A 57671-nucleotide genomic window follows, 5' to 3' on the forward strand; every position below is an offset into this window, starting at 1 on the left:
ATGGAACAGCATGCCCTGCTGCAGCATCGACAGCGGATAGCCGTCGACCACCGCATGGCCCTTGTGCCGCGCCGGCAAGGCGGCCCGTTCCTCGGCGCTCAGCAGCGCGAACGGGGCGACGAATGGGGTTTCGGGCGGCGCGCCGCCCTCCACCACCACCCTGGCCAGTTCGGCCACCGTCGGGTGCGCGAACAGGTCCTTGATGGAAAACTGCAGCTGTTCGGCCCGCGCCGCCGACACCAGCGCGATCGAGCGGATCGAATCGCCGCCGATGGCGAAGTAGTTGTCGCCGGTGCCCACCGGGGTGGTGCTGCCGAGATTGGCCTGCCACAGCGCCGCCAGGCGCGTTTCGAGCGCGCTGGCCGGCGCCGTGTACTGCGCGCGGGCATACGCCGCCGCATCCGGTTGCGGCAGCCGGGCACGGTCGATCTTGCCGTTATTATTGAGCGGGAAGCTGTCGAGCATGACAAAGGCGCCTGGCACCGCGTACTCCGGAATGCGGCCCCTGAGGTGGCGCACCAGTTCGGCGGCCGCGGGCGCGCCGCCCTGCGGCGTGACGTAGGCGACCAGGCTGCGCTCGCCGGGACGCTCCTCGCGCGCCAGCACCAAGACCTCGCCCACGTCCGCGTGCAGGCGCAATGCTTCCTCGACTTCGCCGAGCTCGATGCGAAAACCGCGGATCTTGACCTGGTGGTCGGCGCGGCCGATGAAATCGATGGCGCCGTCGGCGCGCAGGCGCACCAGGTCGCCGGTACGGTACATGCGCGCGCCCGGCGTGGGCGAGAACGGATCGGGCACGAATTTCTGCGCGCTCAGGCGGGGGTCGCCCAGGTAGCCGCGCGCCAGGCCGGCCCCGCCCAGGTGCAGTTCGCCGACCGCGCCCAGCGGCGCCAGCTGGCCGTCCTGCAGCACGTACGCGCGCGTGTTCGCCAGCGGCATGCCGATCGGCGCCTGGCGCCCGGCCAGGAAGCGCGCGCGCTCGAGTGCGAAGCCGGTGGCGAAGGTGGTGCATTCGGTCGGACCATACACGTGCAGCAGCTGGCGCGGCGCGCCGTGTTCGAGCACGCGCGCGATCGCGTCGGGCGAACAGGCTTCGCCGCCGAAGAGCAGCTGGTCGAGCGCGGCAAACGCCTGCGGTATCTCGTGGCTGATGCGGTTGAACAGCGCCGTGGTGATGAACAGCGACGTCACCTGCTGGGCGCGCAGGCAGTGCGCCAGCGCCTCGGGCGCCAGCAGCGTCTCCTTGTCGACCAGCAGCACGCGCGCACCCGCCAGCAGCGGCGACCACAATTCGTAGGTGATGGCATCGAAAGCGCAGCTGGCCGCCTGCGCCACCACGGCGTCGGCGCCAACCGTGACGGCGTCGCCGCTCGCGACCAGGCTGACGATGTTGGCATGGCTGACCGGCACGCCCTTGGGCACGCCGGTACTGCCGGAGGTGAAGATGACATAGGCGAGCCGGTCCGGCGTGACCGCCAGCGCGGGCGCCGTGGCGGAATCGTGCGCGCCGGCCGCAGCGTCGTCGGCGCCGTCGTCGGCACCGTCCAGCGCCAGGGTGCGGCAGCCGTCGAGGAACGCCAGTTCGCCGATCAGGTGGCGCTGGCTCAGGATCACGCCGCAGGCGGCGGCGCCGACCATCTGGCGCAGGCGCGGCTCCGGATAGGCCGGATCGAGCGGCACGTAGGCGGCGCCGGCCTTCAGGATGGCGAGCATGCCGACCACCATGTCGAACGAGCGCTCCACGCACAGTCCGACGCAGCTGTCCGGCGCGACGCCCAGCGCCAGCAGGCGCTGCGCGACCCGGTTGGCGCGCCGTTCCAGCGCGCCGTAGCTCAGGTGCGCGCCGCCCGCGACCAGGGCCACCGCGTCGGGCCGGGCGGCGGCGCGGGCGGCGAACAGCGCGTGCACGCTGGCGTCGGGAAAGGCGCGCGCGGTAGCGTTCCACCCGTCCAGCTGCAGGCGGCGCTCGTCGCGGCCCAGGAAGTCGAGTTCGGCCAGCGCCAGGTCGGGCTGGCGCGCCACCGCCGCGAGCAGGCCCTGGAAATGACCCAGCATGCGCTCGATCGTGGCCGCGTCGAACAGGTCGCTGCTGTACTCCATGCTGCCCAGCAGGCCGCCGTCGCCCAGCGACGACAGGATCAGGCTCAGGTCGTAGCGCGCCACGCCCGCCTCCCCCTCGCACTGGGCGAACTGCAGGGGTTCGAGCGCGATGCCGGGAAAGGCGGCGGCCTGCACCGGCGTGTCGACCAACGAGATCGAGGCCTGGAACAGCGGCGCGTAGGCCAGGCTGCGCACCGGGTTGAGGCGCTCGACCAGGTGTTCGAAGGGCACATCCTGGTTCGCATACGCCTGCAGCGCCATCGCGCGGGTGGCGCCCAGCAGGGTGCGGAAGGTGGATGCGCCGCCCTCGGCGGACAAGTCGAAGCGCAGCACCAGGTTGTTCAGGAAGAAGCCGATCATGGCCTCGGTTTCGCTGCGCTGGCGGTTGGCCACCGGGGTGCCGATGGCGACGTCGTGCTGGCGCGCATAGCGGCCCAGCAGCAGTGCGAAGGCCGCTCCCAGGCACATGAACAGGGTGCTGCCGCAGCTGCGGTTCAGTTCCTGCAGGCGTGCGACGAGTTCCGCGCCGACCACGAAATTGATGGTGGCGCCGCGGAAGCTCTGCTCGGCCGGACGCGGGCGGTCGGTGGGCAGTTCCAGCAGCGGCGGCAGGCCGGCCAGCTGCCGCTCCCAATAGGCCAGCTGGCCGGCCATCAGTTCCCCGTCCAGGTGGCGCCGCTGCCAGCGCGCGTAGTCGGCGAACTGGATCGGCAGCGGCGCCGGCGGCGCGCACTCGGCGGCGCCGGTCGCGGCGCCATAGAATTGCGCCAGCTCCCTGAAAAAGACGCCCATCGACCAGCCGTCGAAGACGATGTGGTGAAAGCTCGCCAGCAGCACCAGTTGGCCGTCGAAGGCGGTGCGCAGCAGGCGCAGGCGCGTCAGCGGTTCGCCCGCGAGGTCATAGCAATACCCGCGTTCGGCCAGGTGGCGCGCGCGCAGCTGCGCTTCGCTGGCGATGTCTTCGACGACCACCCAGCCGCCGCCGGGAGGATCGGCCAGTTGTACCGCCTGGCCGTCGATCTCGGCGAAGCGGGTGCGCAGGATGGCGTGGCGGTCGACGATCGCGTCCAGGCTGCGCACCAGCGCGTCCTCGTCGACCGAGCCGCGCAGGCGCAGGGCGAGCGGAATCGTGTACACCGCGTTGGGCGCCATCATGCGGCTCAGGAACCACAGGCGCTGCTGCGAAAACGCCAGCGGCGCGCCGACGGCCGACGCCGCCGCATCCGCTGCGAGCGGCGCCGGCGCGGCGGCGCTGCCGTCGATGCGGCCATCGATGCGATTATCAATAAAACGTGCCTGGGCCTGCAAGGTCTGCTGCTCGAACACGTCGCGCAGCGACAGTTCCACCCCGAAGGCGTCGCGGATGCGCGCCACCAGCTGGGCCCCGATCAGCGAATAGCCGCCGACCAGGAAAAAATTATCGTCGCGCCCTACCCGGCGGCCGGGAATCAGCGCTTCCCAGAGCGCGGCCAGCAGTGCTTCGGTGCGTCCCTGGGGCGGCGCACTGTCGGGTACGACGGTGTCGCCGCGCAGCGCGAGCGCGCGCCGGTCCACTTCGCCGTCGGCCAGCGCGGGCAGCTGGTCCAGCACGCGCAGGCGCGCCGGCAGCAATTGCGGCGCCGGGTCCTGCTTGAGCCGCGCCAGCAGTTCGCCCAGCGTGGCGCCGGCCGCGTCGGCGCCGCCGCGGACGAACACGGTCCACTGGCCGCCGGCCGCCACCATGGTCGGCTGCTGCGAGGGCGCGGCCGCGCGCAGCAAGGCTTCGCTGGCGGCGGCCAGGAAGGCGGCGACGCGGGCGCGGCGCCGCTGCCTTGCCGTCGGCGGCGCGATGCGGCAGCTGCCATCCTTTTCCATCACCGCGCGCACGCCGGTGCGCACCAGGCGCTCTCCCTGGGCGAGCGGATGCTCGGCGTGGAAGGCGGCGGCGACGCCGGCCAGGCGCACGTTCGCCAGGCACAGTTCGCCGGCGGTGCCGAGCGGCGCCAGCGCGGCGCCGTCGAGCACCGCCATCGGCAGCCCCGGGCACAGCTTGCCGTCGTATTGCGGGCCCTGGAGACTGGCCTGCCAATCCCACACCTGCCCCTTGCCGAAGGCGCCGGCCATCGACGCCAGCACCGGGCTGAACCACCAGGCCAGCGCCGCCGCGGCCGAGTGCACGGCCGACTGGCATTCGGCCATGCGCAGCAGGCAGTCGAGGAAAGCCGGTTCGTCCAGTTCGGCTTCGAGCAGCTTGCCCGAGCCGTGCACCATGTGAAAGCGCAGCGCCGGCGGCGGCGACAGCGGCGCCGCGTAACGGATGCGCGGGCCGCCCGGCAGCCAGGCGAACGCGCTCGGGTCGGACGCGTCGATCACCAGCGAGACCCCGGCCGAGGCCAGCAGGTGGCGCCGGCGCAGCGCGCTCCGGGTCGGCGCGATGAAGTACACGGTGGCGCCGATCTTGTGGATCGCCAGCACGGCGACGAGCAGGTCGGCCCCGGGGTGCTCGATCACGCCGATGCATTGCGGGCCGGTGCCGTCGTCGCAGGCGAGCAGGCTGGCCAGCGCATCGGCGCGCCGCAGGATGCTCGCGAAGTCGTGTTCGCCGTGGCGGTCGCGCACCACGATCGTGCGCTGCGGCTGCGCCGCGACGAAATCGAGGAAGCTCGCGTGCGTTCCGGCCTTGCTGCCGGAACGCTGCGCGGCGCGGTACGGCAGGCGGTCCCACGGGGTGACCAGCGCATATTCCTGGATTGGCAGTTCGGGCTGCTCGACGATCTGCTCGAGCAGCAGCAGATACTGGGCCAGCAGGTTGTCGATGGTGTCGCGCTCGAACAGGTCGCTGCTGTACTCCATCACGCCGAGGATGCCGCCCGCGGTTTCGGTCAGGTTGAAGGTCAGGTCGTAGCGCGCCACGGCCTGCTGCGATGCCGGCACCAGGGCCGACAGTTGCAGCGCGCCCGACTGCGTCGACTCGACCGGGGCGTTCTGCAGGGCGAACATGACCTGGAACAGGGGCGACTTGTTGAGGTCGCGTTCGGGCTCGATCGTCTCGACCAGGTATTCGAACGGGATATCCTGGCGCGCGTAGGCCTCGAGCACGGTGTCGCGGGTACGGCGCAGCACCTCGTCGAAGGTCGGATCCTGGCCCAGGTCGCAGCGCAGCACCAGGATGTTGACGAAAAAGCCGATCAGGCCCTCGGTCTCGCGCCGGGTGCGGTTGGCCACCGGGGTGCCGATCGGGATGTCTTCTTCGCCGCAGCGGCGCGCCAGCAGGACGCTGAACGCCGCGAACAGGCACATGAACAGGGTGGAATCGGACCGCAGGCCGAGCAGGCGGATCCGTTCGGTGAGCGCCCGCGGCACCTCGAGATAGGCCAGGCCGCCGCGAAAGCTTTGCTGCGGCGGACGCGGCGCGTCGAACGGCAGCGCGATCTCCGGCGGCAGGCCGCGCAGCTGGTTGCGCCAGTAATCGGCCTGGCGCGCCAGCACGTCGCGCCCCAGGCTCTCCTGCTGCCAGTGGGCGTAGTCGGCATACTGGATCGGCAGTGGCGCCAGTTCCGGCGCGCGCCCCTCGCTGGCGGCGCAATAGGCCGCGATCAGTTCGTTGAAGAATACGCCCAGCGACCAGGCGTCGGAAACAATATGGTGCATCGTCACGACCAGCACGTGCTGCTCCGGCCCTTCGCGCAGCAGGCGCACCCGGATCAGGCGCTCTTCGGCCAGGCGAAACACGTGGCGCCGCTCGGCTTCCCAGATCGCCTGCACTTCCTGTTCGCCGGCCACGTTTTCCGGCGCCGGCGCCAGCGGCGTGGGTGGATCGAGCACCGGCACCGGGCTGCCGTCCCGGTTGGCGAAGCGGGTACGCAGCACCGCGTGCCGCGCCAGGATCGCGTCCAGGCTCTGCCCCAGGCAGGCGACGTCGAGCGCGCCATGCAAGCGCACCGCCAGCGACATGTTGTAGGCGTGGTGGGCGCCCATGATCTGGTCGAGCAGCCATAGCCGCTGCTGCGAGAACGACAGGCGGGTGGCCGGCCCGGCAAGCGGGACGATGGCCTCGGCGGCGGACCTGGCGCTGGCCTGGTGTTTGCGTAATCGCGCTTTCAGCAAGTCCTTCGCCGAGCCAGGAGCGGGAACCAGGGGACCACCGTCGAAATGTATCATTCTCTATCCAAACCAGTTGAGCACAATCAGTCGAGGCCCCGGCGACACCGGGGCGCGCGCGGCCTTTCTTCCGCGCGCACGTAGCAAGATTGGTCAGGATAGGGGAGAGATATTACGTTCAGATGTCGGTGGCGCCGAAAACCGGCGCCCTGTCAAGACGGGCGGGAAGGCCGCCGCCGCAGCCTTCCCGCGCAGGCAGTGCTCAGCCCGTCAGCGCCGCGCCATGCGCCTCCTCCACTGCAAGCACATCGGCCAGCGCGGCCGCATCGGTCGTGGCCCGGGTGCCGGCCGCGATCGCCGCCGACATGGCCTGTGCCAGCGCCTCGACCTGCGGCTCCTGCGTGATGTTGAGGTGGCTGCCGCCGACATGCACTTCGCGCAGCGATTCGCCCAGCAGCGGCGTCCAGTCGCGGTCTCCGTACGGGACGCCGTCGGCGGTGAACTGGTATGCCGGCACGCGCAAGGGCTTGGGCGCGTAATTGGCGCCCATGACCAGGATCGAGCCCATGTTTTCGGCCCAGCGCATCACCTCCGCCAGCCCCAGCTCGTGCGGGAACAGGCCCATCGCCTTGCAGTGATCGAGCGCCTCGCCGGCGTCGGCCGCGCCGTGCAGGATGGCCCAGTTTTCCGGCGCCAGCGTCGGGTGCAGGATCTCGACGTAGATCAGGAGCACCTTGATGTCGGTGACCTCGTCGGCCCAGCTCTCCTGGTAGTACGGACGGTAGGTGTCGATCATGCCCAGGAACTCGACCCGCTCGCCGGCCTCGGCCAGCTGGCTGGCGATCTCGAAGGCGAGCACGCCGCCGAACGAGTGGCCGGCGACCCGGTACGGTCCCTGCGGCTGCACCTTGCGCATGGCGCGCAGGTGCGACGCGGCCAGCTGCGGCACCGATTCGCGGCTCGACTCTTTGGTGAGCGGCAGGCCGTACACCGGGATGCCGTCGGCCAGGTGGCGCGACAGCGGGAACAGCGGGAAGATGTCGCCCGTGATTTCATGCACCAGGAATAGCGGGCGCTGGTCGCCCTGCTCGCGCATCACCACCGCCCCGCCCTTCCAGAGCGCGGTCTCGTCGCCGAACTGCATGAAGTCGGCCATGGCCTTGACCGTCGGATGCTTGAAAAAGGCGTCGAGCGCGATGTTCAGGCCAACCTGGCGCATGCGGCTCACGGCCACCACCGCGATCAGCGAATGCCCGCCGAGCGCAAAGAAGTTGTCCTGGCGCCCGATGAGCTTACGCTGCAGCAGTTCCTCCCAGACCGCGACGATGCGTTCCTCGATGTCGCCGACCGGCGCTTCGTAGGCCTGCGCGGTATCGCTGCCGTCCGGCGCCGGCAGCGCCTTGCGGTCCAGCTTGCCGTTCGGCGTGAGCGGCAACTGCGCCAGCACCAGCACCGCCGACGGCATCATGAAGCCCGGCAGCGACCCCTTCAGGCGTGCGCGCAATCCTTCCACCAGCAGCGCGGCCTGGCGCGCGGGATGCCCGTCCGCGTCCGCCGCCGCAGCCACCGGCGCAGGCAGCGGATCGGGGACGACGTAGGCGACGATCTGGCGCAGGTCCGGACTGTCCTCGCGCACGATCACCACCGCTTCCTTGATGCCGGGATGGCGCAGGCAGGCGCTTTCGATTTCGCCCAGCTCGATGCGGAAGCCGCGCACCTTGACCTGGTGGTCGGCGCGGCCCAGGTATTCGAGGTCGCCGCCGGCGCGGTAGCGCACCAGGTCGCCGGTGCGGTACATGCGTGCGCCGGGCTCCTCCCCGAACGGGTTGGGCAGGAACTTCTCCGCGCTCAGCGCCGGGCGCTGCAGGTAGCCGCGCGCCAGCCCGGTGGCGCCGATATACAGTTCGCCGACGGCGCCGAACGGGGCCAGCCGCCCGCCCTTGTCGAGCACATAGAACTGGTTGTTGGCCACCGGGCGGCCGATCGTTTCCGGCGCATGCGCATGGCGCCGCGCGAAGCTCGAATACGTGGTCGCTTCCGACGGTCCGTACAGGTCGTAGATGCTGCCGATCGTGGTCTCCGCATGCAGCCGGTCGACCAGGGCGGCGCGCAGCGGCTCGCCGGCCAGGTTCAGCACCCGCACCGACGGCGGGAAGGCATTCCGCTCGAGCAGCGCCTTGGCCGCCGACGGCACCGTATTGACCAGCGTGACCTGCTCGCGCGTGGCCGCATCGAGGTTTTCCAGTCCCAGGATGTTGTCGACCAGGATGCAGGTGGCGCCGGTGCTGAGCGAGAGGAACAGCTCGTAGATCGACAGGTCGAAACACAGCGAGGTGCCGGCCAGGATGCCGCTGCGGTCCTCGAACGGCAGCAGCCGGCACGCCCATTCCAGCAGCGAGACCCCGCCCTGGTGCGTCAGCGGCACGCCTTTCGGGCGGCCGGTCGAGCCGGAGGTATAGATCACGTAGGCCAGCTGGCTCGACGCGATCGGCAGCGCCGGGTCGGTGCACGCCGCCGACCAGCCGCCCTCGGCGTCGACGAACAGGCAGCGCGCGGCGTCGATCGCCAGCGCGTCGCGCAGGCCGCTGGTGGTGACCAGGGCCGCCATGTCGGCGTCGCCCAGCAGGTACTGGACGCGGTCGGCCGGATAGGCCGGATCGATCGGCACGTAGCAGGCGCCGGCCTTGAGCACGCCCAGCAGCGCGCCGACGCAGGCGGGCGTGCGCGGCAGGCAGATGCCGACGCAGGCTTCGGCACCGATGCCGCGTGCGAGCAGCGTGTGGGCGACCCGGTTGGCCTGGCGGTTCAGTTCGGCGTAGCTGATGCGCTGGCCGTCATGGACCAGCGCCACCGCATCCGGCGTGCGCGCCACCTGTTCCTCGAACAGCCCGTGCAGCAGGGCGTCGCGGCGGAAGGCCATGGCGCTGTCGTTCAGGCCATCGACCAGGCAGGCGCGTTCCGCCGCGCCGAGCATGTCGATGTCGTGCACCCGCTGCTGCGGATCGCGCACCATGGCCGCCAGCACGCTCTTGAAGTAGCCGACCCAGCGCACGATGGTGTCGCGTTCGAACAGGTCGGCCGCGTAACTGAAGCGGCCCACCAGGTCGCCGCCCACTTCCTGCAAGGTCAGGCTAAGGTCGAACTTCTCGATGTCGTAGGGGATGTCGCGCGGGGCCACCTGCAGGCCCGGCAGCGCCAGATCGCCCTGGGCGCTGTTCTGCAGCACCAGCATCGCCTGGAACAGCGGGCTGTGGCCGAGGCTGCGCGGCGGCTGCAGGGCGTCCACCACCTGTTCGAACGGCAGGTCGGGATGGCTGTAGGCGTCCAGGGTCATGCCCTTGACCTGCGCCAGCAGCGCGGCCACGCTCGGGTTGCCCGACAGGTCGGCGCGCAGGGCCAGGGTATTAACGAAGAAGCCGATCAGGCCCTCCACTTCGGTACGCTGGCGGTTCGCGCTCGGGGTGCCGATCACCAGGTCGTCCTGGCCGCTGAGCGCCGACAGCACGATCGCAAAGCCGGTGTACAGGCTGGCGAACAGGGTCGTGTCGTGGCCCTGCGCCAGCGCCTTGAGCCCGGCCGCCAGTTCCGGCCCGGCGGTGAACACCACATGGCCGCCGCGGTGGCTCTGGGTGGAAGGACGGGCGCGGTCGAGCGGCAGTTCGAGCAGCGGCGGCGCGCCGGCCAGGTGGGTTTTCCAGTAGTCGAGCTGGGCCTGCAGCAATTCGCCCTGCAGCCACTGGCGCTGCCATACCGCGAAGTCGGGATACTGGATCGGCAGCGGCGCCAGCGCCGGCGCGCGCCCCTGCACCAGCGCCGCGTACAGCGCCGCCAGTTCGGCCACCATGATGCCGGACGAGACACCGTCGGACACGATGTGGTGCGTGGTGACCAGGAATACGTGCTCCTGTGCGGACAGGCACAGCAGGCGCGCCCGGATCAGGGGCCCGGTTTCGAGGTCGAACGGCGCCAGCGCTTCCTCTTCGGTATGGCGCAGGATCCCGGCCTCGCGCGCCTCGCCATCGAGGTGTTCCAGGCTGATGACGCGCAAGTCGAACGGCGCCGCCGGGACCACGATCTGCGCCGGCGCGCCGTCGCCCTCGGCGAACACGGTGCGCAAGGCTTCGTGGCGTTCAACCAGCGCATCGAGCGCGCCCTGCAGCGCGGCGCGCTCGAGGCTGCCGCGCAGGTGCAGCGCCTCGGGCATGTTGTATACCGCCCCGCCGCCGCCTTCTAGCCGGTCGATGAACCACAGGCGCTGCTGGGCCCACGACAGCGGCAAGGGCTGGGTGCGGTCGGCACGGCCGATGGCGCTCAAGCTGATGGCACGGGCGCCGGCCAGGTGCAGCGCCAGGCTGTGGATGGTCGGGTATTCGAACAGCTGGCGCAACGTGATCTCGCGCCCCAGCACCTGGCGGATGCGGGTCATCAGGCGCACCGCCAGCAGCGAATGCCCGCCCAGTTCGAAGAAGTTATCGTTGCGTCCCACCCGCTCGCGCCCCAGCAGTTCGCACCAGACGGCGGCGAGCATGCTTTCGATGCCTTCGCGCGGCGCCTCGAACGCTTGCAGCGCGCCGGCGTCGATGCCGGGCGCCGGCAGCGCCTTGCGGTCGAGTTTACCGTTCGGCAGCAGCGGGAAGGCGTCCAGCACGACGAACGCGGCCGGCAGCATGAACGGCGGCAGCGCCCTGGCCAGGTCGGCGCGCAACTGCGCCTCGAGTGGCGCCGACTGTGCCGGCTGTGCCGACTGCGCGTCATCGTGCGCGAGCACGTAGGCCACCAGGCGCGGATCGCCCGGACCGTCGCTGCGCGCCAGCACCAGCGCTTCGCGCACGGCCGGATGGCGGTTGAGGACCGCCTCGATCTCGCCGAGCTCGATGCGGAAGCCGCGGATCTTGACCTGGTGGTCGTTGCGGCCCAGGTATTCGATGCTGCCGTCGGCCATGAAGCGTCCCAGGTCGCCGCTGCGGTACAGGCGCGCGCCGGGAACGGCGCTGAACGGATCGGGACGGAAGCGCTCGGCCGTCAGGGCGGGCCGGTTCAGGTAACCGCGCGCGACGCCGGCGCCGCCGATGCACACTTCGGCCGCGACCCCGAGCGGGGCCACCTCGCCATGCCGGTCCAGCAGGTAGATGCGGGTGTTCGGCAGCGCCCGGCCGATCAGGCGCGCCGACCGTCCGGCGTCGTCGATCACGCAGGTGGCCGCATTCACGGTGGTCTCGGTCGGACCGTAGGCATTCACCAGGCGCGGCAAGTCGCCGTCGCGCCGGAACCAGCGCGCCACCAGCTCGGCGCTGACCTTTTCGCCGCCGATCATCACCTGGCGCAGGGTCGGCGCGACCGGGCCGTCGTCGTCGCTCACCAGCCCGTGCCAGAACGCGGTCGGCAGGTTGGCGACGGTCACGCCCGCATCGACGCAGCGGCGCCAGAACACGGGCGCGCCGCCGTCGAGCCAGTCGGCGCCGCGCAGCACCAGCGCGGCGCCGGCGCACAGCGCCCCGAAGATCTCTTCGACCGACATGTCGAAGCTGAGCGCGGCGAACTGCAGCACGCGGTCGTGCGCCGTGAAACCGTAGGCGTCCTGCAGCGCCGCCACCAGGCTGACCAGCTGGCGGTGCTCGACCATGACCCCTTTCGGCCGGCCGGTCGATCCCGAGGTGTACATGACGTAGGCCAGCCGGCCGCCATCGAAGCCGGGGTTGTCGGCGCTGAACCCGGCCAGGCGTACATCGCAGCCGTCGAGCGCGAAGACGGGCGCGCCCGGCGGCAGGACGCCGGCGTGCGCGCCGTGCGCCAGTACCAGGGCCGGCGTCGCGTCCTCGACCATGAAGGCCAGGCGCTCGCGCGGATAGGACGGGTCGAGCGGCAGGTAGGCGGCGCCCGCCTTGAGCACGCCCAGCAGCGCCACCAGCGCCTCGGGGCAGCTGGGGCTGCAGATGCCGACCACGTGTTCCGCGCCGATCCCCTGCGCATGCAGGTAATGGGCGAGGCGGTTGGCGCGCGCGTTCAGTTCGCCGTAGGTCAGTTTGCCGAAGGTCAGCTCACCATCGGCGCCGATCACGGCCGGCGCCTGCGGCCGGCGCGCGGCCTGGGCTTCGATCCAGCGGTGCGCCAGCGCATATGGCGGCGCCGCCGCGGCCGGGTCGTAGCCGGCATTGAAGCCGTCGGTCAGGGCGGACCGCTCCCCATCGTCGAGCAGGCTGATCGCGCGCAGCGGCTGCTGCGCGTCGTCGGCCATGGCGCCGAGGATGGTGCGCAAGTGGCCGGCCCAGCGCGCCACCGTGGTCTCGTCGAACAGGTCGCTGGCATAGCTGAAGGCGCCGGCGATGCCCTCGCCCGCCTCGTGCAGCGACAGCGACAGGTCGAACTGCTCGGTGCAGCCCGCGAGCGGATGCGGCGCCACGCGCAGCCCGGGCAGGCCCTGGGCGCTGTGCGGCGTATTGTCGAGCACCAGCATCACCTGGAACACCGGGCTGCTGGCCAGGCTGCGCACCGGCTGCAGCACTTCCACCAGCTGCTCGAAGGGCAGGTCCTGGTGGCCGTAGGCGGCCAGCGTGGTTTCCTTGACCTGCGCCAGCAGCGCGCCCACGCTCATACGCTCGTCCAGGCGCGCCGGCAGGGCCAGCGTATTGACGAACAGGCCGATCAGTCCTTCCAGTTCGGTGCGGTCGCGGTTGGCCACCGGGGTGCCGATCACCACCTGGTCCTGCCCGGCGAGGCGCGACAACAGCAGCGACAGGCCGGCGAACAGCGTCATAAACAGGGTGGCGTCATGGCGCCGCGCCAGCGTGCGCAGCTTGTTGCCGAGTTCCGCGCCGAGGGCGAAGCCGACGCTGCCGCCGCGGTAGCTCTGCACCGGCGGGCGCGGACGGTCGAGCGGCAGTTCGAGCAGCGCCGGCGCGCCGGCCAGCTGGCCGGTCCAGAAATCGGCCTGCGCCTGGCGCGCTTCTCCCTGCAGCCGGCCGCGCTGCCACAGCGCATAGTCGGCATACTGCAGCGGCAGCGGCGCCAGCGCCACGGCATCGGCCGCGCCCGCGGCGTACGCGCCGTACAGGGCCGCCAGTTCGCGCAGCAGCACGCCGATCGACCAGCCGTCGGAGACGATGTGGTGGACGACGGCGACCAGCACGTGCTCGTCGTCGGCGATGCGCAGCAGGCGCACGCGCAGCAGCGGCGGCGCGCCCAGGTCGAACGGCGCCAGGCTCGCTTCCTCGGCGCGGCGCGCTGCTTCGGCCGCGCGCTCGGCCGCCGGCCAGGCGCGCAGGTCGATCTGCTCGACCGGGCATGCCACCTGCGCCAGCACCAGCTGCACCGGCTCGTCCCCAAGGGCGCGGAAGGCCGTGCGCAGGCTGTCGTGGCGCGCGACGATGGTGTCGAACGCCGCCTGCAGGGCGCCGGGGTCGAGCGCGCCGTGCAGGTGCAGCGGCAGCGTCATGTGGTACGCGGCGCCGGCGCCTTCGAGCTGGTCCAGGAACCACAGGCGCTGCTGGGCGAACGAGAGCGGGACCGCGGCGCCGGCGTCGGCGCGCACGGCGATCGCACCCTGGTCGCTGGCGCCGGCCGTGTTGAGCGCCACCGCCAGCGCCTGGATCGTCGGATGGTCGAACAGCTGGCGCAGCGCGAACTCGCGCCCGAGCCCCTGGCGCACCCGCGCCATCAGCTGCAGGGCAAGCAGCGAATGGCCGCCCAGCTCGAAGAAGTTGTCGTGGCGCCCGATGCGCTCGACCCGCAGCAGTTCCTGCCACATGGCCGCCAGCAGCAGTTCGGTCTCGCCCTGCGGCGCCGCATACGCCTGCATGCCGTAGGCGTCCTGTGCCGGCGCCGGCAAGGCCTTGCGATCGAGCTTGCCGTTGACCGACAGCGGCAGCGCGTCGAGCTGCACGAAGGCGGCCGGCACCATGTAGTCGGGCAGCGCCGCCTTCAGGTGGCCGCGCAGCGCCTCGACGTCGAGCGCGCCGGCGCCAACCAGGTAGGCCACCAGGCGCAGGTCGCCGTCCGCGCCGGGGCGCGCCACCACCACCGCTTCGCGCACCGCCGCGTGGCTGGCCAGGCAGGCTTCGATTTCGCCCAGCTCGATGCGCAGGCCGCGCAGCTTGACCTGGTGATCGTTGCGGCCCAGGTAGTCGAGCGCGCCGTCCGCGCGCCAGCGGCCCAGGTCCCCGGTGCGGTACAGGCGCGCGCCGGGCGCGCTGCTGAACGGATCGGGGACGAAGCGCGCCGCCGTCAGCGCCGGCCGCGCCAGGTAGCCGCGGCCGACGCCGGTGCCGCCGATGTACACCTCGCCCGCCACGCCGCCGGGCACCGGCTGCAGCGCGGCGTCGAGCACGTGCATGCGGATGCCCGCGATCGGGCGTCCGATCGGCACGCGCGCGGCGCCCTCTTCGCTGCGGCATTCCCAGAAGGTGACGTCGATGGCCGCTTCGGTCGGCCCGTACAGGTTATGCAGGCGCGCCTGCGGCAAGGCCGCCAGGCAGCGCTGGCGCAGCGCGGCCGGCAGCTCTTCGCCGCTGCACACGATGGTCGCCAGGCTGGGGCAGCGGCCGGCGCGGTCGCTCTGGTTGCCCTGGCCGAACTGATCCAGGAAGACCTGCAGCATCGACGGCACGAAGTGCAGCGTGTCGATGGCGGCGGCGTCGACCAGGCCGGCCAGGTAGGCCGGATCCTGGTGACCGCCGGGCCGCGCGAATACCAGCGTGGCGCCGCTGATGAGCGGCCAGAACAGCTCCCACACCGAGACGTCGAAGGTGTACGGGGTTTTTTGCAGCACCATGCGGCCGGGTTCGAGCTGGTATTCGGACTGCATCCAGCGCAGGCGGTTGAGCACCGCGCGCTGTTCGTTCATCGCGCCCTTGGGCTGTCCGGTCGAGCCGGACGTGTAGATGACGTACATCAGGCCGGCGCCGGGTACGTCGGCGCACGGCGCCGGCTGCCCGGCGGCGATTTCGTCCCACCCGGCGTCGAGCACGACCAGCCTGGCCGCCACCCCGTCCAGCGTCGTGGTGAAGCGCTGCTGGGTCAGCACCAGCGGCGCCGCCGAATCGGCCAGCATGTGCTCGATGCGCGCGCGCGGGCTGCAGGGGTCGAGCGGCACATAGGCCGCGCCGGCCTTGAGCACGCCGAGCAGGCCGACCAGCATGTCGAGGCTGCGCTCGAGGCAGAGGGCCACCAGGTCTTCCGGCCCCACGCCCTGGCGGCGCAGGTAGCCCGCCAGCAGTCCCGCCCTGCGCTCGAGTTCCGCGTAGGTGATCGCCGCGCCCTCGCAGACGGCGGCGATGGCGTCGGGCGCCGCGCGCGCATGCGCTTCGAACAGCGCCTGCACGGATTCGCCCGGTTCGTCGGCGGCGGCGACCAGCGGCGCCGGTCCGGCGCCGAAGCCGAGCGTGCGCGGGTAGTCCTCGCCCAGCAGGGCGGCGCGCCGCGGCACCAGGGCGGCGTCGCCCGCCAGCGCCGCCAGGATGTTGTGCATGTAGTGCACGATGCGTTGCTGGAACGCGGCGTCGAACACCGACGGATCGAGCGCGATGCGCAGCACGTGGCGCCGCGCGGCATCGTTCTTCTGGACGTCGACGCTGAAGCGGTAGTTGGTCTGGTCGAGGCCCGCGCCGCCGCTGCCGGTCACGCCGGACGCCGCTTCGGCATTGCCGACCACGTGGAAGTTGGTGAAATTGAACAGCGAGGCCGAGAAATCGAGCCCGAGGTCGGCCTGGATCCGGGCCAGCGGATAATGGCGGTGCGCCTGCTGGCGCACCAGCTGCGCGTCGACCTGCGCGACCAGTTCGGCGCAGCTGCGCCCGGCCGTATCGACCTGCAGCGGCAGGCAATTCAGGAACAGGCCGAGCATCTCGTCGGCGCCCGCGAGCGCCGGACGGCCGTGCGTGACCACAGAGCCGAGCACGGCCTGCTCGCCGTCGAGCAGCGCGGTGAGCATCACGTAGGCCGTGCACCACACGCTTTTCTCCTGCACCCCGAGGCGCTCGGCCAGCGCGATCATGGCCGCGCTGGTGGCGCCGTCGACCTCGCAGAAGACGTGCGCGCTGGGCTGCGGCGGATGGGCGGCCCACCATGGCTGGCGCGCGCCGGCCAGCGTGGAACGCCAGTACTCGCCGTGCACGGGCGAAGCCAGCGCCTCCTGCTCCAGCGCGATATAGGCGCTGTACGGCGGCGGAGGCGGCGCCTGCTCCGGCGCGGCGCCCTGCAACAGCGCCTTGTAATGGCCGAACAGTTCGGCCACCAGCGCCGCGTCGCTCCAGCCGTCCCACAGCGCGTGGTGGAAACTCAGGCCGAACTGCAGGCGCTCCTCGTCCAGCAGCAGGATGGCGATGCGCCACGGGTCGTCCAGCTGCAGGCCGCGCGCCTGCTCCTCGCGCACCCAGCCGGCGATCGCCGCCTCGGCGTCGCGGCCGGGTTCGGTGCGCAGGTCGCGCAGGTCGCGCACCTCGAGTGCCGGGCTGCGCGCGGCGGTGACGAATTGCAGCGGCCGTGCGCCCGCGAGCAGGAACTCGGTGCGCAGCACCGGATGGCGTGCGACGACGGCGTCGAGCGCCTGGCGGAACAGCTGCGCATCCCAGCGCGCGGCCACCGCGAAGGTGATGACGCAATGGTAGACCGACGATTCCGGATGCTGCAGCGAATGGAACCACATGCCCTGCTGCAGCTGCGACAGCGGATAGGCGTCGACCACCTCGTGCCCGCGGTACAGCGCGGGCAGCGCCGCACGCTCGGCCGTGTCGAGCAGGGCAAAGGGCGCGGGCACGGTCGGCATATCGGCCTCGGCTTCGGCGTCGCCCACCACAAGCACCCGGGCCAGCTCGGCGATGGTCGGATGGGCGAACAGATCCTTGATGGCGAAGCGCAGCCCCGCGGCGCGCGCCGCCGACACCAGGCCGATCGAGCGGATCGAGTCGCCGCCGACGGCAAAATAATTGTCGTCGGCGCCGACCGGCGCGGCGCTTCCCAGGTTGGCCTGCCACAGGGCCGCCAGGCGCAGTTCCAGCGCGCCGGCCGGGGCCACGAACTGCTTGCGGGCATAGGCGGTGGCGTCCGGCGCCGGCAGGCGCGCGCGGTCGATCTTGCCGTTGCCGTTGAGCGGCCAGGCGTCCAGCAATACGAAGGCGGACGGCAGCGCGTAGTCGGGAATGCGGCCCTTCAGGTGCTCGGCCAGGGCGGCGGCGCTAGGCGTGGCGCCCGCTTTTGCGCTCAGGTAGGCGACCAGGCGCCGCTCGCCCTGCCCTTCCGCGCGCGCCAGCACCAGCACCTCGGCCACGCCGGGGTGCAGGCGCAGCGCCTGCTCGACTTCGCCCGGCTCGATGCGAAAACCGCGGATCTTGACCTGGTGGTCGACCCGTCCGGCAAATTCGATGGCGCCGTCGGCGCGCATGCGCACCAGGTCGCCGGTGCGGTAGAGGCGCTCGCCCGGCGTCGCGGCGAACGGATGGGGCACGAACTTGTGCGCGCTCATGGCCGCGTCGCCCAGGTAGCCGCGTGCCAGTCCCGCGCCGCCCAGGCAAAGTTCGCCCAGGGTGCCCAGCGGGGCCAGCTGGTCGCCCTGCAGCACGTAGGCGCCGGTATTGGCCAGCGGCCGGCCGATCGGCGCCTGGCGCTCGGCCAGGAATGGCGCGGCCTCGATCTCGAACGCGGTGGCGAAGGTGGTGCACTCGGTCGGGCCATACACGTGCAGCAGCCGGCGCGGCGCACCGTGCTCGAGCACGCGCGCGATGGCGTCGGGCGAACACGCTTCGCCGCCGAACAGCAGCCGGTCCAGGCCCGCGAATGCGGCGGGCGCCTCCTGGCTGATGCGGTTGAACAGCGCGGTGGTGACGAACAGCGCCGTCGCCGCGTGCTGTTCCAGGCTGGCGGCAAGCGCCGGCGGCGACAGCAAGGTGTCCTTGTCGAGCATGAGGACGCGCGCGCCGTTCAGGAGCGGCGCCCACAGCTCCCAGGTGATGGCGTCGAAGGCGCAGCTGGCCGCCTGCGCCACCACCGCGTCGGCAGCGACGGCGGCGGCATCGCCGCCCGTGACCAGGCTGACGATGTTCGCATGGCTGACCTGCACGCCCTTCGGTACGCCGGTACTGCCGGAAGTGAAGATCACGTAGGCCAGCTGGCCGGGCGCCACAGCGACCGGCGGCGCGCTTTCGGGGAAGCCGCCCAGCAGGGCCGCATGCCAGCGGCCGTCGAGCGGCAGCGTCGGGTAGTCGCTGAGGAAGGCGAGTTCCTCCAGCAGGTGCCGCTCCGACAGGATCAGGCGGCAGCCGCTGGCATCGGCCATCTGGCGCAGGCGCCCCTCGGGGTAGCCCGGGTCGAGCGGTACGTAGGCGGCGCCGGCCTTCAGGATGCCCAGCATCCCCACCACCATGTCGGCCGCGCGTTCCACGCACAGGCCGACGCAGGCATCCGCGGTCACGCCCTGCGCGAGCAGGTAGTGGGCCAGGCGGTTGGCGCGCCGTTCGAGTTCGCCGTAACTGAGCTGCGCGCCGCCGTGGCTGAGCGCCACCGCGTCGGGCTGGCGCAGCGCCTGGGCCGCGAACAGGGCGGGCACGCTCTGCTGCGGGAATTCGCGCCCGGTGCGGTTCCAGTCGACCAGTTGGGCCAGGCGCTCCTCTTCGCCCAGGAAATCGAGGTCGGCGAGCGCCGTGTCGGGCGCCGCCACGGCCTCGGCCAGCAGGCGCTGGTAATGGCCGAGCATGCGCTCGACCGTGGCGCGGTCGAACAGGTCGGTGTTGTATTCCATGCTGCCGAGCAGGGTGCCGTCGGGCAGCGACGAGAAATTCATGGTCAGGTCGTAGCGCGCCACGCCATCCTCGGCGCCGAAGTGCAGCGGTTCGGCATCCAGGCCCGGCAATGCGCCGGCGCCCTGCGGCGTATCGACCAGCGAGCACGATACCTGGAACAGCGGCGCGTAGGCCAGGCTGCGCGTCGGGTTGAGGCGTTCGACCAGGTGCTCGAAGGGCACGTCCTGGTGCGCGTACGCCTGCAGCGCGGTCTCGCGCGTGGCGCCGAGCAGGCTGCGGAACGTGGGCGCCGCGCCGCTGCCGGCCAGGTCGAAACGCATCACCAGGCTGTTGAGGAAGAAGCCGATCAGGCCCTCGGTCTCGCCCTGCTGGCGGTTCGCGACCGGAGTGCCGATGGCGACGTCGTGCTGGTGCGCATAGCGCCCGAGCAGCGTGGCGAAGGCCGCGATCAGGCCCATGAACAGGGTCGTGCCGCAGTCGCGGTTGAGTTCTCCCAGCGCGCCGACGACGCCGGCATCGACGACGAAGTTGCGGGTGGCGCCCAGGTAGCGCTGCTGCGCGGGACGCGGACGGTCGGTCGGCAGGGCCAGCAGCGGCGGCAGGCCGGCCAGCTGCCCTTCCCAGTAGGCCAGCTGGCCGGCGATGCGTTCCTCGCTGAGCTGCCCGCGCTGCCAGTGGGCGAAATCGGCGAACTGGATCGGCAGCGGCGCCGGCGGCGTGCCTGCGCCGGTCTCGGCCTGGTACAGCTGCCCCAGCTCCCTGAAGAACAGGCCCATCGACCAGCCGTCGAACACGATATGGTGGAAGCAGGCCAGCAGTACCAGTTGGCCGTCGAAGGCGGTGCGCAACAGGCGCAAGCGCACCAGCGGCTCGCCGGCCAGGTCGAAACAATAGCCGCGTTCGGCCAGGAAGCGCGCGCGCAGCCGCTCCTCGCTGGCGCAGTCCTCGGCCACCACGCATCCACGCCCGGGCGGATCGATGATGGCCAGCGGCTGCCCGCCGGCTTCGCCGAAGCGCGTGCGCAAGACTTCGTGGCGGTCGACGATGGCGTCCAGGCTGCGCACCAGCGCCGCCGCGTCGATCGCGCCGCGCAGGCGCAGGGCGACCGAAATGTTGTAGACCGCGTTGGGCGGCATCATGCGGCTCAGGAACCAGAGGCGCTGCTGCGAGAACGACAGCGGGCCCGCGTCCGCGCGCCCGGCGGGTGCAGCCTGCGCATTGCGCGGCACGATGCGTTCCTGCGCCGGCGGCGCCGCCGCCCGCAGGTGCTCCACCAGCGCGGCTTGCGCGCACAGTGTCTGCTGCTCGAACACGTCGCGCAGCGACGGCGCCACGCCGAAGGCGTCGCGGATGCGCGCCACCAGCTGGGCGCCGATCAGCGAATACCCGCCCACCGCGAAGAAATTGTCGGTGCGGCCGATGCGGCGTCCGGGAATCAGGTCGGCCCAGATCGCGGCCAGCTCCTGCTCGACCTCGCCCTGCGGCGGATCGAAGGGCTTGGCGGGACCGTCACACAATGCGCGCAGCGCTGCGCGGTCGACCTCGCCGTTGCCCAGCACGGGCAAGCAGTCGAGCACCCGCAGCGCGCCGGGCAGCAGGCATGCGCGCTCGCTTTTCCTCAGTTGCGCCAGCAAGTGGCCGAGCACCGGTTCCGGTGCGGCGTGCCCCGGTGTGCGCTGCACGAAGGCGACCCAGCGGCCGCCGTGCGCGACCAGCGTCGCCAGCTGGGCCGGGGCGGCGGCGCGCAGCAGCGCCTCGCTGTCGCGCGCCAGCCTGGCCGCGGCGTGCGCCGCATGCGCGGGATCGCACGGCGCTGCGACGCAACTGCCGTCGGCGCGCATGATGGCGCGCCGGCCGGTGCGCAGCAGCGGCACGCGCGCGTCAAACGGGTGGCGCGCGCCATAGGCCACGGACTCGCCCAGCGGCTGCACGCCCGCCAGGCACAGTTCGCCGGGGGTGCCGAGCGGCGCCAGCGCGTCGCCCTCGAGCACCACCCGCGCCAGGTCGCAGGCAAACGGGTCGAGCCGGCCAACGGCGGCCGCGCTGCCTGTGGCCGGCTGCGCCACTAACCGTCCGTGCAGCCGCTTGCCGCCGGCATGCACCAGTTCGACGCACGGCCGCTGCGCCGCGGCCGGCGCCGCCAGGCAGGGCGCCTGCGGCTTGCGGTCCCAATCGGTCAGCAGCGCGAACTGGCGCACGGTCAAGTCCGGCTGCGCTGCGATCTGGCCGAGCAGGGCCAGGTACTGCGCCAGCAAATTGTCGATGGTCTCGGGGGCGAACAGCTCGAGCCTGTACTCCATCACGCCCAGGATGCCGGCCCCGGTCTCGCTGAGGTTGAAGGTCAGGTCGTAGCGCGCCACCGACTCGGGCGTTTCCGGCACCAGCGGCGTCATGGCCAGGCCGGCCACGCCGCCCTCTTCCACCGGCGCGTTCTGCAGCGCGAACATCACCTGGAACAGCGGCGACTGGTTCAGGTCGCGCTCGGGTTCGATCACCTCGACCACCTGTTCGAACGGGATGTCCTGGTGCGCGTAGGCGCCCAGCACCGATTCGCGCGTGCGCCGCAAGACTTCGCCGAAATCCGGATCGCCCGCCAGGTCGCAGCGCAGCACCAGCAGGTTGACGAAAAATCCGATCAGGCCCTCGGTGCCGCGCCGTGCGCGGTTGGCCACCGGCGTGCCGATCGCGAAATCGTGCTGGCCGCAGCGGCGCGCCAGCAGGATGCTGAACGCCGCCAGCAGGCTCATGAACAGGGTCGAATCGGTCTGCAGTCCGAGCTGGCGCAGGCGCACCGCCAGCTCCCTGGGAATCTGCAGATAGGCGGCGCCGCCGCGCAGGCCCGGTTCGGCGGCGCGCACAGGGTCGGGCTGTTGCTCCGGCTGCAGCGCGAACGGCAGCGCGAGCGCGGCCGGCATGCCGTGCAGGCGGCAGCGCCAGTAGTCGGCCTGGCCGGCCAGCACGCTGCGCTGCGCGCTTTCCTGCTGCCAGTGCGCATAGTCGGCGTACTGGAATGGCAGCGGCGCCGGCGCCGGCGCCACGCCTGCGCTGAAGGCGCGGTAGCCGGCGGTCAGCTCGTTGACGAACACGCCCAGCGACCAGGCGTCCGACACGATATGGTGCATCGTCACCACCAGCACGTGGCGCGTGCCGCGGGTGCGCAGCAGCCGCACGCGCAGCAGGCTTTCGCGGTCCAGCTGGAAAGCGTGGCGGCGCTCGTCGCGCCAGATCGCCTGTATTTCGCTGTCGCCCGCCACCTCCTGCGCGTCGAGCGCGAAGCCCGCGGCCGGGTCGCGCTCGAGCACGGGCTGGCCCTTGCGGTTGACGACGCGGGTGCGCAGCACTTCGTGGCGCTCGACGATGAGCGCCAGGCTGGCGCGCAGGGCCGCGGCGTCGAGCGCGCCGGCGATCTCGATCGCGAGCGACATGTTGTTGGCGTGCGCGGCGCCCATCAGCTGGTCCAGCAGCCACAGGCGCTGCTGCGACGACGACAGGCGCGTGGCCGCCGCGCCCTGCGGCGTGATGGCGGTGAAGGTCGGCAGGGCATCGGCCTTGTGCAGGCGCAGGCGTGCCTTCAGGCGTTCCTTGGCGGACAGGGACGCCGGAGTTGCGGGCGCTGCAGGTGCTGCTGGTGCGACGATATCGTTGATCATGTTATATGCTCCGTCGGATTGTTCTAGTTGTTTTCGGAAGCGTCGAGTTCGCTCAGCAGCTCGGCCAGTTCTTCCTCGCTCATCAGGTCCATCGCATCCTCGTCCATGGTCGCGATGGCGACCTTTTTCTCGATGCGCAGCGCCAGGTCCTGCAGGGCCGGATGCTCGTAGAAGGTCTTGATGTGCAGCGTGATGCCGAACACTTCCTCGATGCGCGAGGCGAGCTGGGTCACCAGCAGCGAATGCCCGCCCAGTTCGAAGAAGTTGTCGGCGCGGCCCACCTGGCGGCGCCGCAGCAAGGCTTGCCACACCTCGGCCAGCGCCGTTTCCGTCGCCCCCTCGGGCGCGGCGAAAGCGGCGCCGCCGCTTGCCGCCGGCCCGTCCGGCAACGGCAGCGCCGCGCGGTCGAGCTTGCCGTTGGGCGTGAGCGGCAACGCCTCCAGGCGCACGAATGCCGACGGCGTCATGTAGCCCGCCAGGCGCAGGCGCAGGTCGGCCTTGAGCGCGTCCGCCAGCCCGGCGTCCTGCCCGGTCGCGGCGGCCTGGGACACGACATACACGACGATGCGGCGTTCGCCCGGCTGGTCTTCGCGCACGATCGCGACGGCCTCCTTCACGCCCGGATGCTGCAGGCAGGCGTTCTCGATTTCGCCCAGCTCGATGCGGAAGCCGCGCACCTTGACCTGGTGGTCGGCCCGGCCCAGGTAGTCGAGCTGGCCGTCGGCGCGGTGGCGCACCAGGTCGCCGGTGCGGTACAGGCGTTCGCCCGGCTCGGCGCTGAAGCGGTTCGGTACGAACTTCTCGGCCGTGAGGCCGGGACGCTGCAGGTAGCCGCGCGCCACGCCGACGCCGCCGATATACAGTTCGCCCGTGACGCCCTGCGGCAGCAACTGCCCGCCTTCGCTCAGCACGTAGAACTGGGTGTTCGCCACCGGACGCCCGATGGTCTCGGCGCCGCCCGCCTGGCGCTGCGCCCAGCTCGAGTAGGTGGTGCCTTCGGACGGGCCATACAGGTCGACCACCTGGCCGACCGCGGTTTCCGCATACACGCGGTCGACCAGGGCCGCCTTGAGCGGCTCGCCCGCCAGGTTCAGCACCCGTGCCGACGCCGGGAACAGTTTGCGGTCGAGCAGCACGCGCGCCGCCGAGGGCACGGTGTTGACGAGGGTGACCAGCGCCCGGCTTTCCGCGTCCAGCGTGTCGAGCGCGAGGATGTGGTCGACCAGGATGCAGGTGTGGCCGGTGGTCAGCGGCAGGAACAGTTCGTAGATCGACAGGTCGAAGCAGAACGAGGTGCCGGCCAGCACGCCGGTGCGGTCGGCCTCGGCCACCTTGCTGCCGGCCCAGTGCAGCAGCGAGCTGGCGCCGCGGTGGTTGATCGCCACGCCTTTCGGACGCCCGGTGCTGCCCGAGGTGTAGATGATGTAGGCGAGCCGGTTCGAATCGATCGCCCGGCCCGGGTCGGCCGCTGGAAAATCGCCGCCCTCCTCTTCCACGCACCAGCGCTTGTCCACGGCGATGCCCAGCTGGTGCGCCAGCTCCGCGGTGGTGATCACCACCGGCATGTCGGCGTCGCCCAGCAGGTACTGCACGCGCGCCGCCGGATAGGCCGGATCGATCGGCACGTAGCAGGCGCCCGCCTTGAGCACCGCCAGCAGGCTGACCACGCTCTCGGCCGAGCGCGGCAGGCAGATGCCGACACAGGCTTCCGGCGCCAGGCCGCGCGCGATCAGCGCATGGGCGCGCCGGTTGGCGCGTGCATTCAGTTCGGCATAGCTGACCGACTGGCCGCCGCAGCGCAGCGCGGTGCGCTGCGGATGGCGCGCGGCCTGCCGTTCGAACTGGGCATGCAGGGTGAGCGCCTGCGGATAGTCCATCGCGGTCGCGTTCCAGTCGACCAGCTGCAGCGCCAGGTCGGCCCCGCGCACGACGCGCAGGTCTTCGATGACGGCCTGGGGCTGGGCCACGACCTGCTCGAGCAGGTATTCGTAGGCCGCCGCGAAGCGCAGCATGGTGGCGCGGTCGAACAGGTCGGTGTTGTATTCCAGGCTGCCGATCAGGCCTTGCGGCGTTTCCTTCATGCCCAGCGTGAGGTCGAAACGGGCGCTGCCGGCGCTGCTCTCGAACGCCACCGGCGCCACGTCGATATCGCTGAACGCGGCGCTCTGCAGCGGCGTATTCTGCAGCACGAACATGACCTGGAACAGCGGCGAGTGGCTCAGGCTGCGCTGCGGATTGAGCGCCTCGACCAGGCATTCGAACGGCAGGTCCTGGTGCGCATACGCGTCCAGGCAGCTCTCGCGGGTGCTTTTCAGGAAGTCGGCGAAGCGCGCCTTGCCCGGCACCTGGTTGCGCAGCACCAGGGTATTGACGAAGAAGCCGATCAGGTCCTCGGCTTCGCGGCGGTCGCGGTTGGCCACCGGGGTGCCGATCACGATGTCGGACTGGCGCGCATAGCGTGCCAGCAGCACCGCGTACACCGACATCAGGGTCATGAACAGGGTCGCGCCCTGCTTGCGGCCAAGCTGCTGCAAGCCTTCGGACAGCGCCAGTGGGAAGCGCAGCGCCACGCTGTCGCCGTTGAAAGTCTGCTCGGCCGGACGCGGCCGGTCGAACGGCAGGTCGAGGCTGGCCGGCAGGCCGGCCAGGCGTTCGCGCCAGTAGTGCAGCTGCCCGTCCAGCACGGCCGCGTCGAGATGCTTGCGCTGCCAGGCGGCGAAGTCCTGGTACTGGATGCGCAGCGGGGCGCGCTCGATGGCGCCGCCGGCGGCCAGCGCCTGGTAGTTTTCCACCAGCTCGCGGAAGAAGATCGCCATCGACCAGCCATCCGAGACGATGTGGTGGAACACCGCGAACAGCACGCAGGACGGCTCGGCCTGCGACAGGTCGCGCACGACGTGGAAGCGCACCAGCAAGTCACGCGCCAGGTCGAAGCGGAAGTTCTTTTCTTCCAGCCAGACCCGTTCGAGGGCCGCCGCGCCGGCGGCCTCGGAGAACACCGGTTTGACTGCTTCGAACGGACGGATGTCCTGCACCGCCTCGCCCTTGTTCTTCGAAAAGCGCGCGCGCAGGATGTCGTGGCGGCGCACGATGGCGTTCAGGCTCTCGACCAGCAGGTCGAGGCGCAGCGCGCCCGACAGGCGCAGCGCCAGCGGAATGTTGTAGGTCGGCGCCGCACCCATCAGCTGGTCGAGGAACCACAGGCGCTGCTGGGCGTACGACAGCGGCAGCGGCGCGTCGCGCCCGGCCGCTTCGATCGTGTCGGACGGGCTGGCGGCGGCCACGCTGCGCAGCGCGTCGATGGCGCGCGCCTGTCCTTCCAGGCTCTGGTGCTCGAACAGCTGGCGCATCGGCAGCGCGCAGGCGAACACGTCGCGGATGCGCGAGAGCAGCTGGGTGGCGATCAGCGAGTGTCCGCCCAGTTCGAAGAAATTGTCGTCGCGGCCGACGCGTTCGCGCCGCAGCAGTTCGCACCACAGACCCGCCAGCAGCTCTTCGGTGGCGCCCGTCGGCGCCACGAATTCGCTGTCGCCGGCGTCGCCGGCCGGCAGCGGCAAGGCGCGCCGGTCGAGCTTGCCGCTCGGGGTCAGCGGCAGCTTGTCGAGCAGCGTCACCGAGGCCGGCCACATGTAGTCGGGCAGCGCCTGGCGCAGCTGCGCGCGCACGCTGCGTTTCAGCGCGGCGCCCGCCTCCGTGTCCAGCGCGGCGCTCAGTGCGGTCAGGTACAGGGCAATCTGCAGTTCCCCCGGCTGCTGGCCGTCCCACAGCTTGACCACCGCCTGGGCCACGCCGGCCACGCCGGCGGCGGCCAGTTCGATTTCGCCGGCTTCGATACGGAAGCCGCGGATCTTGAACTGGTGGTCGCGGCGGCCGGCGTAGTCGAGCGTGCCGCTGGCGTCCATGCGCACCAGGTCGCCGGTGTTATAGAGGCGCTCGCCCGGCTGCGCCGCGAACGGATGGGGCACGAAACCGGCCGCGGTCGCCGCGGCCTTGCCGAGATAGCCGCGCGCCAGGCCGGCGCCGCCGATGTAGAGCTGGCCGACCACGCCCAGGGGCACCCGGTTCATCTGTTCGTCCAGCACCCAGGCGTCGGTATTGGCGATGACGCGGCCGATCGGCACCGGCCCCGCCGCCAAGGCATCGGCGCCGGCGGCGCGGTGGCAGCTGACGTCGGCGCCGACTTCTGTCGAGCCGTACACGTTCGCCAGGCGCGCGTTCGGGAAGCTGCGCGCGAATGCGGCACGCTCCTCGCCCAGCACCAGCGCTTCGCCGCTGCAGAACACGTGGCGCAGCGCCGGCAGCGGACGCTCCAGCGCCAGCATCGCCTTGAGCAACGACGGCACCAGCGTGATCCGGGTCACGCCGCCCGCCGCCAGTGCGTCGGCCAGCCCGGCCGGGGAGCCGGCCTGCTCGCGCCCCACGATCAGCAGCGGCCGGCCCGACAGCAATGCCTGGAAGATTTCGGCGGCATGGTCGACGAAGCCGATGCGGGTTTTCTGGCACAGTACCTCGTCCGGCTCCACGCCGAACTCGGCCTCGGCCCACAGCAGGCGGTTCATCAGCGCGCGGTGGGTGCCGAGCACGCCCTTCGGCTGGCCGGTCGAGCCCGAGGTGTAGATCACGTACACGGCATTGGCCGGCACGGCGCCGGCGCCGGGGTCGGTGTCCGGGCAGGCGGCGAAGCGGCGCTCGTCCACTTCCAGCAGGCGCGCCGGATCGAGATGGCCGAGCGCCGAGGCGGCCAGCGCCTTGTCGGTCAGGATCAGCGCCACGCCGGAATCGGCGATCACGAAATCGCGTCGCGCGGCCGGGTAGTCGGGATCGACCGGCACGTAGCAGGCGCCGGCCTTGAGCACCGCCAGCATCGACAGCACCAGGTCGAACGATGGCGGCAGGCAGATGCCGACCCGGGTCTCGCGGCCGACGCCCTGCGCACGCAGGTAGTGGGCCAGGCGGTTGGCGCGCGCATTCAGTTCGCCGTACGACAGGCGGCGCCCCTCGTGCACCAGCGCGGTGGCGCCGGGCTGCGCCGCGGCCTGGCGCGCGAAGCGCTCGTGGACGCACGGCGGCGCGGCCGGGACCAGGCAGGCCGGCGCGTCATTCACGGCGGCTTCGTTCGCCAGCAGCAGCGACTTGTCGATCGGCGCGGCGGCGTCGGCCGTCATCTGCACCAGGATCGCCTCGACATAGCCGGCCATGCGTTCGCGCATGGCCGCATCGAACACGCTCGGCTCGGCGTTCACCAGGAACATGTGGCGGCCACTGGTTTCGTTCTTGCGCACGTTGACCAGCAGGCGGTAGTTGGTTTCGTCGAAGCCGCCGCCGACGTCCAGTTCCGCGCCCGCATTCGCGGTCTTGTAGACGTGGAAGTTGGTGTAGTTGAAGGCGGCGCCCGAGAAATCGAGGCCGCTGTCGGCCTGGACGGCGGCCAGCGGATAGTGGCGGATGGTGTAGTACTCGGCCAGGCGCGCGTCGGTCTGCGCGATCAGGTCGCGCCAGCGCATGCCGCGCAGGTCGCACGCGAGCGGCACCGCATTCAGGAACAGGCCGAGCATCTGGTCGGCGCCGGCCATCTCGGGCCGGCCGTGGGTGACCACCGAGCCGACCGTGCGGGCGCTGCCGTCGAGCAGACTCAGGAATGCCAGGTAGGCCGCGGCCCAGATCGATTTTTCCTGCACCCCGAGCGTGGCGGCCAGGTGCCCGACCCGCTCGCTCACCTGCGCCGAGACCGGGCAGGCGAAGCGCACGCTCGGCGTCTTGGCGCTGGCGGTCCACCATGGCACCCGCACCCCGTCGAGCAGCTCGGTCCAGTACTGCTTGCAGCGCGGCGAGGCCAGCGCGTCCTGCTCGAGGGTGATGAAATTGCTGTAGCGCGGCGGCGGCGTGAGCGGCGCCGGCGTCTCGCCGCGCAGCAGCGGGCCGTACACCTGCAGCACCTGCTTGATCAGGATGGCGTCGCTCCAGCCATCCATCAGCGCGTGGTGGACCACGAAGTTCAGGCGCACCATGCGCTCGGGCAGCAGGCAGACGAAGGTGCGCCATGGCGCGGCCGTGTCGATGCCCTGCGCCAGCACCCCGTCCTGGATGCCCAGCACCCGCGCCCGCAAGTCTTCCTGCCGCTCGCCGCGCAGGTCGAACACGTCGATCTGTTGCGGCGCGTCGGGCAGGACCAGCTGCAGCGGACGTTCGCCGTCGAGGTGGAAGGCGGTGCGCAGCACCGGGTGCAGCGCGGCCACCTTTTCCAGTGCGCGGCGGAAGCAGGTTTCATCCCATTCCAGGTCGAGCATGAACGACAGCACGTTCTGGTACAGGTTCAGTTCCGGATCGCGCAGCGAATGGAACAGCATGCCCTGCTGGAGCAGCGACAGCGGATAGGCATCCTGCACGGGGCGGCCATGCACCTGCGCCGGCAAGTGCGCGCGCTCGACCTCGGACAGCAGCGCGAACGGCGCCACTTCGTCCTCGCCGCCCTGCGCCGCGCCCTCGCGCACCACGCCGGCCAGGCCGGCGATGGTCGGATGGGCGAACAGGTCGCGGATGGCGAACTGGAGACCGGCCTGCCTGGCGTCGGCCACCAGCGACATCGAGCGGATCGAGTCGCCGCCGACGGCAAAATAGTTGTCGTCGATGCCGACCTGCGCCACGCCGAGGTTCTGCTGCCACAGCTGCGCCAGTTTCTCCTCCAGTGCATTCGTCGGCGCCGCGTANGCCACGTTGCGGTGTTCGACCAGGACGCCCTTGGGCTTGCCGGTCGAGCCGGAGGTATAGATCACGTAGGCCAGGTGGTCCGGCGTCAGCCCGGCAGGCGCCGGGTTGTCGCCGCGCTCGCCCTCGAGTCCGGCCAGGTCGGCGGCCGTCAACACCAATTCGGCGCCGCAGTCGGCCAGCATGTAGTCGATCCGGTCCTGGGGCGATGCCGGGTCGATCGGCACGTAGGCGCCACCGGCTTTCAGGATGCCGAGGATGGCCACCACCATTTCGGTCGAGCGTTCGATGACCAGCGCGACTAGGCAGTCGGGGCGGTCGGGACCGACGCCGCGGGCGCGCAGGCGGTGCGCCAGCTGGTTCGCGCGGCGATTGAGTTCGCCATACGTCGTCTCGCTACCCTCGAAGCTCAGCGCCACCGCGTCCGGGTTGCGCGCGGCCTGCGCTTCGAACAGCTGGTGCAGGCACCGATTCGTCTCGAAAGTATGGGGGCCGTCGTTCCAGCCGGTGAGGAGTTGCTGCCGCTCGGCCTGGCCCAGCAGCGCATAGTCGGCGATGGCGGCGTCGGGGCGCGCCACGATCTCCTGCAGCAGGTGCTCGTAATGGCCGAGGAAGCGCTCGATGGTGGGGCGGTCGAACAGGTCGGTGTTGTATTCCATGTTGCCGCGCAGGCTGCCGTCGGCCTGGGCGGAGAAGTTGAAGGTCAGGTCGTAGCGCGCCACGCCTTCGTCCTCGGCATACTGCAGCGGCGCGATCTCCAGTCCCGGGAAGGCACTGGCGGCGACCGGCGTATTGACCAGCGAGCAGGACACCTGGAACAAGGGTGCGTGGCTCAGGCTGCGTGCCGGATTGAGGCGCTCGACCAGGTGCTCGAACGGGACGTCCTGGTGCGCATACGCCTGCAGCGACATCTCGCGCGCCGCCACCAGCAGCTTGCGGAAGCTCGGCTGGCCGGACAGGTCGAAGCGCAGCACCAGGCTGTTGAGGAAGAAGCCGATCAGGCCCTCGGTTTCGCTGTGGCGGCGGTTCGCCACCGGCGTGCCGATCGCGACGTCTTCCTGGCGCGCGTAGCGTCCCAGCAGCAGCGCGAAGGCCGAGGCCAGGCTCATGAACAGGGTACTGCCGCAGCTGCGGTTGAGCGCCTGCAGCGACGCCACCAGGCCGGCGTCGAGCCGGCATTCGGCCATCGCGCCGCAGTAGCGCTGCTCCGCCGGCCGCGGCCGGTCGGTGGGCAGCTCCAGCAACGGCGGCAGGCCGGCCAGCTGGCGCTCCCAATACGCCATCTGGGCCGCGATCACCTCGCCGGTGAGCTGCTCGCGCTGCCAGTGCGCGTAATCGGCGAACTGGATCGGCAGCGGCGCCAGCGGCTGCGTCCCGGCGGCGCCGCTCTCGCGCTGGTACAGCTGGGCCAGGTCCTTGAAGAAGATCCCCATCGACCAGCCGTCGAAGACGATGTGGTGGAAGCTGGCGAGCAGCACCACCTTGCCGTCGAAGGCGGTGCGCAGCAAGCGCAGCCGCACCAGCGGCTCGTTCGAGAGATCGTAGCAGTAGCCGCGCTCGGCCAGGTAGCGCGCGTGCAGTTCCTCTTCGGTGGCGACGTCTTCGACCACCACGCAGGCGCGCCCGGCCGGATCGATCACCTGCAGCGCCTGGCCGTCGACTTCGGCGAAGCGCGTGCGCAGGGCTTCGTGGCGGTCGACGACCGCGTTCAGCGCGCGTTCCAGTGCGCCTTCGTCGAGCGCGCCGCCCAGGCGCAGCGCCAGCGGAATGTTGTAGACGGCGTTCGGCGCCATCATGCGGCTCAGGAACCACAGGCGCTGCTGCGAGAACGACAGCGGCAAGGCGCGCTCGCGCGCGACCGGGGCGAGCGCCGGCAGCGCCGCGCCCTGGTCCTGGGCCTCTTCGATCAGGCGCGCCTGCGCCGCCAGGTCGCTGTGCTCGAAGACCTGGCGCAGCGGCAGCTCGACGCCGAACACGTTGCGGATGCGCGCGACCAGCTGCATGCCGACCAGCGAGTAGCCGCCCAGGGCGAAGAAGTTATCGTTGCGGCCGACCCGCTCGCACTTGAGTAATTCCATCCAGATGTCGGCCAGCAGTTCCTCGCAGGCGCCGAGCGGCCATTCGAAGCGGGCGTCGCGGCTGCGCAGGAAGGGGCTGTCCAGCTGGGAGAAATCGACGTCGCCGTTGGGCATGCGCGCAATCTTCGCCACCGGCACCAGCGCCGCCGGCAGCAGGCAAGGCGCGGCGCCGGCGCGCAAAGCGACGCCAATGTCGGCGCCCGCCATGGCGTCCTCGTCTTCCGGCACGCAGTAGGCCACGGCCATGCCGGGTCCGCCGAAGCTGTCTTCCATTTCGAAGGCGACGTCGGCGACGCCGGGCTGCAGGCGCAGCAACTGCTCGGCGTCGCGCAGCAGGCGGCGCCGGATCGCCTTCCAGCCGTCCTTGCGGGCCGGCAGGACTTCGAGGTCGCCGTTCGACAGTAGCCGGGCGCGCACGCCGGTCGCCAGCAAGTGGCGCCCCGGCGCGGGCGCGAACGGATGCGGCACCAGGCGCGCGGCCGACTGGCCGCTGGCGCCCTGCAGCGTGCTTACCTGCACCGGACCGCCCACCAGCAGTTCGCCGACCGTGCCGACCGGCACCAGGGAACCGCCGTCCATCACATGAAACTCGCTGGCATCGGCACGCGCCAGCACCAGCGGCAAGTCCGGCAGCGGAGCGCCGCCCTGGCCGGGGCCGTCGAGGTCGACCGCCACGCCGGCCAGCAGGCCGCGCCACAGCTGCGGCCAGGCACCGTCGATGCCCTTGAAACGGTCGAGCATGCAGGCGGCGTCGCCTTGCTGCGCGCTGGCGGCATACAGCAGGCTGGCATGGCTGAAGCCGGCCGCCATGGCGGCGTCGCCGCAGGGATAGGCGCTGCCATAGGCAAGCGCGGCAAGCGCCTGCGGATCGATGGCGACGGCCGGATCCTGTGCGCCGGCCTGCAGGTAGCCGTCGTGGCCGGCGCGCAGGTCGAGGATGTGGGCGCCGACGCCGGGCAGGCGCGCGGCGCCGGGCGCGCGGCCCAGCACGGCGCGGGCGCCGGCGTTACGGATCGTCCACGACTGGCGCTGCACCGGCGCGGCCGCGTCGACCAGCACGTAGCTGCCGCCCAGCTTGAGCGCGGCGAGCATGGCGACGACGGTATCGAAGCTGGCATCCATCTGGACGGCGACCACGCTGCCCTGCCCGAGGCCGGCCGCGGCCAGGAAATTGGCGAGCTGGTTCGAACGGCGGTCCAGCGCGCCGTAACTCAGGCTGGCGCCGCCGGCCACCAGCGCCGGCGCCGCGCCGCGTCCCTGCAGCGCGCGCGCAAAGGCCCGGGGCAGGCTCGCCCCGGCGGCATCTACACCCTCGGCGGCGGCCGGCTGCGGCCATTGCTGCAGCTCGCGCTCGCCCGCGCCGATCAAGGCGTCGAGGCGGATCGGCTGGTCGTCGGCCGCGGTCATGGCGTCGACGATGTTGGTCACGTAGGCGCGGATCCGTTCCTGGCAGGGAGCGTCGAACAGCGCGCCGTCGCCGTTCACGCGCAGCACGTGGCGGCGTGCGGCGTCGAGTTTTTCGACGCTGACCACCATCGAATAATTGGTCTCCTCGAAGCCCTGGCCGCCCAGGATCTTCGACTTCACGCCCGACTCGCCGTAGACGTGGAAATTCAGGTAGCCGAACATCGAGCCGGAGAAATCGAGGCCGGTCTGGTTCTGCACGTCCACCAGCGGGTGGTGGCGGTAGGCGTACTGTCCGCGCAGTTCGGCGTCCACTTCGCGGATCAGTTCGCGCCAGCGGCGGTTGCGCAGGTCGACGCGCAGCGGCAGCGTGTTCAGGAACAGGCCGAGCATCCGGTCGGAGCCGGGCAGTTCCGGGCGCCCGTGGGTGGCAATCGAGCCCACCACGTCGGGCGAACCGTCGAGTAGCGCGACCAGGCTGACGTACACCGCCGTCCACAGGCTTTTTTCGGCCACGCCCAGCGCGGCGGCCAGCCCGATCATCTGTTCGCTTTGCGGCGCCGTGATGTCGCAGGCGAAAAACGTGCTCTGGCGCGAGCGCGAACCGGTCCACCAGGGCGTTTTGGCGTCGCGCATCTTGGCCGCCCAGTAGGCCTTGTTGGCGGCCGAATTCAGCGCTTGCTGCTCGAGCGCGACGAAGGTGCGGTAAGAAGGCGGCTTGGCCCTGCCGAAGCTGGTGTTCTCGCGCCCTTCGAGCGCCGCCGTGTAGCCGGAGAACAGTTCGGAGACGAAGTTCGCCACGCTCCAGCCATCCCACAGCGCGTGGTGGAAGGACAGGCCGAACTGGATGCGGCTGTCGTCGAGCACGTGCACGAAGGCTTTCCAGACATCCTTGGCCGGATCGATGGGGGTCGCCTTTTCGCTTTCGACCCAGGCGGCCAGCAGCGCCAGCTGCGCGCCGGCATCGACCCCGCGCAGGTCCTCGACCACCAGGCACGGCGCCTTGTGCTTCAGGACCACCTGCAGCGGACGGCCGGCATCGAGCTTGTAGACGGTGCGCAGCACGCCGTGCTTGGCGACGATCGCCTCCAGGGTGGCGCAGAACTTCTGCGCATCCCAGGCGGTGTCGATTTCATACGAAAACACGTCGTGGTAGACGCTCAGGTGGGCGTCCAGGGTGGAGTGGAACAGCATGCCTTGCTGCAGCATGGACAGGGGGAAGGCATCTTCGATGAGGCCAGCTGCTACGGTATTCTTGGTCATGGTCCTTCAATCCTTCGCGTCAATCCGCATGAAATTGGTCGGTGTGCGTACGTGTGTGTGAATGTGCTGTGTGCTGATGCCGCCGTCAGGAGAACTGGTCGAGCAACGCTTGCCGCTCTTCGTCGCTGATCAGGTCGAATGCTTCGGTTTCCGTTGCCATGTCCGTGTCCGGTGCCTCCACCGCGACGTCGCCGGCCGCCATGGCGCGGGCCAGGCCGGCAATGGTCGGGTTGACGAACAGGTCGCGCACCATGAACGGGATGCCCATCGCCTTGGCCTGCGCGGCCAGCGCGATCGAACGGATCGAGTCGCCGCCGACGGCAAAATAGTTGTCGTCGATGCCGACCTGCGCCACGCCGAGGTTCTGCTGCCACAACTGCGCCAGCTTCGCTTCCAGTGCATTCGTCGGCGCCGCGTACTGGCGGCGCGCATAGGCCTCGGTGTCCGGCCGCGGCAGGCGGCGCGTGTCGAGCTTGCCGTTGTTGGTCAGCGGCAGGCTCTCGAGCACGACATAGGCGCCCGGCAGCATGTAGTCGGGCAGCGTCGCCGCCAGGTGCGCGCGCAGCGCCCCGGCCGCGTCAAACGGCGCCTCGGCGCTCGGGTCGAACACCAGGTAGGCGGCCAGGCGCTTGTCGCCCGGCGTGTCTTCGCGCACCAGCACCACGGCCGACTGCACCGCCGCGTGGCCCATCAGCTGCGCTTCGATTTCGCCCAGCTCGATGCGGAAACCGCGAATCTTGACCTGGTTGTCGATGCGGCCGATGAATTCGATTTCGCCGTTCGCCAGGCGCCGCGCCAGGTCGCCGCTGCGGTACAGGCGTGGCGACGGGTCGTCCGCGAACGGATTGGCCACGAACTTCTGCGCGGTCAGTTCCGGCTGGTTCAGGTAGCCGCGCGCCACCCCGCTGCCGCCGACGAACAGCTCGCCGGCCACGCCCAGCGGCGCCGGCTGCATGGTCGTGCCGTCGAGGATGTACAGCGTCAGGTGCGCCAGCTGTGGCCCGATCAGGCTGCAGGCGCCTTCCAGGTCGGCCTGGCGCAGGCGGCGGTAGGTGACGTGGACGGTGGTTTCGGTGATGCCGTACATGTTGACCAGGGCGATCGCCTCGTCGCCATGGCGCGCCGTCCACGGCAGCAGCGAAGCGGGTTTCAGCTTTTCGCCGCCGAACACCACCGCGCGCAGCGACAGCGTCCCGCGCAGCTGGGCGTCCGCCTCGATGAAGCCGGCAAAGGCCGAGGGCGTCTGGTTCAGGACCGTGACCTTCTCGCGGCAGGCCAGTTCGTAGAAGTCGAGCGGCGACTGCGCCACCGCCTTCGGCACCACCACCAGCTTGCCGCCGTAGGCCAGCGCGCCCCAGATTTCCCAGACCGAGAAATCGAAGGCGAACGAGTGGAACAGGGTCCAGGTATCGTGCTCGTCAAAGGAAAAGTCGACCTCGGTGGCGGCCATCAGCTGGGCCACGTTGCGGTGTTCGACCAGCACGCCCTTGGGCTTGCCGGTCGAGCCGGAGGTATAGATCACGTAGGCCAGGTGGTCGGGCGTCAGCCCGGCAGGCGCCGGATCGTCGTCGCGCTCGCCCTCGAGCCCGGCCAGGTCGGCCGCCGTCAACACCAGTTCGGCGCCGCAGTCGTCCAGCATGTAGTCGATCCGGTCCTGGGGCGAGGCCGGATCGATCGGCACGTAGGCGCCGCCGGCTTTCAGGATGCCGAGGATGGCCACCACCATCTCGGTCGAGCGTTCGATGACCAAGGCCACCAGGCGGTCCGGGCCGACGCCGCGGGCGCGCAGGCGGTGCGCGAGCTGGTTGGCGCGGCGATTGAGTTCGCCGTAGGTCGTCTCGCTACCCTCGAAGCTCAGCGCCACCGCCTGCGGGTTGCGCGCGGCCTGCGCTTCGAACAGCTGGTGCAGGCACCGATTCGTCTCGAAAGTATGGGGGCCGTCGTTCCAGCCGGTGAGCAGTTGCTGCCGTTCGGCCTCGCCCAGCAACGCGTAGTCGGCGATGGCGGCGTCCGGGCGCGCCACGATCTCCTGCAGCAGGCGCTCGTAATGGCCGAGGAAGCGCTCGATGGTGGCGCGGTCGAACAGGTCGGTGTTGTATTCCATGCGCCCCGACAGCGCGCCGCCCACTTCGCCCATCGCCAGGTTCAGGTCGAAGCGCGAGATGCCCTCCTCGGCTTCCGGCAGCGCCAGCGGCGCGATCGCCAGCCCCTCGACCCGCTCGACATGCAGCGGTGCGTTCTGCAGCACGAACATCACCTGGAACAGGGGGCTGTAGCGCATGCTGCGTTCGGGATTGAGCGCGTCGACCAGGCGTTCGAACGGCAGGTCCTGGTTGGCGTAGGCGTCGAGCGCCATGCGCCGGGTACGCCCGAGCAGTTCGGCGAAGGTGGGCGCGCCCGACAGGTCGTGGCGCGTCACCAGTGTATTGGCGAAGAAGCCGATCAGGCGCTCGGCGTCGCCGCTGGTACGGTTGGCGATCGGGGTGCCGATGGCGATGTCTTCCTGGCCCGAATAGCGGCGCAGCAGCAGCGCATAGGCGGCCAGCAGCACCATGTACAGCGTCACGCCCTGGCTGCGGCAAACCTCCTTCAGCCCGGCCAGCAGCTGCGGGCTGAAGGTGAAGGCCGCGCCGGCGCCATGGAAACGCTGCTCGGCCGGACGCGGACGGTCGGTCGGCAGCTCCAGCACCGGCGGCAAGCCGTCGAGCTGGCCGCGCCAGTAGTCGAGTTGCCGGTCGAGCACGCCGTCCTCCAGCCAGGCTTTCTGCCACACCGCGAAATCGGCGTACTGCACCTGCAGTTCGGGCAGCGCGGCGCGCTCGCCGGCCAGTTCGGCGCGGTACAGCGCCACCAGTTCGCGGAACAGGATGCCGAGCGACCAGCCGTCGGCCACGATGTGGTGGATCGTCAGCAGCAGCAGGTGCTCGCCGCCGTTCCCGCCGCAGCGCAGCAGGCGCACCCGCAGCAGGCTGTCGCCGCGCAGATCGAAGCAGTGCATGCGCTCCTCGTGCGCCGCGCGCTGCAATGCCGCCTCGTCGGGCGCCAGTTCCAGCGCCAGCGCCACGTGGCGGTGCGGCCTGACCAGCTGCGCCGCCGCGCCCTCGCTGTCGACGAAGCGGGTGCGCAGCGCCTCGTGGCGCTCGATCACCAGGTTCAGGCTGCGTTCCAGCGCGGCGATGTCGAGCTTGCCGGACAGGCGCAGCGCCAGCGGGATGTTGTAGCTCGGGTTGGCGCCGGCCAGCTTGTCGAGGAACCACAGGCGCTGCTGCGAGAACGACAGCGGCAGCGGCAATGCGCGCGCCGCCGTGCCCAGGCGCGGGATGGCCGCATGCACGCCGGCGCCGCCGGCCTTGGTGGCGGCGATCAGGCGCGCCTGCTGCTCCAGCGTCTGGTGTTCGAAGATCGACACCAGCGGCAGTTCGACCTGGAAGCGTTCGCGGATGCGCGAGATCAGCTGGGTCACCAGCAGGGAGTGGCCGCCCAGGTCGAAGAAATTCTGGTGCCGCCCCACGTCCGCGCACTTGAGCAGGTCGCACCACAGCGCCGCCAGCAGGCGTTCGTATTCGGACTCCGGCTCCTCGTGCAGCGTGCCCGGCGCTTCGCGCACGGGCAAGGCGCGGCGATCGATCTTGCCGGTGGCGGTGAGCGGAAACGCGTCCAGGAACTGGAATCCGGACGGCACCATGTAGTGCGGCAGCGCCGCCTTCAGGTGCGCCTTGAGCTGTCCGGTGCCGGGGCGGGCCTGGCCCGCGGCCGCCACTAGGTAGGCAACCAGGTGGTCGCTGCCGTTGGCGCTGCGGCGCACCACGGTGACCGCGCCGGCCACGCCCGGGCAGGCGCGCAGGGCCGCGTCGACTTCGCCCAGTTCGATGCGAAAGCCGCGGATCTTGACCTGCTGGTCGCTTCGTCCCAGGTAGTCGAGCGCGCCATCGGCACGGTAGCGCACCAGGTCGCCGGTACGGAACATGCGCGCGCCGGGACGGCCGCTGAACGGATCGGGCAGGAAGCGCTCGCCGGTGAGGCCCGCCCCCTTCAGGTAGCCGCCGGCCAGGCCGTCGCCGGCCACGAACAGTTCGCCCGCCGCCCCGCGCGGCAGCAACCTGCCTTGCGGGCACAGCACGTACAACCGGGTGTTGGCGATCGGACGGCCGATCGGAACCGCGCCCGCTGCCTCGGCGCCGCCTTCCTCCATGCCGACCTCGTGCCAGGTGACGTCGGCGCCGATTTCGGTCGAGCCATACAGGTTGACCAGGCGCGCATTCGGGAAGCAGGCGCGCAGCGGGGCGCGCTCGCCCAGCACCAGGGTCTCGCCGCTGGTGACGAGCAGGCGCAGCGAGGGGCAGGCGCCTACTCCTGAATCAGCCAGCAGCGCCTGCAGCAGCGAGGGCACCACGGTCAGGCGCGTGACGCCGTGCCGGCGCAGCGCGCGCATGAAGTCAGGGGGCGACTGCACCGCCGCCGCCGGCACGATCGCCAGCGCCGCGCCGCAGGTGAGCGGCTGGAAGATCTCGGCGACGTGGTCGACGAAGCTGACGCCCGTCTTCTGGGCGAACACTTCGCCGGGGGCGACCGGCCAGGCGCCGGCCATCCACTGCAGGCGGTTCATGATGCTGCGGTGGCAGCCGACCACGCCTTTCGGCAGGCCAGTCGAGCCGGAGGTGTAGACCACGTTGGCGGCATGCGCGCCGCCGACGCCGGCCGGCAGCAGCGCGGCATCGGCGGCGCCCGCCAGGTCGAGCGCGGCCACGTGCCACCAGTCGAGCGCGGCCAGGATGTCGAGCACCTCGCCGACGCTGGCGGCGGCGCGGCGCAACTGGGCGTGCACGGCTTCCTGGCTCAGCATGCGGGTGATGCCGGCATGGCGCACGATGTAGCCGATGCGCGCCTGCGGATAGGCCGGGTCGATCGCGACGTAGGCGGCGCCGGCCTTGAGGACGGCGAGCATGGCGACCACCATGTCGATCGAGCGCTCCATGCACACGCCGACGCGCTCGCCGGTCTGGACGCCGTCGCGGCGCAGCAGGACCGCCAGCGCCGTCGCGCGCCGGTCGAGTTCGGCGAAGCCGATGACGGCGTCGCCGTCGACCACGGCCGGCGCGTGCGGCGTGCGCGCGGCTTGCGCGGCCACCGCTTCGTGCACCGAGTCGAGCGCGTAGCCGGCCGCGGTGTCGTTCCAGTCGCCCTGCTGCCGGGTTTCCTGTTCGCTCAGGAAGTCGAGGTCGGCGATCCGGCGCTGCGGCGCCGCCACCACCGCCCGCAACAGCCGGATGAAATGGTCCGACATGCGCGCCATGGTGGCATGGTCGAACAGGTCGGTGTTGTATTCGAACACGCCTTTCAAGCCATCCTTGCCTTCGGCCAGGCTGAGGGTGATGTCGAAGCGCGAAAAGCCGTCCATGCGCTCGCCGTCCAGGGTCGAGACCTTGACGCCTTCGAAGGCGACCGACTCCATCGGCGCGTTCTGCAGGACGAACATGACCTGGAACAGCGGGCTGTGGGCCAGGCTGCGCTCCGGGTTGAGCGCCTCGACCAGGTATTCGAAGGGCAGGTCCTGGTGCGCGTAGGCCTGCAGGGCAGTGTCGCGCACCCGCCCCAGCAGCTCGGCGAAGCCGGGGTTGCCCGACAGGTCAGTGCGCATCACCAGCGTATTGACGAAGAAGCCGATCAGGTCTTCGGCTTCGCGGCGGCGGCGGTTGGCGACCGGCGCGCCGACGACGACGTCGCTCTGGCCGGCGTTGCGGCCCAGCAGGACCGAGAACGCCGACAGCAGGGTCATGAACAGGGTGGCGCCGTGCGCCTTGCTCAGCTGCTGCAGGGCCTCGCCCAGGTCGCGCGGAATATGGATGGCGGCGACGGCGCCGTTGAAGCGCTGTTCGAGCGGGCGCGGACGGTCGGTCGGCAGCATCAGCAGCGGCGGCAGGTCGGCCAGCTGGCGCTTCCAGTAGCGCGTCTGTTCGGCCAGCACGGCCTCGCTCATCGCGTCGCGCTGCCACGCCGCGTAATCGGAAAACTGGATCGGCAGTTCCGCCAGCGACGTCGGCCGGCCCTGGCTGAAGTCGCGGTACAGGCTGACCAGCTCCTTGAAGAACACGCCCAGCGACCACGCGTCCGAGACGATGTGGTGCATGGTGACCACCAGCACATGCGAGGCCGCCGATTCGCGCAGCAGGCGCGCCCGGAACAGCGCTTCGGCGCCGATGTCGAACCGGTAATCGCGCTCGGCGCGCCAGATCGCCTGCACCTGTTCCGGCGTCGGCGCGTCTTCGACCGCCATGGCGAATGCCGAGGGCGGATCGACCACGATGGCGGCGTCGCCGTCGCGGGCGACGAAGCGGGTGCGCAGCGCATCGTGGCGCGCGACGATCGTTTGCAGGCAGCGCCGCAGGATGTCGACGTCGAGCCGTTCCTGCAGCCGGATCGCAAACGAGATGTTGTACACGGCCGAGGCGCCCATCAACTGGTCGAGCAGCCACAGGCGCTGTTGCGAGAATGACAGCGCCTGCCCTTCCCCGCCGCGGCGCGCGATTTTCGATGCCAGCGGCGCGGCGGCGGCCTTGCGCTGCATCAATTTGGCCTTCAGCTGGTCCCTGGCGGACAGCGCGCCGGCTGCTGGAGTTGGTGCTGCTACTTGGTCTTGTTCAATCACGATAAGTCCGCCATCGGTTGGTTGTCATGGGAGGCGCGCGGCGTCGCCGCGCGGCCCTGGTGGAGTGGTGCTTCGTAGCCCGCGAGTTCGCTGAGCATGCTGTCGACTTCGGCGTCCGACAGGGCGCCGATGCCGCTTTCGTCCATCTGGTCGACCATGCGCAGGTAGTCGATGCGCGCGGCCAGTTCGCGCAAGGTCGCGAAGTCGTACAGGTCCTTGAGTGCCACCGGCACCGCGAATGCGTCTTCGATGCGGGCGGCAAGCCGGGTGACGAGCAGCGAATGGCCACCGAGCTCGAAGAAGTTGTCGGTGCGGCGCACCCCGTCGCGCTTGAGGATCTCGGCCCAGATCGCCGCGATCGCCACTTCCATCGCGCCTTGCGGTGCGGCGCCGGCGCCTGGTGCCGATGCCTGCGGCGCCGGCAGCGCCTTGCGGTCGATCTTGCCGTTCGGCGTGAGCGGGAACACGTCCAGCGCCACGAAGGCGGACGGCAGCATGTAGTGCGGCAGCGATTCGCGCAGCAGGCCGCGGACCTGGTGCACCAGCGACGCGTCGCGTTCATCTTCGCCCGCCCCCGGCACCAGCAGGTAGGCGGCGATGAAGCGGCCGTCCTGCTCGTCGCCGCGCAGGGCCACGGCCGCATCAAGCACCAGGCCGGTGGCCAGGATCGCCGCCTCGATCTCCTTGAGTTCGACGCGGTAGCCGCGCACCTTGACTTGCTGGTCGGCGCGCCCGACGTATTCGACGTTGCCGCCGTCGAGGTAGCGCACCAGGTCGCCCGTGCGGTACAGGCGGCTGCCGACGCTGTCGGGGTCGGCGGCATTGGCGAACGGGTTGGGCACGAAGCGCTCGGCGCTGAGGCCCGGGCGGTTGACGTAACCGTTGGCCACGCCGCGCCCGCCGATGAACAGCTCGCCGACGACGCCGGTCGGCAGCAATTCCATGCCGGCGCTGAGGACGTACAGCGTGTTGTTGCGCAGCGGCCGGCCGATGTCGACCGGTGCGCCGTGCACCTGGCGCGAAGTCGACCAGATCGTGGTCTCGGTCGGGCCATACATGTTCCACAGCTGGCGCACGCGCGGCGCCAGCCTGGCGGCGAGCGCGTCCGACAGGGCTTCGCCGCCGACCAGCGCGGTCAACTCCGGCGCACCCTGCCAGCCGGCGTCGAACATCAGCTTCCAGCTCGACGGCGTGGCCTGCATGCAGGTGATCGACTGCGCCGCCAGCGTGTCGGCCAGGCGGCGCCCGTCGGCGACGTCGTCGGTCCGGGCGATGCGCACGCCGGCGCCGGCGGCCAGCGGCACGAACAGCTCGAGGAAGGCGATGTCGAAGGACAGCGTCGTCACCGCCAGCAGCCGGTCGTGCGCCGCCACCCGCTCCTGGCCGGCGATCGCCTTGACGAAATTGAGCAGGTTGGCATGGGTGACGCCGACGCCCTTCGGATTGCCGGTCGAGCCCGAGGTATAGATCACGTAGGCCAGCTGGGCCGGATGCACGCGCCGGGCCGGCGCGGCGCCGCCGCGCACGGCCTGGCGCAGTTGCGCCGTTGCCAGCCGCGCCACCGCGCTGGCGCCGGCGTCGCCGACGTCGGCATCGCCCACCAGCAGGTCGAGGCGGATGTCGCCGGCGATGTAGGCCAGGCGCGCCGGCGGCAGGCGCGGGTCGAGCGGCACGTAGGGCACGCCCGCCTGCAGGCATCCCAGCAGCGTGGCCAGCATCTCGAACGAACGCTCGAGGGCGATGCCGACCGAGGCCGCCGGACCCAGGCCGCGCGCGGCCAGTTCCGCCGCGACGGCGCCGGCCGCCGCCTCGAGGGCGCGGTAGCTGTAATGCTCGTCCTCGAACGAGACCGCGATCGAATCCGGCGCGGCGGCGAACGATGCGTCGAGCAGCGCCATGACGTTGGCTTCGGCGTCGGCCTGCGCCTCCAGCGGATTCCAGTCGAGCAGCTGCGTGCGCACTTCGTCCGCGCACAGGATCGCGCCCAGGTCGGCCCTGGCCCCGGGCGTGCGCAGCGCAGCGAGGATATTGCCGACATAGCCCTGGATGCGGGCCGCGAACGCGGCGTCGAACAGGGTCGGCTCCAGGTTGACGGCGCAGTGGAAGCGCTGGCGGGTCTCGTCCTTGCGCACGTTCACCGACAGCAGGAAGTTGTTTTCGTCGAAGCCGCCGTCCTGGCTGGCGTCGACCGCATTCTGCACGTGGAAATTGGTGTAGTTGAACAGCGTGGCCGAGAAGTCCAGGCCGGTGTCGGCCTGCACCTGGGCCAGCGGATAGTGGCGGTGCTGGTACAGGCGTTCCAGTTCGGCGTTGGTATCGAGGATCAGCTGTTCCCAGCTCGATTCCAAGTTCACCCGCAGCGGCAGCGTGTTGAGGAACAGGCCGATGGTTTCCTCGGCCGCGGCGATTTCCGGGCGGCCGTGCGTCACCACGCCGCCGGTCACGTCGCGCGCACCGGCCAGCGTGGCGACCAGCGCCAGGTAGACCGCGCACCAGATGCTGCGTTCGCTCACCTGCAGCCGGTGGCACAGCGCGCCGATGCAGGCCGCGTCGGCGGCGGAGACTTCGCAGAACACGCGCACGCTCGGCGTTTTCGGCGCGCCGGTCCACCACGGCAGGCGGGCGTCGCCGAACCTGTCCTTCCAGTAGGCGCCGCCAGCCTGCAGCGCCGCGTGTTCCAGCGCCACGAAATGCTGGTGGGCGGGCGGCGTAACAATGGCGGGCAAGTCCTGGCCGGCGGCGCACAGCGCCACCAGTTCGCACAGTTCCGCATACAGGGCCGCCACGCTCCAGCCGTCCATGATGGCGTGGTGCACCACGAAGGTCAGCTGGACGGTCGCATCGTCGAATTGGTGGGCCGTCATGCGCCACAGCCCGTCGGGCGCGCCGATGCCGCTCCGTTTCTCCGCCTCGATCCAGCGCGCGACAACGGCCTGGCGCTCTCCCTGGGGGGTGGCGCTTGCGTCGATGTGCCGCAGCGGGGCCTGGTGGGCGGCCTTGACCAGCTGGCGGTACTCACCGCCCTGCCTGGCGAACACGGTGCGCAGCACGGCGTGCTTGCGCACCAGATAGTCGAGGCAGGTCTGGAAGACGGCGGCATCCCAGCGCAGCGCCAGGCGGTAGGTGACCACGTCGATGTACAGCGACAGGCTCGGGTCCTGCTGCGAGTGGACCCACATGGCCTGCTGTAGCATCGACAGCGGATAGGCGTCTTCGACCGCTTCGTCCTGGTAGCGCGCCGGCAGGCGTGCCCGCTCGGCCGCGTCCAGCAGCGCGAACGGCGCGATCGTGCCCGTCGCGGTCCCGCGCTCGCAGGGCACCACCACCGCGGCCAGCGCGGCGACCGTCGGATGGGCGAACAAGTCCTTGATGGCGAATTGCAGGCCCGCGGCGCGCGCCGCCGACACCAGCCCGATCGAGCGGATCGAATCGCCGCCGATGGCGAAATAATTGTCGTGCGCGCCGATCGGGGCTTCCCTGCCCAGGTTGGCCTGCCACAGCTGCGCCAACTGCGTTTCCAGCGCGCCGGCGGGGGCGACGAACCGTTCGTGCGCGTACGCCGCCTCGTCCGCGGCCGGCAGGCGGGCACGGTCGATCTTGCCGTTCTGGTTGAGCGGGAATGCCTCCAGCAACACGAATGCGCCCGGCACCGCGTAGTCCGGCACGCGCTCCTTCAGGTGCGCCGCCAGCTGCGCCGCCTGCGGTTTTGCTCCGGGCGCGGCGACCAGGTAGGCCACCATCCGCCCGTCGCGCGCCAGCACCAGCACCTGGTCGACGTCCTCGTGCAGCTGCAGTGCCTGCTCCACTTCGCCCAGCTCGATGCGAAAACCCCGGATCTTGACCTGGTGGTCGACCCGCCCGGCGAACTCGATGGCGCCGTCGGCGCGCAGGCGCACCAGGTCGCCGGTACGGTACAGGCGCTCGCCCGGCGTCGCGGCGAACGGATTGGGCACGAATTTGCGCGCGCTCATGGCCGCATCGGCCAGGTAACCGCGCGCCAGGCCGGCGCCGCCCAGGCACAGTTCGCCCAGGGCGCCCAGCGGCGCCAGCTGGTCGCCCTGCAGCACGTAGGCGGTGGTGTTCGCCAGCGGCATGCCGATCGGGGCGCGGCGCTCGGCCAGGAAGCGCGCGCCATCGAGTTCGAAGCCGGTGGCGAAGGTGGTGCACTCGGTCGGGCCGTAGACGTGCAGCAGCTGGCGCGGCGCGCCGTGTTCCAGTACGCGCGCAATCGCGTCGGCCGAATGCGCCTCGCCGCCGAACAGCAACTGCTCCAGGCCGGCGAAGGCCGCGGGAATCTCCTGGCTGATGCGGTTGAACAGCGCGGTGGTGATGAACAGCGTCGTCACCGCGTGCTGCGCCAGGCGGGCGGCGAGCGCCGGCGGCGACAGCAGGGTGTCCTTGTCGATCATCAGCACGCGCGCGCCGTTGACCAGCGGCGACCACAGTTCGTAGGTAATCGCATCGAAGGCGCAGCTGGCCGCCTGCGCCACGACGGCGTCGGGGCGCACCGTGACGGCGTCGCCGCTGGCCACCAGGCTGGCGATGTTCGCGTGGCTGACCAGCACGCCCTTGGGCACGCCGGTGCTGCCCGAGGTGAAGATGACGTAGGCCAGCTGGGCCGGCGCAGTCGCCAGCTGCGGCGCGCTGTCGGCGAAACGCCCGAGCAGGGCCGCGTGCCAGCGGCCGTCGAGCGGCAGCGTCGGATAGTCGCTCAGGAAGGCGAGTTCTTCCAGCAGGTGCTGCTCGGACAGGATCAGGCGGCAGGCGCTGGTGTCGACCATGCGGCGCAGGCGCGCTTCCGGATAGGCCGGGTCGAGCGGCACGTAGGCCCCGCCCGCCTTCAGGATGCCGAGCATGCCGACCACCATGTCGAGCGAACGCTCGACGCACAGGCCGACGCAGGAATCCGGCGTGACGCCCTGCTCCACCAGGTAGTGGGCGAGGCGGTTGGCGCGCCGGTCGAGTTCGCCGTAGCTCAGGTGCGCACCGCCGTCGACCAGCGCCACGGCATTGGGCTGCGCCGCGGCCTGTGCCGCGACCAGCGCGTGCACGCTCTGTTCGGGGAAGGCGCGCGCGGTGTCGTTGAAGGTGGCCAGCTGGCGGTGCCGTTCGCCCTCGCCAAGGAAGTCGATCTCGCCGAGCGCGCGTTCCGGCGCCGCCAGCACTGCCTCGAGCAGGCGCAGGTAATGGCCCAGCAGGCGCTCGATGGTGGCCGCTTCGAACAGCGCGGTGTTGTACTCCATGGTGCCGACGATGCGCTCACCCACCTCGGCCAGGTTGAAAGTGATGTCGTAGTGCGCCACGCCTGCGCTCTCGGCCTGGTCGAACAGCGCCATCTCGAGGTCGTGGAAGGCGGCCCCGCGCACGGGGTTGTCGACCAGCGAGAACGACACCTGGAACAACGGCGTGTGGCCCAGGCTGCGCTCCGGCTTGAGCTGCTCGACCAGGCTGTCGAACTGCACGTCCTGGTTGCGGTAGGCGTCGACGGCGCGCTGGCGCGTGCTCTCCAGCAGCGTCACGAACGACTGCGACAGGTCGAGGCCGAAGCGCAGCACCAGCGAGTTGAGGAACAGGCCGATCAGATGCTCGCTGCCGGGCGCGTCGCGCCGCGCCACCGGCGTGCCGATGGCGAAATCGTCCTGGCGTGCATGGCGCCCGAGCAGCACCGCGAACGCCGAGACCAGCGTCATGAACAGGGTCGCGCCATGTTTGCGGCTCAATTCGTTCAGGCGGCGCGCGGTGTCCGCGGCGATCGCGATCTTTTGCGTCGCGCCGGCCCAGGTCTGGCTGCGCGGACGCTCGAAGTCGAGCGGCAGCTCGAGCGCCAGCGGCAGTCCCGCCAGCGCCTCGGCCCAGTAGGCGAGCTGGCGCTCCAGCATGGCGGGGTCGACGCTGCGCTCCTGCCAGGCCGCGTAGTCTGCATACTGGAACGGCAAGGCCGGCATGGCGTCGCCGGCGCCGTTGTAGAAAGCGCTCAGTTCGCGCAGCAGGATGGCGATCGACTGGCCGTCGGCCACGATGTGGTGCAGGGTGATGTGCAGCACCTGGGACGGCGAACCTGCACTGGCGCCGGCGCCGTCGTCCAGCGTGAACAGGCGGAAGCGGTACAGGGGATCGGCGCCGAGGTCGAAGCAGGCGGCCCGCTCCTGCCGGCACAGCGCGCGCAGTTCGGCCTCGCTGCGCGCCGTCTGTTCCGGCAGCGCGAACGGCGCCGGCGCATCGACCACCGGGCGCACGCCGCCGTCGGCCTGCACGAAGCGGGTGCGCAGCGCATCGTGGCGCGCCAGCACGGCGCCGATCGCCGCGCCCAGGCGTGCGCGGTCGAGCACGCCCTTCAGTTCGAGCGCGACCGGGATGTTGAAGATCGGATTGCGGCCGATGTAGCGGTCCATGAACCACAGGCGCTGCTGCGCCGGCGACAGCACCAGCGCCGCCCGGCCGCTGCCCGCTACCGGGCCGGCTGCGGGCACGGCGGCGCCGCTGCAGCGCTCTTCCACCAGCGCGGTAAAGGCGTCCAGGGTCTGGTGCTCGAACAGGTCGCGCACGCCGACGCCGGCGGCGCCCTGGTAGCGCTCGCGCACCCGGGCAACGAGCCGGGTGGCCAGCAGCGAGTGGCCGCCCAGTTCGAAGAAATTGTCGCAGCGGCCGACCTGGCCGGCGCCGAGCAGTTCGCGCCACAGCTGCGCCATCTGCTGTTCGCCCGCGCTGTCGGGGGCCTGCGCCGGCGCCGTTGCCAATGCTTCGGCCGCCAGCGCCGGCAGCGCCTTGCGGTCGACCTTGCCGTTCGGCGTCAGCGGGAAGCGCTCGAGCCGCGCGAAAGCGGCCGGCACCATGTAGGCCGGCAGGCTGCGCTGGGCGAAGGCGCGCAGTTCGGCGTTGCCGACCGGCGCCGCGGCGGCGTCGTGCATCAGGTAGTGCAGCGCCAGCCTGCGCTCGCTGCCCTCGCCCTGGACGCTGGCGGCGGCGGCCTTGATGGCCGGATGGCCGGCGAAGCAGGCCTCGATTTCGCCCAGCTCGATGCGGTAGCCGCGCAGCTTGACCTGCTGGTCCTTGCGGCCGATGAATTCGAGCTTGCCGTCCCTGCGGTAGCGCACCAGGTCGCCGGTCCGGTACATGCGCGCGCCCGGCTGGTGCGAGAACGGGTCGGGGATGAACTTCGCGGCCGTCAGGCCGGCGGCGTTGGCATAGCCGCGCGCCAGGCAGGCGCCGGCCACGTGCAGTTCGCCTGCCACGCCGGTCGGCACCAGCTGCAGCGCCGCGTCCAGCACATAGCCATGGACGTTGGCGATGAAGTTGCCGATCGAGACCTGGTCGCCGCCATCGAGCGTGCCCGAGGTGCAGGCGATCGTGCATTCGGTCGGGCCGTAGGCGTTGGTCAGGGTCGTCACTTGCGCCCACTGGCGCGCGATCTCCGTCGGAATGGCTTCGCCGCCCACGCTCAGCGAGCGGTAGGCCGCGAAGTCGTTCCTGTCGAGCACCGAGAGGAAGGCCGGCGGGATATAGCCGCGGTTGATGCCGTGGCGCTTGCTGTAGGCGCCAAAGGCTTCGGCGTCGGTCAGCACCTCCACGGTCGGGATATGCAGGATGCTGCCCGACAGCAGCGAATTGAAGATCTCGGCGCTGGCGGCGTCGAAGCTCAGCGGCGCGAAATTGAGGTTGCGGCATTCGCCGTCGAACCCGCGCCGCGCGATCGCATCCTGGCACAGGTTGCTCAGGGCGGCATGGCGCACCAGCACCGCCTTCGGCTGGCCCGAGGTGCCCGAGGTGTACAGGCAATACGCCAGGTTCTCGGCGCACAGGCCCACGCGCAGGCGCGCCACGTTCGGATAGGACAGGCCGGCCTGGTAGCCGCCACCGGCCAGCAGCGCCGCCACGTCCAGGTGGCGCGCCGTTGCACCGGCCGGCGGCGCGGTGTTGGTCAGCACCAGGCCGATGCGCGCATCGGCCAGGATATAGGCCAGGCGCTCGCGCGGCAGGCCGGTGTCGAGCGGCACGTAGCAGGCGCCCGCCTTGACCACGGCCAGCAGCGCGGCGATGCTGTCGAACGAGCGCTCGAAGTACAGCCCGACCCGCTCTTCCAGCGCCACGCCGTCCTCGATCAGCCGTGCGGCGAGGAAGTTGGCGCGGTTGTTCAGCTCGCGAAACGACAGGCTGGCGTCTTCGAAGACCAGCGCGACGGCGTCGGGGGTGGCGCCCGCCTGGCGCTCGAACAGCTCGTGCACGCACGCGTCCGGCTCGATGGCGGCAATGGCCTGGCCGGCCGCCGCCAGCTGTGCGCGGCGGTCGCGCGCACCGATGAATTCGCAGGACGCCAGCGGCGCCGCGGGCGCGGCGGCTACCGTGTCGAGCACGCTCCTGAAGGTTTCCAGCATGGCTTCGGCGGTGGCGGCCTCGAACAGGTCGCGGGCATATTCGAGGCGGCAATGCAGGCCGCCCGGCCCGGCCTTGACCAGCAGGGTCAGGTCGAAGTGGGCGACGCCGGCGCCACCGCTGCGGCCGGAAGCCAGGCGCGCGGCGCCGTCCGCTTCCTCGATGCGGGCCCAGTCGGCGCCGTCGTCCTCGTCGTCGACCAGCACGAACATCACCTGGAACAGCGGCGTCGTGCCCAGGCTGCGCGCCGGTTTCAGCTTTTCCACCAGCAGGTCGAACGGGATGTCCTGGTGCGCCATGGCGCCCAGCACCGTGTCGCGGGTTTGCGCCAGCACCTCGGCGAAGGACAGGTGTCCGGCCGCCGTGCAGCGCATCACCACCGTATTGACGAAGAAGCCGATCACGCTTTCCAGGTCGCGGTGCGGCCGGTTGGCGATCGGGCTGCCGATGGCGACGTCGTGCTGGTTGCCGTAACGGCCCAGCAGGACGGCGAAGGCCGACAGCAGCACCATGTAGACGGTGGCGTCGTGCGCGCGCGCCAGCCCGGCCAGGCGCGCCGCCGTGGCGGCGTCGACGTCGATTGCCACCCAGGCGCCATGATGGCTGCGCACCGGGGGGCGCGGATGGTCGAGCGGCAGGTCGAGCGCCGGCGCCAACCCGGCCAGGCGCTCGCGCCAGTAGTCCTCGTGGCCGGCGAACTCGCCGCCCTGCAGGCGCGCCTGCTGCCAGCCGGCGTAGTCGGCATACTGCAGCGGCAATGGCGCCGGCTGCAGCGGCCGGCCCGCCTCCAGCGCCGCATATAGCGCACCCAGTTCGCGCACGAAGATGGCCACCGACATGGCGTCGAACACGCTGTGGTGGAAGGTCGCCAGCAGGCACCAGCGGTCGGATGCGGCGTAGGCCTGCCTGACCGCCTTGAAGCGGTACAGGCGGTCCTGGCCCAGGTCGAAACAATAGCTGCGTTCTTCCTCGGCCAGCGCCTGCCAGCGCGCATCGTCCTCGACGTCGATCACCGGCAGGATCAGCTGGTGCGCCGCTTCGACCAGCAGGAAAGGCTGGCCGTCGGCGGCGCCGAAGGACGTGCGCAGCGCTTCGTGGCGCGCGACGATCGTTTGCAGCGCCTCCTTGAGCAGCGCGATATCGGGTTCGCCGCGCAGGCGCAGGATCTTCGGAATGTTGTAGGTCGGGTTGGCGCCTTCGAGCTGGCCCAGGAACCACAGGCGCTGCTGCGAGTACGACAGCGGCTTGACCGCGCCGGCGGGCAGCGCCGCCAGCACGGTACCGGTGCCGTGCGCGCCGGCTCCCTCGATGCAGGAGGCCATCGCCGCCAGTTCGCGGTTGGCCAGCGCCTGCTCCAGGCCGAGCTCGACGCCGAAGCGTTCGCGGATCTTCGACAGCAGCTGCATGAGCAGCAGCGAGTGTCCGCCCAGTTCGAAGAAATTGGCGCCGCGGCCAATCCCCTGCTGGCCGAGCAGCGTTTGCCACAGTGCGGCCAGCGCGCTTTCGACGGCGCTAACCGGGGCCGCGTGGCCGCCTGCCTGCGCCAGGCCCTGCGCCAGACCTAGCGGCGGCGGCAAGGCGGCGCGGTCGAGCTTGCCGTTCGGCGTGAGCGGCAGCGCGGCCAGGCGCACGAAGGCGGCCGGCACCATGTAGGCCGGCAGCCGCTCCAACAGCTCGGCCTTGAGCGCGGCCGCCAACGCGGCGTCGCCGGCCGCCCCGGCCGCAGCCGCAGGGGCGACGACATACGCGACGACCTGGCGCTGCTCCGGCGTGTCTTCGCGCACGATGACCGCCGCGTCCGTCACGCCGGGATGGCGCAGGCAGGCGCTTTCGATTTCGCCCAGCTCGATACGAAAGCCGCGCACCTTGACCTGGTGGTCGGCGCGGCCCAGGTATTCGAGCTGGCCGTCGTCGCGGTAGCGTACCAGGTCGCCGGTGCGGTAGAGCCGCGAACCGGGCGCGCCGAAGCGGTTCGGCACGAATTTTTCGGCGCTCAGGCCAGGGCGCTGCAGGTAGCCGCGGGCCAGTCCGGCGCCGCCGATGTACAGTTCGCCGACGACGCCTTGCGGCAGCAGTTCGCCGGCAGCGCCGAGCACGTAAAACTGGGTATTGGCCACAGGACGCCCGATGGTCTCGATCCCGTGCGCCTGGCGCATGGCGAAACTCGAATAGGTCGTGCCCTCGGACGGTCCGTACAGGTCGACCACCTGGCCGATGCCGGTCTCGGCGTACACCCGGTCGACCAGCGCCGCCTTGAGCGGTTCGCCGGCCAGGTTGAGTACCCGCACCGACGGCGGAAACGCCTTGCGGTCGAGCAGGACGCGGGCTGCCGACGGCACCGTATTGACCAGCGTGACCCGCGCGCGGCTGTCCGCGTCGAGCGTTTCCAGGGCGAGGATGTTCTCGACCAGGATGCAGGTCTGCCCGGTGGTCAGCGGCAGGAACAGTTCGTAGACCGACAGGTCGAAGCAGAACGAGGTGCCGGCCAGCACGCCGCGGCGGTCGGCTTCGGGCACGGTGCCGGCCGCCCACTGCAGCAGCGACACCCCGCCCTCGTGGCTGATCGCCACGCCTTTCGGGCGCCCGGTGCTGCCGGAGGTATAAATGATGTACGCGAGCTGCGCCTGCGCGGCGCCGATGGCGGGATCGGTGGCGGGCCATGCGCCACATTCACTATCCACGCACCAGCTGCGCACCGGGTCGATGCCTAGGCGCGCGGCCAGTTCGCCGCTGGTGATCACCACCGCCATGTCGGCGTCGCCCAGCAGGTAGGCCACGCGCGCGGCCGGATAGGCCGGGTCGATCGGCACGTAGCAGCCGCCGGCCTTCAGCACGGCGAGGATGCTGACGACGCTCTCCGCGCCGCGCTCGAGGCAGACGCCGACGCGGGTTTCGGGCCGCACGCCGCGGGCGATCAGCGCGTGGGCGCGGCGGTTGGCGCGGACATTGAGTTCGGCGTAGCTGATGTCGGCGCCGGCCACGCGCAATGCCACGCGCTGCGGATGGCGCGCGGCCTGGCGTTCGAACAGGCCGTGCAGCGTGGCGTCGGCGGAAAAGGCCATCGGCGCCGGGTTGAAGGCCTCCAGCGCCGCCGTTTCGCTGCGCTCGAGGATCGCTTCGATGGAAAAGCGCGCTCCCGTATCTGTCCCATGATCGGCACCATCGGCGTCCGCGATCAGCGCCAGTATCCTGCCCACGTACGGGATCAGGCGTTCGCGCAGGGCGGCCGGCAGCAGGCCGGCGTCGACGTCCAGTTCGATGCGGACCTGGCCGGCGCCGCGGCGCAGCGCAAAGGTCAACGGGTAGCTGGTCGCCTCGCGGCCGAACGGCGAGACCGCATACGGCAGGCTGGCCGCTTCGGCTTCGTTGTCGACGTAGTTGAACAGCGAGCCGGACAAATCCAGCGCGCTATCGATGCCGATCTGCGCGGCCGGATAGAAGCGCTGGCCGAACTGCTGCTGCAAGCTGCGGTTCAGCGTGGCCGCGATCGACGCCCAGGACTTGCCGCCCAGGTCGACCGCCAGCGGCAGCGAATTGAGGTACACGCCAAGCGACTGCTCCACGTGCTCGAGCGCCGGCCGCGCATGCGTCACCACGATGCCGAGCACACGGTCGGCGCCGGTCAGCACCGCCAGCAAGGCGGCGTAGACAGTGCACCACACGCTCTTTTCCTGCACCCGCCATGCGCCTGCCAGCGCCGCGATGCGCGCGCCGACGTCGGCCGGCACCGCATACTGCAGCTTGAGCGGGCGCGTCAGCCGGGCGCCGGTCCACCAGGGCATGGCGGCGCCGTCCAGTTGCGCGCGCCAGAAGTCGCGCGCGGACGCGTCGGCCAGCGCCCTGGCCTCGAGCTCGAGGAAGGCGCGGTACGGCGGCGGCGCGCCCGCGTTGTCCGGATAGCGGCCGTCGAGGAAGGCGGCATAGGTGGCGCTCAGCTCGGCCATGAAGCGTTCGTTGCTCCAGCCGTCGAACAAGGCGTGGTGCACCACCAGGGCGATGTGCAGGGAATCATCATCGACGTGCACGCCGAGGCGCCATGGGGCCACCGCGAGGTCGATGCCGCGTTCGTTCTGGGCGGCGACCCAGGCCTCGATGCGCTCGGCGCGCAGGTGCGGCGCCAGCCCGCGCAGGTCGACGCACTCGAGCACGGCGGCGGCATCGCGCCGCACCACCTGCAGCGGGCGCTCGCCCAGGTCGAGCACGAACGCCGTGCGCAGCGCCGCGTGGCGCAGCTGCAGCGCGCGCAGCGCGCGCCCGAAAGCCTTTTCGTTCCAGGGCGCCGCCAGCTTCCAGCACAGGATGTTCTGGTAGAGGTTGAGGGCGCGGTCCTTGAGCGAGTGGTAGATCATGCCCTGCTGCAGGGCCGCGAGCGGCGCCGCGTCTTCCAGTTCGAGCAGGTCGAAGCGCTCGTCGACCAGCGCCTTCTCGGCCGCGCCCAGGAGCGCGAACGGGGCGATGGCCACCGGCGCCGCCGGCGCCTCTCCCACCACCGCCCGCGCCGCCAGCTCGCCCAGGGTATCGCTGCCGATCACGTCGTCCAGCGACAGCAGCAAGCCTTCCTTGCGCGCCGCGACCACCAGGCCGACCGCGCGCAGCGAATCGCCGCCCAGGCTGAAGTAGTTTTCCTGCGCCGCCACCGCGCGTTCGCAGGCCAGGTTCAGGCGCACCAGGCGCGCCAGCTGCGGCCAGCAGGCCGCCAGGGGCGCTGCATCGATGGCAGCGCCGGCGCCGGCGGGCGCCTGCAGCGGCGCCGGCGCCAGCGTCGTGCTGTCGCGTACCTCGATCGATTCGAGCCGGTCGAGCTGCACCAGGTCCGCGGGCGCCAGCGTGTAGGCGCTGGTGGCGGCGTCGAAGTACGGCGTGAAGTAACGCTCGAGGAACTGGCGCAGCGGGACGTTGCGCGGCGACTCCACCAGCGGCAGGCGCAGTTGCGTGCAGCCGAGCGCCTGCGCCAGTTCGCCCAGCTTGTGCAGCAGGCAGTATTCGACGTGGCGGCCCAGTACCCGGCAGCTCAGCAGCATGGTGTCGACCACCAGCGTGCGCGCGCCGCGCTCGTGCCGCGCGACGACCAGGCCGGTGAGGCCGTAGTCGCCGAACTTGTCCTGCACGTGCACCATGAATCCATGCACGCCGTCCTGCGCCAGCAGCGCGCGCAGTTGCCCCTCGCTGCGCGCGGTCTTGCGCAGGTTGAACTGGTTGGTGCGCCCCGTCAGCTGCGCCGCGCGCGCCAGGTTGTCCTCGCATACCGGAAGAAACGCGATCTGGATGCCGAGCCGGCGCAGGTAGCCGCGCAGGTCGCCGGCGCCGCTGCGCAGTTGCTGGCGCCGCCGTTCGTCCTCGTACATGGCGCTGCGGCGCGTATCTTCGGCCGAACTGGCGCGGCGCTCGAACAGCCATGAACGGCCGAGCATGGCCGACAGCTGATGCGCCTGGCCCGGCACCGGAAACAGCACCACGTCCGGATGGGCGCAGCCGACGTCGGCCAGTTCGACCAGGTTGTCGTCGACGAACACGAAGGAATCGGTCGACAGGTTCAGTTCGGCGGCGATGGCGGCCAGGTTGGCCGACTTCGGTTCCCAGTTGATGCGCGTGGCGGCGAAGTCTGCCAGGCCGAGCAGCATGTCCGGATGCGCGGCGAACACGCGCTCGACGTCGGCCGGGTTGTTCTTGCTGACCAGGGCCAGCAGCATGCCCTGGGCGCGTGCCGCTTGCGCGCGCCGCTGCAGCTCGGCCATGGCGGGCGTGACCACCAGCGCGGCCGTGTCCTGCTCGCCGCACACGCCCTGCCACAGCGTGTTGTCGGCGTCGAGCACCACCACCTTGGGGCCGAAGCCGGCCAGCGCGGCGATGCGCGAAGCCAGCATGCGCGCCATCAGGGCATAAAAGGCGTCGGTATACGGAATGCGTGCGATGTCGTCGCGCTCGCGGTCGAACAGCTCCGCCCGGCCGCCGATCCAGAAGTCGCGCATGACCACGGGAGCGAGCGGCAGCTGCGCGGCCAGCACCGCGACCAGCGCGGCCTCGAATTCGCCCAGGAAGGCACGCGAGCGGTCGTCCAGGTCGGCCAGCTCCAGCAGCGACGGACAGACCGCGGCCACCAGCGTCCCCGGCTGGGCGGCGGCGGCCGCGGCCAGGCGCCGCTGCAGCTCGGCCGCGGCCGCCGTGCCGACCTCGCCGATGCGCCCGGCCTTGATCGCCAGCGCGTCGGCGGCGGTGAGGAAGTCCTCGGCGCGCAGCAGCACGAGGTTGACGCCGGCGCCGCCGCGCAACAGGGAGCCGCCATCGCCCAGCAGTTCCTGGAACACCTGGCCGAAGGGCGCGAAGTCGACCTGCGGGACCAGGCCGTGGCCGGCGAGCCGGCCATGCAATGCCTCATGCAGCGGTTCCGCGGTAAAGCTCGCGATGACGTAGACACCGCCGGCCTGGCTGGAATCGGTGGCGGTATGCGTTTCGTTGACTGTCAGGTGTGTCATGCTGGACTTCGCCTTGTTTGCTCGTAGTTCGAAGAATTTCGGGATGCAAGGGTCCACCCGGCCCCGAAGCCGGTGAAAAAACGATACGGGGCCGGGTGCGGCGTGCGTGCTGCTTACTGGTGGGCGCCACCCAGTGCGCGGTCGACCAGGCCGACGATGGCGTCGACGTGGACCGGCTTGAGCAACTCGTTGTGCTGGCCGGCGACGCGGTGCACTTCGAAGTCGTTGCCCACGAAATCACCCCACGAGTACTTCTCGTCGCGCATCGTCGCGTCGTCGAGGAAGCCGTCCAGCTGCGCGAACGACATGCTGCGCGGGTAGCTGCCGGCCCTGACGTAGGTGATCTTCACGCCGTCGATGTTCTTCGGCGGCGCGTAGGTCGCCAGCGAACGCTTCTTGCCCGCTTCGGCGATGTTGCTGAACAGGTCGATGTTGACCCGGGCGCCGGGCGTGCCGCCGGTGTCGAATTGCCGCATCAGTTCGCCCATCCGGTCGCCCGGGGTGTGCATGATCTGGGTCGCCAGCCGCTCGTAGGTCGCCTCGTCGAACTTCATCGGGGTCAGGATCGAATCGACGATCAGGGCCGACATGAAGCTCATGAAGCGTTCGTCGAGGCGGTAATGGAAGTGCGGGAACGAATCGAGCATCATCAGCATGTCGACGTCGTCGCCGGCGCCGCGCAGCTGGTGCGCCACTTCGAGCGACACCACGCCGCCGTACGAGTAGCCCAGCAATGCATACGGTCCGGCCGGCTGGATGCGCTTGATCTGCGCCACCGCATCGGCCGCGATGGTGGCGATGTCGGTCTCCAGGGTGGCCAGCTCGCTGCTGATTTCGCCGACCATCACGCGGTATTTGTGCTTGACGGTGGCGGCGAAATCGTTGAAGTCGAAGATGTTGCCGTTCAGGCCAGGCAGGCAGAAGATCGGGCGCTCGCTGGCGCCGCCGCCCATGGCGACGAAGTCGATGCTCGGGATCCGGGCCGTGGCTTCAGCTTCTGCCGCCGCGGCCGGCGCGGCCGAAGAAGGAGCAGATGCGGCAGCAGCGCCGCCCTTGCCCGCGAACAGGTCGCCATATTCCCTGGCCAGGTGTTTGGAGAGGTGCCCCACCGTCGGATTGGCGAAGAAGGTCGCCATCTTGAGCGGCTTGCCCATGCCGTGCTCGACGGCGTTCTTGAGTTCCGTCATCGACAGCGAATCGACGCCCAGCGCCACGAATTCGGTATCGGCATCGACCTCGTCGCGCGCATCGGCGCCCAGCACCCGGTTGACCTGGCTCTTGAGGAACAGCGCGAAATTCTCGGCCACGCCGTTGCCCGGATGCTGGGCGAATACCCGCTCCAGGTCGCCCATCGCCGCGCCCTCGCCATCGTTGGCGGCGGCTTTTTCGACCAGCTCGAGCAGCAGGCGCGAGCGGGTGTCCGGCGCCAGGCGCGCGCCCAGCTTGCAGACCACGCCCTGCACCGCCTGCCCCGCCATCAGGCGTTCGAGCGCCAGGAAGCCTTCTTCGCGGCTGATGAAGTGGCTCATGTCCATCGTGCGCTTTTGCGCCAGGCGCGCCGCCATGCCCACGTCGGCCCAGGCGCCCCAGTTGACCGACAGGCCCGCCAGGCCCTGGCTGCGGCGCAGGCTCATCAGGCGGTCCATGAAGGCGTTCGCGGCCGCATAATTGCCCTGGCCGCCGCCGTCGAGGATGGCCGACACCGACGAGAAGCACACGAAGAAGTCGAGCGCCATGCTGGCGGTGAGGTGGTGCAGGTGCAGGGTGCCCATCACTTTCGGGCCGAACACCTTGGCGAATTTCTCCGGCGTCTGCTGTGCCAGCACGCCGTCTTCGAGCACGCCGGCGCAATGCAGGATGCCGCCCAGCGGCGCCGGGCCGGCCGCGATGGTGTCGATGATGCGCGCCGCGTCGGCCTGCACGCCGATGTCGCCGCGCACCGCAAAGGCGTTCACGCCGATCTTGGCGAGGTCGGCGATCCGGCGTGCGACTTCCTCCGTCGGGGCGCTGCGTCCGGCCAGCGCGATGTGGCGCGCGCCCTGGCCGATGAGCCAGTTGGCGCATTCGAAGCCGAGGCCGCCCAGGCCGCCCGTCACCAGGTAGGTGCGGTCCGGCCGCACCAGGGTGGCGCCGGCGGCCGTCGCCAGGTGCTTGTCGAAGTTGACGACCACCTT

Annotated in this window: 6 protein-coding genes and 1 pseudogene (2 of these 7 cut by a window edge); all 7 read right to left on the minus strand. The window is 70.9% G+C overall.

The genetic code is table 11. The annotated features are described in order from the left end of the window. Nucleotides 1–6240 carry the start of a non-ribosomal peptide synthetase gene (locus IFT60_RS10920; protein WP_192051999.1) on the minus strand. 7089 nt of this gene lie to the left of the window's left edge, so only the first 6240 of its 13329 coding nucleotides appear in the window; it begins with the start codon at nt 6238–6240; its stop codon lies off the left edge, out of view. A 202-nt stretch (nt 6241–6442) separates the two neighbouring features. Continuing rightward, nucleotides 6443–22558: a non-ribosomal peptide synthetase gene (locus tag IFT60_RS10925; RefSeq protein WP_192052000.1), complete on the minus strand. Its 16116-nt coding sequence runs from the start codon at nt 22556–22558 to the stop codon at nt 6443–6445. A 23-nt stretch (nt 22559–22581) separates the two neighbouring features. Beyond that, nucleotides 22582–29265, minus strand: a 6684-nt coding sequence (locus IFT60_RS26335; protein ID WP_206759232.1) for a non-ribosomal peptide synthetase, incomplete at its 5' end; no start/stop codon positions are given. Nucleotide 29266: 1 nt separating this feature from the next. After that, nucleotides 29267–34008: pseudogene (locus IFT60_RS27055) on the minus strand (condensation domain-containing protein); the annotation flags it as partial. Between the two features lie 85 nt (nt 34009–34093). Beyond that, nucleotides 34094–40654, minus strand: coding sequence for a non-ribosomal peptide synthetase (locus IFT60_RS10935; protein ID WP_192052002.1), 6561 nt, complete (start codon nt 40652–40654; stop codon nt 34094–34096). Next, the gene (locus IFT60_RS10940; RefSeq protein WP_192052003.1) at nt 40651–55497 is read right to left on the minus strand and encodes a non-ribosomal peptide synthetase; all 14847 of its coding nucleotides are present in this window, start codon (nt 55495–55497) and stop codon (nt 40651–40653) included. The genes IFT60_RS10935 and IFT60_RS10940 overlap by 4 nt, the downstream gene beginning before the upstream one ends. Nucleotides 55498–55610: 113 nt before the next feature. Beyond that, nucleotides 55611–57671: the end of a type I polyketide synthase gene (locus IFT60_RS10945; protein ID WP_192052004.1), read on the minus strand. It continues 5157 nt past the right edge of the window; the window shows 2061 of its 7218 coding nt (coding positions 5158–7218); its start codon lies beyond the right edge, outside the window; it ends in the stop codon at nt 55611–55613.

The organism is Massilia sp. CFBP 13721 (genome assembly GCF_014842025.1).
In the GTDB taxonomy this organism is placed as follows: Bacteria; Pseudomonadota; Gammaproteobacteria; order Burkholderiales; family Burkholderiaceae_D; genus Telluria.

Bases quoted from the DNA above. Each gene is read 5' to 3' on its own strand.
- IFT60_RS10940 (WP_192052003.1), bottom strand. From the start codon at position 55,497: ATGACACACCTGACAGTCAACGAAACGCATACCGCCACCGATTCCAGC.
- IFT60_RS10925 (WP_192052000.1), bottom strand. From the start codon at position 22,558: ATGATCAACGATATCGTCGCACCAGCAGCACCTGCAGCGCCCGCAACT.